Origin of the sequence: Roseivivax lentus (assembly GCF_900156805.1) — a bacterium.
In the GTDB taxonomy this organism is placed as follows: domain Bacteria; phylum Pseudomonadota; class Alphaproteobacteria; order Rhodobacterales; family Rhodobacteraceae; genus Roseivivax; species Roseivivax lentus.
The window spans coordinates 54704-109960 of sequence record NZ_FTOQ01000004.1 but is presented as its reverse complement, the minus strand read 5'-3'; the positions used below and the strand labels follow the sequence as shown (position 1 = coordinate 109960).

Genomic DNA, 55257 nt, shown 5'->3' with positions numbered 1-55257 from the left:
CGATCCGACCGCGGTCGAGTTCGTGCCCACGACCGGCAAGACGCGCTTCACCGCACTCGCCTCGGGCGAGATCGACATGCTGGCCCGGAACACCACCTGGACCTTCTCGCGCGATGTCGACCTGAAGTTCGAATTCGTCGGCGTGAACTACTATGACGGTCAGGGCTTCATGGTTCCGAAGGCGCTGGGCGTGTCCTCGGCGACCGAGCTCGACGGCGCCACCGTCTGCATCCAGACCGGCACCACCACCGAGCTGAACCTCGCGGACTACTTCCGCAACAACAACATGGAATACACGCCGGTCCCGATCGAGACCAACGCGGAAGCCCAGCAGCAATACCTCGCGGGCGCCTGTGACGTGTACACAACCGACGCATCCGGCCTCGCGGCAACCCGCGCTGCCTTCGAATCGCCCGGCGATCACGTTGTTCTGCCCGAGATCATCTCGAAAGAGCCGCTGGGCCCGCTCGTGCGTCACGGCGACAACGACTGGGGCGACATCGTGCGCTGGACCCTCAACGCGCTGATCGCGGCGGAAGAGTACGGCATCACCTCGGCCAATATCGACGAGATGTCGGCCAGCGGGAACCCCGAGGTGAAGCGTATCCTCGGCAGCGAAGGCGATCTCGGCGCGATGCTGGGCCTCGACGCCGAATGGGCCAAGCGCGCCATCGGTGCCGGCGGCAACTACGGTGAGCTCTTCGCCAAGAACATCGGCGAATCGACCCCGATCGGCCTGTCGCGCGGCCTGAACGCGCAGTGGACCGAAGGTGGCCTGCTCTACGCACCGCCGTTCCGCTAAGTTCGGACTTCGGAAGGGCGCGGGCATCACACCCCGCGCCCTTTCACCATCAAGACCTGACGCTTCACGACGATAAACAATCCAGGCCAGTCAGCACCGGATCAACCGGGCGGCGCCACGGACCTGGAAAGCCCCAGGGATACCCCTCATGACGACACTCAGCGATCCCCCGCAGAGCGCGTTCAAGCCGTCTATGCTGCTGAACGACACGCGGTATCGAGGCTACACGTTCCAATTCATCGCGCTTGTCTGCGTGGCCGCGCTGTTCGCCTATCTGGGCTCGAACCTGGCCCAGAACCTGCGCGACGCGGGCCTGGTGATCTCGTTCGATTTCCTCGGCGAGCCGGCGAATTACGACATCAACCAGACTCTGATCGAATACAACAACCAGATGGACCATTGGCGGGCGGCGCTGGTGGGCGTTCTGAACACGCTTCTGGTCTCGTTCCTGGCCTGCATCACCGCGACCGTCATCGGCGTCTTCGCGGGCGTGGCGCGGCTGTCGCAGAACTGGCTCGTGCGCAAGCTGATGTCGGCCTACGTGGAGGCGTTCCGCAACGTCCCGGTGCTGATCTGGATCATCATCATCTTCACCGTCATGACCGCGGTGATGCCCTCTCCACGCGATTTCCGGGGCGAGGACGCGGCCGCGTCGATGGTGCTGTTCGACAGCGTGGCCTTCACCAATCGCGGCGTCTACATCCCGAAACCGATCTTCGCGCCCGGCGGCTGGTCGGTGATCTACGTCTTCCTGGCCGGCGTGGTCGGGGCGTTCTGGTATCGCCGCTACGCCACCAAGCTGCTTTATGCGACCGGCAAGCTGCTGCCCATGGGCTGGCCCGCGCTCGCCATCGCGTTCGTCCCGGCGATCCTGGTGTTCTTCATCCTCGGGCGCCCGATCACGCTGGAATATCCCGAGCTTGGCGGCTTCAACTTCCAGGGCGGCATCAACATCCTCGGCTCGCTGATCGCGCTGTGGTTCGCGCTGGCGATCTATACCGGCGCCTTCATCGCCGAGAACGTCCGCGCGGGCATCCTGTCGGTGTCCAAGGGCCAGACCGAGGCCGCGGCCTCGCTGGGCCTGCGCCCGAACCGGATCATGAACCTCGTGATCCTGCCGCAGGCGCTGCGGGTCATCATCCCGCCGCTCATCTCGCATTACCTCAACATCACCAAGAACTCCTCGCTGGCGATCGCGGTTGGCTACATGGACCTGACCGGCACGCTGGGGGGCATCACCCTCAACCAGACGGGCCGCGCGATCGAGTGCATCCTGCTGCTGATGGCGTTCTACCTGACGATCAGCCTGTCGATCTCGGCGGTCATGAACGTCTACAACAAGTCCGTAAGCCTGAAGGAGCGCTGAGATGGCCGATACCCATGCCCATTCCGTGCGCTTCGTGCGCGAAACCATGCTGCCGCAGCAGGAACCGCCGGCGGCGGAACGCGGTGCGGTCAAGTGGATGCGCCAGAACCTGTTCTCGAACCTGCGCAACTCGATCTTCACGCTGATCGCGATCTACTGCGTCTACTGGCTGGTGACCTCGCTCTATCCGTGGTTCGCCAACGGCATCTGGGACGCGCCGTCGATCCGCGCCTGCCGCGAGATCCTCGAGGGCGACGTGGGCGGCTGCTTTGCCGTCCTGACGGAGCGCTGGAACCAGCTTCTCTTCGGCTTCCAGTACCCGAGCGAGCTTTACTGGCGGCCGACCCTGGCCTTCCTGCTTTTGTTCATCGCCATCGCACCGGTGCTGTTCCGCAAGGTCTTCCCGGCGCAGATGCTGATCTTCACCGCGCTCTACCCGTTCATCGCCTATTACCTGATCTGGGGCGGGTCGATCCTGGTGCCGGTCATGGCGCTTCTGGGCTTCGTCGCGGGCTACATGGTCTATGCGCGGCTGGTCACGCAAAGCTTCGCGATGGGCTTCTTCGGCGGCATCATCGCGGCCTTCGTCGTCTGGTGGCTGACCGGCCTCGTCGGGGAATCGACCTTCCTCGCGCTCGAACCGGTCGCCTCGCGGAACATGGGCGGCTTCATGCTGAACCTGATGCTGGGCACGGTCTGCGTGTCGCTCTCCATCCCGTTCGGCATCGCGCTGGCGCTGGGGCGGCAATCGAGCATGCCGATCATCAAGTGGATCTGCGTGATCTTCATCGAGTTCGTCCGCGGCGTGCCGCTGATCACGCTGCTCTTCGTGGCCAGCGTCGTCCTCGCCTACTTCCTGCCGCCGGGCGCCAATTTCGACCTCTTCGTGCGGGTGGTGATCATGATCACCATGTTCGCCTCGGCCTATATCGCCGAGGTGATCCGGGGCGCGCTCGCGGCGCTTCCCAAGGGCCAGTACGAGGCGGCCGACAGCCTCGGGCTCGATTACCCGCAGGCGATGCGGCTCATCATCCTGCCGCAGGCGCTGAAGATCTCGATCCCGGGCATCGTCAACGTGGCGGTGGGCCTCTTCAAGGACACGACCCTCGTGTCGATCATCTCGATGTTCGACCTCGTGGGCATGATCCGCGGTCCGATCCTCGCCTCGACCGAATGGAACGGCGTCTACTGGGAGCTTCTGGGCTTCGCCGCGCTGCTGTTCTTCGTCGTCTGCTTCGGCATCTCCAAATACTCGCAGTGGCTCGAAAAAGAACTTGCCACCGACCACCGTTAAGAGGGCTCTGACATGAACCAGACAGCCGCACAACATGCCGACATGAAGGTCTCCGACGAGGTCGCGATCTCGATCGAGAACATGAACAAGTGGTACGGTACCTTCCACGTGCTGCGCGACATCGACCTCACCGTCTATCGCGGCGAGCGGATCGTGATCGCGGGGCCCTCGGGCTCCGGCAAGTCCACGCTCATCCGCTGCATCAACGCGCTGGAAGAGCACCAGAAGGGCCGGATCGAGGTGGACGGGACGGTGCTGTCCTCGGACATCAAGAACATCGACGCGATCCGCTCCGAGGTCGGGATGGTGTTCCAGCACTTCAACCTGTTCCCGCACCTGACCATCCTCGAGAACTGCACGCTGGCCCCGATCTGGGTGCGCAAGACGCCCAAGAAAGAGGCCGAGGAAACCGCGATGCACTTCCTCGAGAAGGTGAAGATCCCCGAACAGGCGGACAAGTATCCGGGCCAGCTTTCGGGCGGTCAGCAGCAGCGCGTGGCGATTGCCCGCTCGCTCTGCATGCGCCCGCGGATCATGCTCTTCGACGAGCCCACATCGGCGCTCGATCCCGAGATGATCAAGGAAGTGCTCGACACCATGGTCGAGCTCGCCGAGGAAGGCATGACCATGCTCTGCGTGACGCACGAGATGGGCTTCGCCCGGCAGGTGGCGAACCGCGTGATCTTCATGGACCAGGGCCAGATCGTCGAGCAGAACGAGCCCGAAGAATTCTTCAACAACCCGCAGAACGAGCGGACGAAGCTGTTCCTGAGCCAGATCCTCGGCCACTGAGCCCGTATCTCAACCGAAATCGCCAAGACGCCCGCGCATATGTCGCGGGCGTCTTTTTTTTGCGACATTTCTGAAACTCGACCCGCCGCCGCTCCGTGTCTCCAGCACAACCCACAAAGGAGACATTCCATGCGACTGACACTTTCCACGGCCCTCTTCTCCGTCCTCGGCGGTGCTGCCTTCGCCGCAGCCCATGCCATGGCACCCGCCATCGAAGCCGCCGATCAATCGGTCGAGAACGGCGTGGTCAGCGCGTCCAAGATCGTCGCCGACCAGAACGGCTGGCTCGTCGTGCACCGCACCGACAGCGAGATGAAGCCCGGCCCGGTCGTCGCCCATGCGCCGATCCGCAAGGGTGAGACCACCGACGTCGCCGCCATCCTGACCGAGGACGTGGCCGCGGGTGACATGCTGATGCTGATGGTGCACGCCGAAGAGGGCGGCATGCAGACCGGCATCTTCGAATACACGCTGGGTGCCAAGGAAGACGGTCCCATCCGCGTCGATGGCAACCTCGTCATGACGGTCGTCACCGCGCAGTAAGCGCGCAAGGCCGTCCGGGAACAGAGCCGTTGCCGCCCCCGGCTTCGGCTCTGTTCTCATTTCTCATGTCCGAAGGGCGATCTCAGGGCGCTCTGCCGTCTTGCGGGACCACCGGCGGAGGAGTGCGGTCTCAGGGATCGAGCAGTTCCCGCGGCACGACGAAATCCGCAACCCGCCCGGTGCCGGTCTCGAGCTCGGACCAATCGTCGATATCGAACTCGGCGACCAGCGTCGCGCCGGTGGGATAGTCGCGGAAGCGCGGGTGATCCGGCGCCTCGGCGACGCAGAGATCCGCCATGTAGGCGATGCCCGGATTGTGGCCCAGCATCAGCACGGTCTCGGCGGTTTCCTGGCGCAGCTCCGTCAGCATCTGCTCCACATCCGCCAGATAAAGACCGCGCGTCCGGCGCACGTCGCAATCCAGATCGAGCCGGCCGAAGGTCTCAATCGTGCGCATGGCCGAGGACACGACCGCCGCATCGGGCAGGTGCCCGGTCTGCCGCAGCCAGCGGCCCAGTGCCGTCGCCGACTTGCGCCCGCGTCCGTTGAGCGGGCGGTCGTGATCCTCGACGCCCGGCTGCCAGTCGGACTTGGCATGGCGCATGAGGATCAGCCGCCGCATCGTCTCAGCGCCTCCGGGGCGGCAGGTCCGCCGCCTTGATGAGTGAGCCCGCGCCGTGCTCGGTGAAGAGCTCCAGCAGGCAGGCATTGGGCACCGTGCCGTCGAGGATGACGACGCCGCGCACACCGCGCTCCAGCGCGTCGAGGCAGGTCTCCACCTTGGGGATCATGCCGCCCGCGATCGTGCCGTCCTCGATCATCGCGCGCACGTCCTCGGGGGTCAGCGCGGTGACGATGTCGCCGTCGCGCCCTTTGACGCCGGGCACATTGGTCAGCAGCAGCAACCGGTCCGCCTCGAGGGCGCCTGCGACGGCACCCGCCGCCGTGTCACCGTTCACGTTGTAGGTTTCCGCAGGATCCATGCCGGTCGCCACCGGCGCGATGACCGGGATGATGCCCGCGCCCATCAGGTCGCGCAGCACCTGCACGTTCATCTCGATCGGGCGTCCGACCCAGCCGAGATCCGGATCGTCCGCCTCGCAGACGATGAGGTCGTCATCCTTGCCCGAAAGGCCCACCGCGCGGCCGCCCTCATCCATGATGGCCTGCACGATCCGCTTGTTCACGAGACCGGTCAACACCATCTCGACCACGTCGACGGTGGCCTTGTCGGTCACGCGCTTGCCGCGCACGAAGGTCGATTCGATGCCGAGCCGGCCCAGCATCTCGTTGATCATCGGGCCGCCGCCATGGACGACCACCGGATTGATCCCGACCTGCCGCATCAGCACGATATCGCGGGCGAACTCGGCCATGGCCGGGGCGTCGCCCATGGCGTTGCCGCCGAATTTCACCACCACCACGGCGCCGGAATAGCGCTGCATGTAGGGCAAGGCCTCTGAGAGGGTGCGGGCCGTGGCGTGCCAGTCTCGGTTCATGTCCTGGGTCTTCATCCGTGGGTCCGGAAACGGGTATGCCCCGGGTTTATCGGGTGTCCTGCCGCTGCGTGCAAGGGCGCGTCGCTCAGCCGAGACCGGCGATGATCGTGCGCAGCTCGGTGATGCCGTCGCCCTTTTCCGCCGAGGTCAGGACGATCTCGGGATAGGCGGCGGGATGGGTTGCGAGCTTGGTGCGCACCTGGTCCAGCACCTTGTCGCGCTCGGAGGGCTTGATCTTGTCGGCCTTGGTCAGGACGGCCTGGAAGGTGACCGCGCTCTGATCGAGGCGCGACAGGATATCCTCGTCCACCGACTTGATGCCGTGGCGCGCGTCGATCAGCACGAAGGCGCGGCGCAGGTTGGCCCGGCCCGACAGGTATTGCTTGAGCAGGCGCTGCCACTTCTCGACTACGGGCAGCGGCGCGTTTGCGTAGCCGTAGCCCGGAAGATCGACGATGTAATGGCTCTCGCCCAGCGTGAAGAAGTTGATCTCCTGCGTCCGGCCCGGCGTGTTCGAGGCCCGCGCGAGGCCCTTGCGGCCCGTGAGCGCGTTGATGAGGCTCGACTTGCCGACATTGGAGCGCCCGGCGAAGCAGACCTCGGCCCGGTCGCCCGGGGGCAAGCCGTCCATCGCCACGACGCCCTTGAGGAACTCCGCGCCGCGCGCGAAGAGCAGCCGCGCCTCCTCCGCCTCCCGCGGATCCGGTGCTTCGACAAGGGGGAAGGGAAGCGAGGTCATGTGACGATCTCCAAACCGGCGCCGAGCGCCACGGTGCCGCCCTCGATCACCTCCGCGCGGACCGAGAAATCCTGGTGGTTCCAGCTTTCGAGCGCGCCCAGCGTGTCGGCGTCGATCTTGCCGGTTTCGGGATTGGCCGTCGTGGCCCGGCACCGATCGGTGCGTTCGCGCACTTGCAGGACTGCATCGCCGATCCGGACTTTCCGGTCCAGCCAATCGAACTCCTCCCACGGGGCGAGGCCGTCAAGCCAGATATTGCCGCGCCAGCGGTGGATCGACAGGGTCTGTCCCAGTCGCTGCTCCACCGCGCGGTGCGAGGTCAGGTTGCACAGCGTCACCGACGGGAAACCGCTGTCGGTCCATCCCGGATGCGCCGCCCGGACCACGCGCGCGGGGCGGGGCCGGTTCTCGGGCACGAGCGGGGCCATCCACGCGACGATGGCGGCGCCCTCATTGTCCGGATCGGCGGTTAGTGACGGCAGGTCCGGGTGGCTGAGCGTGACCTTCCCGGTGGTGTCGTCGAACTCCGCGGTGACCGCCATCATGCCCGGCGATTGCGCCACGCGGCTGAAGTTCATGCAGGGCGCCCATGCGTCGCCGTTCACCTGGGCCGCATCATGCGCGACGGCCCACCGGCGGTCCCCCGGTATGATCTCGCCCGCCGCCAAAGACACAGCCTCGAGCGCTTCGCGCCCGAGGCTCTTGATCGGATGCCGCCACAGCGAGGTGACGCGGCCGGTCATGTCTTGTCCGAGCCCTTCTTCCGGAAGCTCGACAGGATGTTTCCGAAGACGTCGGGCTTGTATCCCTGGCTGCGCATGATCGCGTATTGCTGGGTGAAGGTGATCGTGTTGTTGGCGATCCAGTAGACCACGAGGCCCGAGGCGAACCCGCCCAGCATGAACATGAAGACCCAGGGCATCCAGGCGAAGATCATCGCCTGCGTCGGATCGGTCGGCGCCGGGTTCAGCTTCTGCTGCAGCCACATCGAGATGCCGAGAAGCAGCGGCAGGATGCCGATGAAAATGAGCGCCATAATGGATTGCGGATCGGGCGCGCCCCAGGGCAGCAGCCCGAAGAGATTGAAGATCGAGGTCGGATCCGGGGCCGAGAGGTCCTGGAAGGGGCCGAAGAACGGCGCGTGGCGCAGCTCGAGCGTGACGAAGATCACCTTGTAGAGCGAGAAGAAGATCGGGATCTGCAGAAGGATCGGCAGACAGCCCGAGGCGGGGTTCACCTTTTCCTTCTTGTAGAGGCTCATCATCTCCTGCTGGAGCTTCTGGCGGTCGTCGCCGGCGCGCTCCTTGATCTTCTCCATCTCCGGCTGCAGCTCCTTCATCTTCGCCATGGAGACGTAGGACTTGTAGGCAAGCGGCAGCAGCAGCGCCTTGATCAGCAGCGTCAGCGTGATGATCGCCACGCCCATGTTCCCGATCACGAGGTTGAGCTCGTGCAGCACCCAGAAGATCGGCTTCGTGAGGAAGAAGAACCAGCCCCAGTCGATGGAATCGAGGAAACGCTCGATCCCGTTCTCCTGGTATTCGCGGATCGCTTCCCATTCCTTGGCGCCGGCGAAGAGCTGGGTCGTCACGGTCGTGCCCGCGCCCGGGGCCAGCTCGACCGTCGGCAGGACCGCCTCGGTCTGGTAGATGTCGCGGCCGGCATCGTATTTCGCCGAGGCGCGGAACCCGGTGCCGGGGCTCGGGACGAGCGTCGCCATCCAGTAATGATCGGTGAAACCGATCCAGCCGTTCTCGGTCACCGGGAAGGTTTCGGCCTGCGCGCCGAGGCCGGGGGCGGGAGGCAGATCGGTCATGTCGCCCCAGTCGATCTCGGTCAGCTCGCCATCGGTCATGGCGATGGCACCTTCATGCAGGATGAAGAAGTTCTTGGCGTTCACCGGCTCGCCGTGGCGGGCGAGGATGCCGTAGGGGGCCAGCCGACGGGTGCCGTCGGTGGGATTCTCGACCGATTGCGTGACGGTGAAGAGGTAATCCTGATCGACGGCGATCTCGCGCCGGAAGGTCAGGCCCGCGGGGCTGTACCAGGTCAAGGTCACCGGATTGTCGACGGTCAGCGTGTCGCCCGAGGCGAGCTGCCATTCGGTGTTCGGACCTGGCACGTCGTCGAGCGTGAGGCCCGCGCCCGGCGCCCAGCCATAGAGCGCGTAATAGGCCGAGGGCCCGCCGGCCGGATTGAACAGGTGGACGATTTCGGAATCGTCCTCGATGGTCTCGGTGTAATCCTTCAGCGACAGATCGTCGATCCGCCCGCCGAGCAGCGACAGCGATCCCACGAGACGCGGCGTGTCGATCTGGACGCGCGGCACATCCGAGGCGCTGTCGGCCACGCCGGGCTGCGCGGCGGTGTCCGCGCCCGCGCCGGTGGGGGGCGGTGCCGATTGGGGCACGGAGGCGGTGTCGCCGGTGGCCTCGATGCCGGTTTCGGCGACCGTGGGCGCGTTTGGGTCCTCGACCGCGTCGGGCGGGGGAAACAGCAGGAACCAGACGAGGATCACGGCAAAGCTGAGCGCCGTCGCGATGAGTAGGTTCTTGTTCTGATCGTCCATTTGGACCCGTATCCGTGCTTGCTGCAAGTGGTGTCGGGTTCAACAGACCAAGGGACAGAAGGTCAAGTCGATTCGGGTCCCGCACCGGCTGGCGGGGCGGCAATCACCGGATCGTCAGGCCTTGTGCGGCGGCTGCGCCGTCTCGCTGGGCGCTGGGATCGGATGGATGCCGGGTCTTTGAGAGGGAGTGGACGATGGTGCAGGCGGGCTGATCGTCTGCCAGCCGCTGGGCTTGGGTGGTTCCTTGGCGTTTCGGTCAGAAGCCGGTATTTCGCCACGCCGCGGGATTTCGCGATCGATCGCCGGAGTTCATTTGTGCCGTCCGAGTTGCGTCAAATCGTCGGAGCTGCGGGGCGACAGGGAAACGGGGTTACTCGACGGGTTTGCGGCGAGCCGCCGGAGTTTTGCAATCTCTGCGAATTATCGGAAACCTGTCCGACCCCAGCAATTCCGCATCAACCCCAGGTGATCCCGGTTGCTTGGACCTGCGAGCCGCGGTGGATCAGGCCTTTCGCGACAGGAGCGGGATATCCGCGATCATCGCGTCATGCGAAGGCAGCCAGTCGTCGAACGAGTCGAGCGGCATGGGTTCCGCGATGCCGAAACCCTGCAAGTGATCGCATCCGAGTTGCGCCAGAAGCGTGTGTTCGCCCGCGGATTCGACCCCCTCGGCTAGGGTGTCGAGGGACAGGCGGTCCGCGAGGCTGAGAATGGCGGTCAGGATGCGGCGCTGGTCGGCATCGGTGTCGACGCCCGTCACGAAGCTGCGGTCGATCTTGATGCGCTGGATCGGCATGCGCCGCAGCGTGGCGATCGGCGCGCGTCCGGTGCCGAAATCGTCGAGATCGATGCGGCAGCCGAGCCGCGCCAGCGCCGCGACATTGCGTGCGACGGTGCATTCCCCGCTGCCGGCCAGAACGGTCTCCAGCACTTCGATGGTCAGTCGGGACGGGCGCAGATCGTGGCGGTCGAGCTCCCACTTGATCCGGTCGCAGAGATGCGGGTCGCGCAGATCCGCTTCCGTCAGGTTCACGGAGACCGACGGGATGTCGAGCCCGGCAATGTCCCAGTGGTGCAGCGCGGCGAGGCTGCGGGAGATCATGACCTCGCCCAGCCTTGGCAGGCGCCCGGCGCGTTCGAGGGCGGGCAGGAACTGGCCGGGCGGGATCACGCCGCGCTCGGGGTGCACCCAGCGCGCCAGCGCCTCGACGCCGCTGACCCGACCTGTCGACGTGCAGAGCTGCGGCTGGAACCAGGGTTCGATCTGGCCCTTTTCCAGCGCTGCGACCACGTCGGTCCGAATCATGCGCCGTTTCGCGACCGCGCGCTCGAGCGTGGGCGACCAGGCGCGCAGCGCGGAGGTTCCGTGCTGATGGGCTTCTTCCAGAGCGGCCTCCGCGGCGTCGAGAAAACCCGCGCCGGAGATGTCCGCGGCGCAGCGGCGCGAATGCGCCATGCCGATGGAGGCCGTGAGGAAATGCGTGGTTTCGGACAGCGAGGCCGGGTCCTCGATCGCCGATTGCAGCCGGGCGCCCAGTTGCAGCAAGGCCTCGAGATCGAGGCGTGGCGCGGGTCCCACAAGCACCAGGAAGCGGGCATCCCCGATGCGGAAGGCGGCGTCGCCCACCCGCAAATGCCCCTTGATCCGCGCGAGGCAGAGATCCTGCGCCGCGCGCATCGCGGCGCTGCCGTTGAGATGACCGACGCGGTCGAGCCCGCCGACATCGATCAGCAGGCAGGCGGCGCTTTGGTTCATGTCACGGGCATCGGCCAGAAGCCGGTCGACCGGCGCGGAGGCGCCGGGCGCGTCGAGAAAGCTGGGCGGTGCCGCGATCAGGCCGCGCTCGTTCAGGAAATCGAGCCCGCCCATCCGCCACAGATAGAGCGAAAGGCCGGTCGCCAGTATCATCATCGCCCAGGCCCCGCCGAGCAGGTGCGCCGCCAGCGCCAGCGCGGGCAGAAACGCGAGAGCATGCGGCCCCGAGACCAGTCGCCTCGGCATGTATGACAGTTTTTGCAGCACCGTCGTTTTCATTGCGCGCCCCCGTGCGGTGAGAAACGTTTACCGTTTGTTCCCCTCACGATTGCGCCGATTCCCTGAAGGATCGTTTAACGCAACTCGGGTATTTCCGGAAAATCCCCCGCTTCGGAGGTCATCGCCCGCGTCAGACCGGCGAAATCGAACAGCTTCGGATCGAGCAGATGCGACGGCCGCGCGTTCATAAGGGCGCGGAACATGACCTGCCGACGCCCGGGGCTGTTCCGCTCCCAGCCGTCGAGGATCTGCTTGACCTGCTGGCGCTGCAGGCCGTCCTGGCTGCCGCATAAGTCACAGGGAATGATGGGATAATTCATGGCACGGGCGAATTTCTCGCAATCGGCCTCGGCCACATGCGCGAGCGGACGGTAGAGGAACAGATCGCCTTCCTCGTTCACCAGCTTCGGCGGCATCGTCGCCAGCCGCCCGCCATGGAAGAGATTCATGAAGAATGTTTCGAGAATGTCGTCGCGGTGATGGCCGAGCACGACCGCCGAACAGCCTTCCTCGCGGGCGATGCGGTAGAGATTGCCGCGCCGGAGCCGCGAACAGAGCGCGCAATAGGTGCGCCCCGCCGGCACCTTGTCGTTCACGATGGAATAGGTGTCCTGGTATTCGATCCGGTGCGGCACGCCCATCCTGGAGAGGAATTCGGGCAGCACGGTCGCGGGAAAGCCCGGCTGTCCCTGATCGAGATTGCAGGCCAGAAGATCGACCGGCAGCAGCCCGCGCCATTGCAATTCGTAAAGCACCGCGAGGAGCGTGTAGCTGTCCTTGCCGCCCGACAGGCAGACGAGCCATCGCGGCTTCGCCCCGCCGGTCTCGACCATGCCGTATTGTTCGATCGCTTCGCGCGCGCCCTGCACGATCCGCTTGCGGACTTTCTTGAACTCCGTCGATTTCGGCGCGCCCTCGAAGAGCGGATGGATATCGTCGGCATTGTCGAACATGACGGGACCTGTGGGGACGGTTAGCCCGCCTCTTAGCGGCGCGGCGGCACGTTGTCGACGCCCGAGCCGCCCCAGGGATGGCAGCGCGCGATGCGCCGCGCGGCGAGCCAGCCGCCACGCAGCGCGCCATGAACCTCGAGCGCCTCGAGCGCATAGGCCGAACAGGTGGGCTGGAACCGGCAGGAGCGGCCGAGCCAGGGCGACAGGAACAGGCGATAGCCGTGGACGGGCAGCGCGACGAGGCGGGCAAGCGGGCTCACGGCGCCGCGCGCTCGTGCAGTTTGCGCAGCGCGTGGGCGAGATCGGATTTCAGCGCCTCGAAGGGCCGTGCGGCGGTGACGTCGCGCTTGCCGATGAGCACGTAATCCCAGCCCGGACGGCCGTGACGCGCCACGACCTCGCGCGCGGCGGCCCGCAGGCGGCGCTTGGCGCGGTTGCGGGCCACGGCATTGCCGACCTTCTTGGAACAGGTGAAGCCGACGCGGATCGCATCCCCGCCATCGGCGCGGGCCTGGCCCTGCACCATCATCGAGGCCGTGCCCTGCTTGTCGCCCCGCGCCGCGCGCAGGAATTCCGACCGCTTCGTCAGCGTCGCAAGCGCGACCGGCATGGCGCATGAGGACGCCGCCGAAGGCAGGGTCCCGTCCGTCTGGTCGGGGGCCTTCGGCGGCGTCATCAAGGTCACCATTGTCCCGGAAAGGATTAGGCGCTCAGGCTCTTGCGGCCCCGTGCGCGGCGCGCGTTCAGGATCTTGCGGCCGGCCTTGGTGGCCATGCGCGCGCGAAACCCGTGGCGGCGCTTGCGCACCAGGTTGGAAGGCTGAAACGTGCGTTTCGACATCTGTCTGCTCCGTCGTCTCGGGCGCGGGCGGAGGATATCCGCGGAGCCCATGAATCTCTAGAAGCCCGCTCCATAGGGAAGAAGCCGGGCCAAGTCAAACCTCTGAACGGGGGAGTCTGCAACAAATTGCGCCCCGTGCCGCGGGGAATTGTTACAGAATGCCCTCCGCGGACATCAAAGGACCCGCGAAAGCGGAAACCTGCATCAAGCGCCCGTGAGACGCCTGTCGATCCGGCCGCCGCATCCGCATGTTGTAGGGAACCCGAGAGGCTGACACAGGATTTCTGACCGATGGACCGCGACATGCCCGACACCGACACCCGATCGCCGCTGATACGCAACTTGCCCCTGATCGCAATCGTCGTCGTGGCGGCCATCGGCGCCTTCACGCTCAGGGATTACCTGACCTTCGATACGCTGCGCGAGAATCGCGAGGCGCTTCTGGCCTTCCGCGACGCCAATTACGCGATGACGGTGGGCGTGTTCATCCTGGCCTATGTGCTGATCGTCGCCTTCTCGCTGCCCGGGGCAACCGTGGCGACGCTGACCGGCGGGTTTCTCTTCGCGACCTTCCCGGGGGCACTGTTCAACATCACCGCAGCGACCATCGGCGCGACGCTGATCTTCGCCGCCGCGCGCTGGGGCCTGGGTGAGAAGATGGCCGAGAAGATGAACGCCTCGGACGGGCTCGTGCGCCGCATCAAGACCGGCATCGACGAGAACCAGTGGGAAATGCTGTTTCTCATCCGCCTGATCCCCGCCGTGCCCTTTTTCGTGGCCAACGTGGTGCCGGCCTTCGTGGGCGTGTCGCTCTGGCGCTTCGTCGTGACCACCTTCCTCGGGATCATCCCGGGCGCGGTGGTCTATACATCGGTGGGCGCGGGCCTCGGCCAGGTGTTCGAGCGCGGCGAGACCCCGAACCTCGGCATCATCTTCGAGCCGCAGATCCTGCTGCCGATCCTCGGGCTTTGCGCGCTGGCGGCCCTTCCCATCCTCCTCAAGGCCGTGCGCGGCAAGAAAGGGCTCTGAGCCATGGAAACGATCAAGACGGATTTGCTGGTCATCGGCGCGGGCTCGGGCGGATTGTCGGTGGTCGCCGGGGCGGCCCAGATGGGCGCGGACGTGGTGCTGCTGGAGCGGCACAAGATGGGCGGCGATTGCCTGAATTACGGCTGTGTGCCCTCGAAGGCGCTCATCAAGGCGGGCAAGGTCGCCCACCAGATGCGGAACGCCGCCCAGTTCGGGATCGCAGCCGTGGAGCCCAAGGTCGATTACGCGGCGGTCAAGGACCACGTGCATGACGTCATCGCCTCCATCGCGCCCCATGACAGCGTGGAGCGGTTCGAGGGCTTCGGCGCCCGCGTCATTCAGGAAGAGGGACGCTTCGTCTCGGAGGACACGGTCGAGACGGCCAGTTTCCGCATCACCGCGCGGCGCATCGTGATCGCCACCGGATCGACCGCCTTCGTGCCGCCGATCCCGGGTCTCGACCAGGTGCCCTATCTGACGAACGAATCGCTCTGGGACCTGCGCGAGCTGCCCGAGCACCTGCTGGTCATCGGCGGCGGGCCCATCGGCATGGAGATGGCGCAGGCGCATCGCCGTCTGGGCAGCCAAGTCACGGTGATCGAAGGCGCCAAGGCGCTGGGCAAGGACGATCCGGAACTGGCCGCCATCGCGCTCGAGCGGCTGCGCGGCGAGGGGCTGGTGATCGAGGAAGACGCGCTGGCCAAGGAGATCCGCGGCGCCGCGGGCGCCATCGAGGTCGAGACCGAGGATGGCCGCGTCTTCAAGGGCAGCCACATCCTCGTCGCGGTGGGGCGCAAGGCCAACACGGAGGCGCTCGATCTCGACAAGGCGGGGATCAAGACCACCGGGACCGGCGTGAAGGTGGACGATCATCTCAAGACTACGAACAAGCGCGTCTACGCCATCGGCGATGCCGCGGGCGGGCTGCAATTCACCCATGTGGCGGGCTATCACGCGGGCGTGGTGGTGCAGTCGGCGCTCTTCGGCCTGCCGGCCAAGGCCAAGACCAGCCACATTCCCTGGGCCACCTATATCGAACCCGAGCTGGCACAGGTCGGCCTGACCGAGGCGCAGGCGAAGAAAAAGCACGGGCCGAAGCTCGAGGTGGTGCGCTTTCACTACGACGGCAACGACCGGGCGCAGGCGGAACGGCACACGACGGGCCTGATCAAGGTGATGGTGGCGGGCGGCAAACCCGTCGGTGCCTCCATCGTCGGCCACCAGGCGGGCGAGCATATCAACTTCTGGGCCTTCGCGCTGGCCAACGGATTGAAGATGAAGGCCATCACCAGCATGGTTTCGCCCTATCCCACCTATGGCGAGCTTAACAAACGTGCGGCGGGTGCTTACTTTTCGCCTAGATTGTTCGAGAGCACGGCGGTCAAACGGATCGTGGGCTTCGTGCAGAGGTACATTCCCTAACGGGCAGGAGTTTTGTAGCGCCCATGTTCCGCACCCTTTCAGGACGCTTTTTGATCCTCACGGTGCTGTTCGTGATGCTGGCCGAGGCGTTCATCTTCTTCCCCTCGATCGCGCGGTTCCGGCTCGATTACCTCAACGACCGGCTGGAACGCGCGCAGATCGCCTCGCTGGCACTTCTGGCCGACGACATGCTCGACAGCGATCTCGAGGAGGAGCTGCTGCTCAATGCGGGCGTGTTCAACGTGGTGCTGCGGCGGGATGCGGCGCGCCAGCTGGTGCTGTCCTCGCCCATGCCGGGCCCTATCGCGGAAACCTTCGATCTGCGCGATCCCGGCGCGCTGGTGCTGATCGTCGACGCGGTGGAGCGGTTGCTCGACCCCACGCCCGAGATCATCCGCGTGATCGGCGCGCCGTCCCGCGACGCGGGGCTCCTGATCGAAACGACCATGGACACCCAGCGTCTGCGCGAGGCGATGATCGATTACGGTCTGCGCATCCTCGCCCTGTCGCTCTTCATCTCGGTCATCACGGCGGGGCTTCTGTTCCTCGCCGTGCGGCAATTCCTCGTGAAACAGATCAAGTCCGTGGTCAGCAACATGCAGGCCTATGCCAAGGCGCCCGAGGATGCCCGCCGCATCATCCAGCCCAAGGCCCGCGTGACCGAGATCCGCGAAGCCGAGGACGCGCTGCAGAGCCTGCAATCGCAGCTCACGCAATCGCTGAAGCAGAAGGAGCGGCTGGCGCAGCTTGGCGGCGCGGTGGCCCGGGTGAGCCACGATCTGCGCAATATCCTGACCTCGGCGCAGCTTTTCACCGACCGGATCGAAGGCTCCGAGGACCCGCTCGTGCGCCGGATGGCGCCGAAGCTCGTGGGCTCCATCACCCGCGCGGTCAGCCTGTGCGAAAGCACGCTCGCCTTCGGGCGGGCCGAGGAGCCCACGCCGATGCTGACCCGCTTCAACCTCGCCGAGCTTGTCGACGATGTCTTCGAGGCCGAACGGCTGGCCATCGGCGAAGACGACGTCTCGCTCTCGGCCGATATCCCGGCGTCCCTGACCATGCGCGGCGATCCCGAACAGGTGCACCGGATGCTGTCGAACCTCGTGCGCAACGCGCGGCAGGCGATCACCGGGTCGGGGCAGGGCGGCGAGATCAATGTCCGCGCGCGCAGCAACGACACCGACTGGGTGATCGAGGTCTGCGACACCGGCCCGGGCCTGCCGCCGAAAGCGCGGGAATTCCTGTTCCAGCCGTTCCAGGGCGGTGCGCGCAAGGGCGGCTCCGGTCTCGGCCTCGCCATCGTCGCGGAGCTGGTCCGGGGCCATGGCGGCGAGCTTGACCTCAAGCGCTCGGACGCGACCGGCACGCTTTTCGTGATCCGCCTGCCCATGGGCGACCTCTGACCTCGGCGGCGGAAGCGGCAGAATTTTCGCACGCGGCCCTTGCATTCGCGTGGGCTGGCGGATAATTCGCCCCTCACTGGACCGATAGCTCAGCTGGATAGAGTACCTGACTACGAATCAGGGGGTCGGGGGTTCGAATCCTCCTCGGTCCGCCAGAATTCTTGGAAAGCCGCGTGACCCAAACGGGTTGCGCGGTTTTTTCTTGAATTCTGATGTAGGCTTAGACAGTTTTGCTCTTCGGATGCTTCTGAAGATCTGCGAACAGCACCGGTCTCAAAGACATAATATTTCAGGATTGTCGCGGAAGTGCCGTGCGTGGTTGGCGCCACTTGCGCGTAGCCGCGTGTCGATACGCTTCAAAAGACAAACGGCTCCCGGCGGGAAGCATTTGCCGTGTTCAACTTAGAGAAAAATGTGAGATGCCAGAGCAGATGGCTCCGATAAGCGGCGACGGTCTGCGTCTTTCATGCAGCGTTCGATCTCCTTCAGGCTCTCATGCCCGCGGCGCCCATGGCCCATCCGGCGTCACATTACGGTGACCCAGCGGATCGCGATGGGCGTCAGCATGATCAGCAGCAGGACCGGCATCATGCAGGCGGCCAGCACGCCGGACATCTTCACGGGCAGCTGGTTTGCCTTGGTCTGAGCGCGCAATTCGCGGTCGTTGCGCATTTCGATCGCATAGGCCTCGAGCGCTTCCGAGACCGGGGTCCCGAACTCGGTCGCCTGCTGGACGACATTGGCGAAGGCCGCCATTTCGGCGAGCCCGGTGCGGCGCTCCAACTCGCGGAAGGCCTCGTCGCGCGGTTTGCCGGCCTGGATTTCGAGCTGCATGATCGTGAACTCGTCGGCCAGCGCCGGGCAGAACCTGCGGATGTCGCTGGCCACGCGGTTCATCGCCACGTCGAAGCCATGGCCCGCCTCGATGGCCACCTGCATGAGGTCGAGTGCGCCGGGAAATCCCCGCTCGATCGCGGTCTTCCGGGTCGAGATACGGTGGCGCAGCCAGAGCGCCGGACCGTAGAAGCCAAGCGCCAACAGCCCGACCGAGATCATGAAGGCATGCGCGGGCGTCAGCCGTGTCAGCGGGGCGAGAAAGCGGGTCACCGCGTCGGGAAGCGCGTCTCCGAACCAGGCCAGCGCCAGAAAAGCCGCGGGCAGCAGCGCGGCCAGCAGCGAACGGATCAGAAAGAAGCGGCGCACCGCCCGCGGCGCGTGGATGCCCGCCTGGCGCAGCTTCGCCGCGACCTTCAATCGCTCGCGCCCCGACAGCGGCACGAACAGGCGCAGGGCGCCGGTCGGGTCGTTGTCCCAGGGCCGGACGATGTCGTTGCGCAGCCCGGTATCGGTCGCGGCGCGGATGCGCCGGCGCAGAACCGCGCTTTCCGGCGAGAAGGCGGTCGCGGCACCGACCACCATCACGAAGAGGCCCCCCGCGACGAGCGCGAGTGCGAGAAGCTCGGGCCAGGACAGGCTGAGCAGGGTGGCCGGGAGATCGAAAAGATCGTTCATGGCGGGACCCTCGCGTCAGAAGTCGAAATTGGTGAGGCGGTGCAGGATGATGCCCTGAAGCGCGACCAGCGCCAGCACCGCGGCGGCCACGGGCATGAAGATCGGGTGATCCGCCACGTCGAGGAAGAAGGACGGCGTCGAGGCATGGATCGTGCCCACGATGATGAAGGGCATCATGGTCAGGATGATCCCGCTCAGCCGGCCCTCGGCCGAGATCGCACCGATCTTCTTGCGCATGTTCAGCCGTCCGCGGATCACGCGGCTGAGCACGCCCAGAACCCGGGCGAGGTTGCCGCCGGTGCGGTGCTGCAGCCGGATGGTTGCCGAAAGATAATGCATGTCCTCGGTGTCGATCCGCGCGGCGAATTCGCTGAACGCCTCGCCCAGCTCGAGACCGGCGCGGACCCGGTCCTCGATGAGACCGAACTCGCTTCCGATCGGGTCGGGCATGTCGCGGGCGACCCGGCGCAGCGTGACGTTGATCGGGTGGCCGATCCGCAACCCGCGGGCCATCATGTCGATGGCGTCGGGCAATTGTTCCGACAGCTTCGCCGCCCGCGCCTCGGCCAGCCGGTCGAGCATCGCGAAGGGCAGGCCCAGCCCGAAGCCCACGGCGAAGAGGCCCGCGAGCGCCGGTGACAGGCTTCTTTGGGCGAAGAAGTAGATCACGACCGTCAGCGCCAGCGCACCGGCGAGGCCCACCGCCGGGCCGAACCGCAGGTCGGTGCGCGCGAAGCGTTTCTCCAGCGCGCTCCAAGGGCCGCGGCCGCCGGTATCGGCCTCCCTTGCGTTGCGCATCAGCGCATCGACGATCTTGGACTCGTCGACCCCCTTGGCGATCATCCGCATGCGGCGGTTGCGGGTTTGCAGGTCGCGCGTCTCTTCGCTGGCGATCTGCCGTATCCCCTCGACCGCCAGAAGCGCGCCGAGCAGGATCAGAAGCATGCGCAGGATGTCGGCCTGCTGCAGGGATTGGAGATATTCGGCGATCATCCCTGGTTCTCCCGGATTGCAAGCGTGTTCGCCGCAAGCTCGATGCCGTTGGCGGCGAATTTCGCCATGAAGGCGGGCCGGACGCCGGTATATTGCATCTCACCCAGCACCTGCCCCTCCGCGCCGCGTCCGGATTTGTGGAAGGCGAAGATGTCTTGCAGGGTGATGACGTCTCCCTCCATGCCGGTGACCTCCGAGATGCTCATCACCCGGCGTTTGCCGTCCGAGAGGCGCGACAGCTGCACGATGACGTCGATGGCCGAGCCGATCTGCGCGCGGATCGTGCGCAGCGGCATATCCGCGCCCATCATCGTCACCATCTGCTCCAGACGCCCCAACGCATCGCGGGCGGAGTTCGCGTGCACCGTCGTCATGGAGCCCTCGTGGCCGGTATTCATCGCCTGCAGCATGTCGAAACATTCGACCCCGCGCACCTCGCCCACGATGATCCGGTCGGGGCGCATGCGCAGCGCGTTGCGGACGAGGTCGCGCTGGGTAATGGCGCCCGACCCCTCGATGCTGGGCGGCCGCGTCTCGAGGCGCACCACATGGTCCTGCTGGAGTTGCAGCTCCGCCGCGTCCTCGATGGTGACGATCCGCTGGCGGGTGTCGATGAAGGCCGACATGGCGTTGAGCATGGTGGTCTTGCCCGATCCCGTCCCGCCCGAGATCAGCACGTTCAGCCGCGCATCCACGAGCCCGCGCAGGATATCCGCCGCGCCCTCGGTCAGCGATCCGGCCGCGACCAGCCGTTCGAGCGAGTAGGGCCGTTTCGAGAATTTCCGGATCGAGAGCGACGGCCCGTCCACCGCGCAGGGGCGGATGATCGCGTTGACGCGGCTGCCATCGGCGAGGCGCGCATCGACCCAGGGCTGGGACTCGTCGACCCTGCGCCCGATGGACGAGACGATCTTGTCGATGATGCGCAGCAGGTGACGTTCGTCGCGGAAGCGCACATTGGTCGGCTCCAGCTGGCCGTGGCGTTCGACATAGACCTTCTCGTGGGAGTTCACGAGGATGTCGTCGATGGTCGGATCGGCCAGCAGCGGCTCGAGCGGGCCGAGGCCCGTCACCTCGAAGATCAGCTCCTCCACCAGCCTTTGCGCTTCGTCGCCGCGCAGGTTCGTGCCGCGCTCGTTCAGCAGTTGCGTGACCAGCGCGCCGACCTGCCGCTTGAGTTCGGCGGGCTCCACGCGGTCGATGACCGCGAGGTTCAGCCGGTCGAGCAGGGCCTCGTGCAGCACGCTTTTCAGTTCCAGCCAGCGTTGCAGCGCGGGATCGACATCGCGCGATATCCGCGCCTCGGCCACCTTGGGCACGACGGGGGTGACCGGTTGGCCTTCGCGCTTTCGGCTCATGAAGTCATTGAACATCTGCACTCTCCCGCTTGGCCTCATGGGCGCCGGCCGAGGCCGCCGCGAGGCGCTTGGCCCATTTCCGGTATTGTTTCCGCGTGGCGGTCCGCTTGCAGGCCGCCGGTTGCCCGAAATCGACCGCACGGCGATGCGCGGCGGTGTCTTCGGGCAGCCAGGCCGCAACCTGCACGCCGAGAAGCTCCTCGGCGTCCCGCGTCGTCTCGGTCTTGAAGAAGTGCCGCTTCTCGCGGTTCATCACGAATTCGATGGGCAGGGCGACGCGGGTTTCGCGGTAAAGATCGCACAGCCGCTTGGCATGCCGGATGCAGGGCACCGAGCTGTCCGAGACCAGCACGAGGGCGCTGGCATCCTCGACCACCGGCCCCACCCAATCGAGCGCGGCATGTGGCAGATCGATGATCAGGTAATCGTAGCGCGCCCTCAGGGTCTCCACGATGGCCCAGGCCAGTTCGATCGAGAAGGAGGACAGCGGCACGAACACCGAGGGCGCGGTGATGACGTCGACGCCATGCGCGCTGGTCTGCACGATCTGAAGGATCCTGCCCGCATCGGGCACACCGGAATGGGCGATGAGGTCCAGAAGCCCGCCATTGTCTTCGACGTCGAGATAGGTGCCGACATTGCCGAACTGCAGGTCGAGATCGAGGATCGCGACGCGCGGGGTCTCGCCGCGCCGCTCTCCGGCCGCCAATGCGACGGCCAGATTGACGGCGACGGTTGTGGCACCGACACCGCCCCGCGCCTGGGCGATGGCGAACACCGTGGCCTTGGCGGTCTGTGCGGGCTGCGCCGGCACGGTCAGGCTGCGCGCCGCCAGAACCTGAAGCGCGGTCTCGATCTCTTGCGCGGACATCGAGGAATCCAGGACCTCGGACGCGCCCGCGGCGGTCAGCGCGCGGACCCGCGCCAGCGGCAGGTCCTTGTCGCAGAGGGCGACGAGATCGAGCATTCCGCTGCGTGCCGATTTCAGCGCGCTGATTGCCTTGAGGTCGGCGTCGCAGCCATCGGTCGTGAAGAGCACGCAGCGCACGCCCTGGCCGATCTCGCGGTGATCCAGCTTGCCAAGGTCGCTTTGCCCCGAGGCCACGAGCGACAGCCGGCGCAGTTTGGGCACGCGGTCCTCCGGTCCCACGAAGAGAATTTGATCTGAAATGTCGCGATCATGGATCATGGAAATTCTCCTAACCGTTGGTACCGAGCGCGAGGTCTTCGGCCGGTATCGAAATGCTGATGGTTCTGTATTGCGGCGTGCCGGTGAAACCCGATGCGCCACCGCTGATCTGAGTGGCCATGGCGCCGATCGGGGCGGCAAAGGAAAAGGCGGGCAGCGTGAGTTCGGCGGTGACGATCGGCGTGTAGGGCCCACCGAGATATCCCAGCGTGGCATCGTGCGCGTAGGTGAAGCTCAGGTCGGAAATGGTGACCGTGCCGGGCAGCGCGGGCGAGATGCGCGCCCAGATCTCCGCAGCCGTGGCGTCGGTCGCGTCGGCCGTGCAGGTGACCGTGGCCACCGTCGCGCAGGCCCCGGCCACGGCGCGGCAGGACGTGCCGAAGCGCGGCGGCGGCGTCGCGGTGCCGCGCGCGATACGCTCGGGCACACCCGAGCAGGCCGCGGGCCGCACCGTCGCCATGCGTGCGGCGAGCTGCGTCATCTTCTCGGCATTCAGGTTGGTCGAGGAGAAGATGCCGAAATCGAGGATCTTGAAGAACATCAGAAAGAACACGGAGACCACGATCGCGAATTCGACCATCGCGCCGCCATCCTCGTCGCGTCCGAAGCGCCGCAGGGCGGTTATGCCGGCCAGAGGTCTCATGTCCCGAAAATCCGTGCGGAATTCGAGATGTCCGTCGTCACGCTGGACATGGGATTGCCGAATATGCCGAAAAGCGCGCCCAGCGGCATCTGCATCGTGACCTGGGCGCTGACGGTGGCGACCGGGGCGGGCGAGACCCGGAAGGTGCCGGCGACGCAGGCATGGGATGCGGTCACGGTGTCGACGGTGACCTGCTTGGGAAGCACCGAATTGCCCGCGCGGTCCGTCTCGATCATGGTCCGCAATTGCGCCGCATAGGTGTTGAGGTTGCCGCCGGTCTGGCAGATATCGACCGCGGCGACCCGTGCGAGGTAGCGGCTGGCATCGCGCACCCCGGCGGTGGTCGCCTGATAGGCCCAGAAGATGCGCCCGAACTCGATCAGGATGACGAAGAACAGGATCATCAGCGGCAGACACAGGACGAATTCCACCAAGGCGGCGCCACTCTCGCAGCGGCGGAAACGGATGATCCTGGAGATGCGTGCAGGACCCATGACGTTCACCGGTACAACTGCACGACGTCGCGGAAGACGCCGCCCGCGCCCGCGCCGCCATAGCCCGACACGCCCACCGATCCGATGACTTCGACCCAGAGATCGAAGGTGGCGGGCGATCCGCTACCGGCACCCACGGGTTCGGTCATGAAGATCTCGACGAACTCCGCCACGGGCACGTTGGTGGTCGCGCCGTTGATGGGGTTGGCGACGCAATCAATGGCCGCCGCGATCAGAACCCGCCGTTTCGGGTCCGTCGAGACGTTGGACGAGCATTGCGCGATCCCGGTCTCGTCGCGGCCCGACAGGATCGCGCCGCCCGGCAGGCCCGCGGTCTTGGCGTATTCGATTTCGGCCAGGTAGACGCCGTAGCGCGTGCCCGCATAGGCCGTGGGGATATGCGGCGTCAGATGCGCGTCTTCGCCGATGTCGAGCACGCCGTTCCCGTCCCCGTGGTTGGTGTCGATATAGGCGTCGTAGTCCCAGCTTCCGTCACCGAACCGGGTGCAGCCGCCCGATCCGAAGCAATCGTCATGGGGCAGGCCGATCGTGTCTGTCGAGGGCTGGGGGTTGTTCCAGCCGCAGGCATTGTTCTGCGGAACCTTGCCCGAGATGATGTTCGGGGCGACCGTGTAGGCCGCGTCGGTTCTGAATTGTGACATCACCCCGTGGAACTGATCGAAGCGGACATTGAAGGCGGAGTTTTCCAGCCCGACCTTCTGGCCCGGTTCCGTCGTGACGCCGCTCTGGGTGTAGCATTGCGTGACGTTTTCCTCGGCGCCGATCAGGCATCCGATCAGTTTCGCGCCGTTCAGCCCGTTGCATGTCGACCCGAGGGCCGCCGAGGAAGTGTCGAGAAAGCCGAAATCGCCCGGCCCCCAGGCACTGCCCTGTCCGCCCGAGCGCATGAGGATCTGGTCGCCGATGGTGGCGCTTTGCGTGGCACTCCAGCCCGAGGGCGCGCAGAACATCAGCGGCGTGATATCGCAGGCTTCCATGGTGAAGCCCGCGATTGCCTCCGCCGCGACCGTGGCCTGGCCCGCGGAACTGGCGCCGGTCAGCGCCCGGGTCGCCCGCAGATAGATCGGGTCGAGCGTCGCAGGCGTCGCCACCACCTGCACCAGCCAAGCCTGCCGCGGATCGGTCGTCACGAACGGTGTGACCGAAGCGGTATCGCTGGCGGGCAGCCCGTCGAGGAATGTCAGGGAATAATCCGCCGCGCCCGAAAGCGTGCCATCGCCCCCGAAGGCCTGCGGGGTCGAGATCATCTGCGCCGCCGCATTGGTCGCGCGGGTGATGCTGTCGCTTTGCCCGTCGAGCTCGCCCGCGGCGGCCAGCGCCACCTGGTCGGCGAAGCGCTGCAGGTCGGCATGGGCGACATGGACGCGCCCCATGTCGAAGACCAGCGCGGCAAGGCCCAGAACCGCCACGAACGCGCTCATCCAGAGCACGAGAACGCTGCCGGCCTCGTCCCGCAGGAAGCGGACCGATCCTGCAAGCATATGGCGGGCCGGGCGGATCATTTCAGAAAGATCTCCTCGGCATCATCCGTGCCGCGGCGCAGCAGGATGCTCGGCCGGCGCAGCACTGGCTGCGGTGCCGCCTCGTCTTCCGATGCGGGCTCCTCGACGGTCGAGACCGCGAAGAGATCCGAGAAGCCGATCTGGCTGATCGGCTGGAAATCCGGCGCATCGAGCTCGCGGAGGCTGAGGCTGAGACGTCCGGCGCGCTGCGCGAGGGCCAGCCGCTGGCTGTCCTCCGGGGTCACCTCGACGGTGACCGTGCGCGCGACCATGGGCTTGTCGCGTTGTTCCTCGGAGATCTGGTCGATCCCCACGACGCGGATGTTCTGCAGCACCGTCACGGCGCGGATTTCTGTCCCGGAGCCCGCGGTCATCACGATATCGACCCGGTCGCCGGGCGTCACGAAACCGCCCACGCCGGTCGCGGCATCAATGCTGATCGAGACGGCGCGATGGCCCGCGGAAAGCTTCTGCACGATCGTGACGCGCTCGTTCGGCGCGGACAGCTTGGCCGCGAGGATGGGCTCGCCCGGGAAGATGCGGCTCAGCGTGCGCCGCGTGCCGTCTTCGAAAATGGTCGTGATATCGGTGAAACTGCCTTCGATCACCGCGTTCTCCGGCCAGGCCCGCAACGTCAGCATCGCGGGATCCAGCGGTTCGCCATAGGCGATTTCAGTCTGAGCCGTGACGATCGCAACCATGCCGACCCCGGGCATCGCGGTGGCAGCCGTTGGTGCCATGTTTATCTGTGTCGCGGTAAAGGCTCCGGCCCCGGCGATCGAAATGCCCAGGAAAAAAGTGGCGAAGGATCTCAGTTTCATTTCGCACCTGCTTCAATCTGGGTGAATAAAAACTTGATGGTTTCGGAAACCGCCAGAATGGCGGTTTCCTAGTAATTCAGGATCAGCAGTTGGCGTTGCTGCTGGAGATAACGTTGCAAGCATTGGTTGCGTTGGTTGCTGCAGACGTGCCCATCTGCGTAAAGGTGGCCGTGCCGATGGCTGCGGCCACGAGAAGGGCGATGGCGTACTCGACCATCGCTGCGCCGGATTCGTCCTTCTGGAAGGCTTTGAGAAATTTAAACATACTTGGTCCCCCAATACTCTGGTGATGATGCGCTCTTGGCGCCGGTTTCCGAAATCCGGCCGCAGATGCCGAAAATCTGCATCCAGCGTAATCCCGTGCAGAATGACTCCGCATCGCCCTAAAGGCCGACGTTTACAACTCTGGCGTGTTCTCTTGCCTGGCCATGATGGATAAATGGCTAAAAACTAAACGGAAATGCCAAGTCGATTCGCTCGGATGCCGGAGTGATTCGGGCGCGATAGATGCGAAAAGCGATACGCTCTTAGCGTTTTGAACAGACTTATCCACAATCCGATAAAATGCGGAAGATGTAGGGCGGTATGGCGTGTCTTTCGTAAAAATCAATTAGAAACAGTATGTTAAGGGATATTTCCGTGATGCGCGGATGCCCCAGTTGCACAAATTGGTAAAAATTTTCTTTATTTAGACCCAATTATGCCCACATTCTTCATCCCGTTGGTCGGCTGCATCGGGGACTGCAGATGACGAGTTCGAGTTATTTTTTTTCAGACGGCGAAAAAGCCCGTCATTCCTTTGCGCTGGTGGCTGATTGGGTCCGTGCCATCAATGGCAGCGATGATTTCGAGAATGTTCTGACGGAATTATGTGATCTGTATTCGGCGGAGACGGCACAGATATCGCGCCGCAGCCGTCGTCGGGATCAAACCCGCCTGATCGGGCGGCGCGACAGAACCGACCGTAAGCTCTTCTCGCGCGCCGTGCGAAGCTACGCGGCATGGCATCTGGGCGACCTTATCCACTCCATGAGGATCGGCAGCGTCAGCTATCTCAGTGAAACGAGATGCGAAAGCGATACCGCGGAGATGTTGGAAGAGGCCGGCCTCGCAGACGTCGCGGTCGTCGTAATAGGGACCAACGACGCCTATACCGATTTTCTCGAATTGCATTTCGCAAATCCCGTGCCGTCGGCGGATCGAAACCTGATCGCGACTATGGGGCCGGTATTCACGCAATCCTGGAAAAAGCGGGCGCAGGGCAAGATTGAAGGTATTCTGAACGGCCGGCCATTCAGCATTTCCGATGCCCGCCCACTTCAGGCGCATATCCTCGACCCCGAAAACCCCGCGGGACTGACGCGCTGCGAATTCCGTATCTGCTCGCTCATCCTCGAGGGAAACCTGCCGGACGAGATCCCGAAAATCCTGACTGTCAGCAAGTCGACGCTGCGCTCGCATATGCGCGCGATCTACCTCAAGACGGGCGTCTCGGGGCAGGTCGAACTCATCCATCGACTTCACGCGGCGGCGGGACAGCAATCAGGGGCGGCCTGATCGGTGCGGGCCGCGGCTCTTTCCGATGTTCGGAGCTTTGATGCTTGCAGCCCGGAAGGGCGGTCGTCCCGTGGAGCCAGCTGACGCCGAACCACAAACCGAGCGGCCTGTCCCGAAGCGCAGACGGCACGTGGCTCATCGGCCACCCGACAAGCGATATCGGCAGCCGCAATTTGGCGATGCTGTGGTCAGCGTCTGACGGGAGGACCCGTCCCGGCAAACAGCGAACTTCGCCCCGATGGAACCCAGCCCGAACGGTGCCGGCGGATCGAACCACCGGCACATTCCTTGGCAACCATCGCTAACGACGGGACGCGTTCGAAGCGGACGATTGTCACTCGGTCTCGGCTTCGTCCGCCGATTTTGCCTGAAGCAAACCGTAATTTGCGTCCCCGATATTGGCCTGAAGCTCGAGCTGCGTCTCGAGGAAGTCGATATGGCCTTCCTCGTCGGCGATCAGGGTCTCGAACAGGTCCTTGGACACGTAGTCCTTGACGCTTTCGCAATGGTCGCGCGCCTCGATATAAAGCGTGCGGGCGTCGTGCTCCGCGGCAAGATCGGCCTCGAGCGTCTCTTTCAGGGTTTCGCCGATCCTCAAGGGGTCGAGCTTCTGCAGGTTCGGATGCCCGCCCAGAAAGATGATGCGCGCGATCAGCTTGTCGGCGTGATGCATCTCCTCGATGCTCTCTACCCGGGATTTCGCGGCGATCCGGCCGAAGCCCCAATCTTCCTGAAGCCGGTAATGCAGCCAGTACTGGCTGACGGCGGTCAATTCGCTGCGCAATGCCGCATTCAGATATTCAATTACCTTGTCGTCGCCCTTCACTTGGACCTCCTCTTGGACGCTGCTTTTTGTGAACGCATGTTCGTCAATTCCGCGGGCACGCCGAGGCTCGGGCAAGACGACATCGTCTCGATGAACAGGGGCAGGCAGCCTCCGCATTCCGCCTTCTTGCCGAGGACCCGATAGATCTTGCCTGGCGTGATGATCGTGTCCGGGTCCGATGAGCGCATCCAGTCGATGGCGGAGCGGATGTCGGCCGACCGGATGCCGGTGCAGTGACAGACGATCATGACGCGCCCGGAGCCGGTTGCTGCGACCAGCGATCGATCATGTATTCCACGTAACCCGACAGGGACGGGCAGCACAGCTCGCCGATCTCGTTCAGCAATTCCGCAGTCAGAAAGCTCACGTCGACGGCGTCCTCGGCCTCGGTCTCAAATTCGCGCGCGTGCCACATCATCCGAATCCCCTGTTCCCGCTCACGATATCCTATAAAAACCGTCGGAAAAGAAAACCCGACAAAATCAGTATGCCATTTTTCGGCAGCCGCGGAGCGAGGGGGGGGGCTGGGGGCCGCTTCAGGACCCATATACGCTCGCGCCGAGTGGGTCCGTCCGAATGACGGAAATCCGGTCTACAGAGGCTCGGCTTAACGAGCGCCTTTGGGGGTAGGGGCACGTGTGCACACCGCAGCTTCTGCGCGCAGGCGATCTGTCAAGCGCTCGCGAGCTGCCGTACCGACGCGAGACGAGATATTGCACAAATATCTGATTACGCGACGCGACCCATGTCTTTGACACCTCCCTCCGGACCCGCCAAGCTGCCCCAGGCGGTGCCGCAAACGGGGCGCAGCCTGGCACCCATCCCGCCCCTGAACCGGACCCTATCCATGCCCCTCCAGAACCGCGTGACACCTTTCGGAGAGATCGTCGCCGCCGCGTGGCGGGGCGGCGCGATGGGCAATCGCGGGCGGCTGCACGGCAAAGATAGGACGCTTGGCCGGGCGCGCTGGGCGGGCAAGGCTTGGATCACCTGCCTTCTGGACTTCAAGGGCCGGCAACGGACGGTCATGGCGCCGGGCAGCTATACCGAGCTTTTCTTCTCGGACGAGGCTGTGGCGCTGGCGGCGGGTCACCGGCCCTGCGCCGAATGCCGCCGCTCCGACTATACCGCGTTCCGCGCCGCCTTCGCGCGGGCCTTTCCCGAGGCCGGGCCGACACCGCGGGCCCGCGAGATGGATGAGCGCCTTCATGCCGCGCGGCGCGACACGACCGCCGATCGTCGCCTGCGGGCCGGTGCGGTGCCGGCCGGGGTCTTCGCGACGCCCGACGAACGCCGCGCGCTGTTGCGCTGGCACGGGGCATGGTGGGAATGGTCCGACGGGACATACCGGCCCGCGGAGTGCGATCCGGACGCGCTTCTGCGGCCGCTGACCCCCGCGCCCCTGATCGCGGTGCTGGAAGCGGGCTACCTGATTGGGATTCAACCTGAAATTTAATGATTCGTTGACGAAACCCTTTTATTTGTTAACCTTGGAGCAAATAAGAAGGCATTGAAGCCATGCCCGTTGAAGGCGAGCAAATCGCGGCCCTGCCGCTTCGGATCAAGAAGGACGGTAATGTCGAGGTGCTGATGGTCACCTCGCGCGATACCGGGCGCTGGGTCATGCCCAAGGGCTGGGAGATGGACGGCAAAAAGCCGTGGCGCGCCGCCGAGATCGAAGCCCTCGAGGAAGCGGGCGCGGTCGGGTTCATCGGCTCGGACGAGATTGGCACCTATCGCTACACCAAGATCCTCGGCGACGGCTCGGTCATTCCCTGCACCGTGCGGGTCTACCCGATGATCGTCGAAAAGCTGAAGCGGCGCTGGAAGGAAAAGGGCCAGCGCAAGCGGCGGTGGTTCACCCCGAAGGACGCCGCGCGCCGCGTGGTCGAGGAGGATCTCGCCCAGCTTCTCAAGACCCTGCACAAGAAACCCCTGAAGGAACCGGTTGTCCGCGACCTGCTGAAGGCGTCCTGACGCTGGGCCGGTCCGGGCATCCAGAAAAAATACAAGGGCCGCACCGGCGGGATGCGACCCTTGCGCCTCCGAAAGCACCAACCGCCATGGCCCCTCAGCCCGGCGATCGGCATGAGCCTCCGGAAGTTCGCCCGCGCGCCGCCGAAACGGACGCGGATGGCTTTGGCAGAACGTTGCCCCGGCGAAACCGGCCTCGGGACGCGCAGATCGCTCCGCCGCCCCGTGCCGTCATGGACCCGCCGGGATGTCCTGCCATGTTCTGTGTAGCGTCATGGAACAGACCGGCAGCGTCCGCATTAAACTATGACATAGCGTTATAGGTTTTTTCGATGTCGATCCGATGCGCCAGATGCCCGATCCGCAAGATGCCGCTCTTCAAGCCGATGACGGACGACGAGGTCGCCTTCATGGAGAGCTTCAAGATTGGCGAGATGACGCTGCAGGCCGGCACGCCGCTGCTCTCCGAAGGATCGAACTCCCCGCAATTGTTCACCGCCCTGTCGGGCTTCGGGATGCGCTACAAGCTTTTGGCCTCAGGCAAGCGGCAGGTGCTGAGCTTCGTGCTGCCGGGCGACTTCATCGGCCTGCAGGCGGGCGTGATGAACCAGCAGACCCATTCGGTCGAGGCCGTCACCAACATGACCCTGTGCGTCTTCAACCGCACCGAGCTCTGGACGCTGTTCCGCAACCACGCGGAGCGGGCCTTCGATCTGACCTGGATCGCGGCGGGAGAGGAGCGCTTCCTCGGCGAGGCACTCGCCGCGGTGGGCCAGAAATCGGCCTATGAGCGGATCGCATGGGCCTTCGCGCGCAGTTTCCGCAGGCTCGAGGCGCTGAAGATGCGCGACGGGATCACCGTGCCCTTTCCCTTCCGCCAGCAGCATCTGGCCGATGCGCTGGGCCTGTCGCTTGTCCATACCAACAAGACGCTGGCGCGTCTCCGGGACCGCCAATTGGTCAGCTGGGCCGACGGGCGCCTGTCGGTTCCCGATATTGGCGAGCTGGAAGAAGTGGGCTTGATCGACGAAAGCGCCGTTGCCCCAAGACCGCTGATGTGACGCCGGCGTCCCTGCAGGCCCCTGAAAACGCGATATTATCTTTTTGCGAATCACGTTCCGAAAAATGTTGGATTTTCACAACAGCGGCTTTGGAAAAGCGGGCTGCACAGAAATGTGGCGAAATTTTGTAGCGCCATGAGCGTGATTCCGCTATCACGCGGACAATAACAATGCAGGCGATCCGCAAAAGAGATCGCCGCCGAGGCAAGAGCGGTAAACATAATGCAAGCGATCGATATCGCTGTGCGCGCCCCTGCGGGCGACGTGCAGTTCACGTCTCTGGTCAGCAACGGCCAGGCCTTTGCCCTTCAAGCGGAACCCGGACAATCCATCTCGCTCAACGTCTCGCCGTCCAGTCTGCGCGGCTATACGCGCGACGCCGGGGATCTGGTGATCGCGCTGGCCGATGGCCAGACCATCGTCATCGAGGATTACTTCACCGCCGAGGGCGCGCGGCTGTTCCTCAGCGCGGGCGGTTCCTTGTCGGAAGTCGTGCTGACCGAGACCGGCGACGGGCTGCTGCTTGCCAGCTACGGGCCCACGGAGACCTTCGGCAAATGGAGCCCGAATGACGAACTGATCTTCCTCGACACGCCGGTCGCCATGGCCGGTGTCGTGACCTCCGAGGATGAAGAGACCTCGATGCTTGCGACGAGCCTGCTCGGCACCACGCTGGCGGGCGGATCGGGTCTTGGCGTTGCGGCCGGCGCGGCGGCGGTCGGAGCCGCGGTGCTGGGCGCCGAGGATGAGGACGGCAGCGGCGGCGGCGCAAGCGGCGGCAGCGGGCCCATCGATCCGTCCATCGACGACGCGGGCGAAAGCGTCACCATCTACGGCGACGATGCCCAGGAGATCACCGTTTCCGGCATCGCCGAGCCCGGCGCGACCGTCATCGTGACCGTGGGCGGTCAGCAGATCGAGACCGTCGCGGCGGATGATGCCTCCTGGAGCGTGGTCTTCGACGGCGACGCCTTCCCCGAAGATGGCAGTTACACCGTCACCGCGACCGTCACCGATCCCGATGGCCGCATTACCGAACTGAACGGCGCGAGCTACGATATCGACGTCACCGCGCCCGCGGTCGAGGTGCAGGACGGCACCGAAAGCAGCGGCACGCTGGTCAACGCGGAAATGCAGGCGGGCGGCATCACCCTGTCGGGCAGCGTCGAACCCGGATCCACCGTCACCGTCGAGATCGACGGCACCGCCTATGACGCGGTGGTGAGCGATGGCAGCTGGACGCTCGATCTGGATGAAAGCGTGATCGGCGCGGGCACCTATACGCAATCGGTGACGGTCACAGCCACCGACGCGGCGGGCAATGTCACGGTCATCACCGATACCATCGTCGTGGATACCGAGATCTCGCTGACCGCCGACACCGCCGCCATGGGCGGAGACGGCACCATCAACGCCGCCGAACGCGCCGCGGGCGTCGCCCTGACCGGCACCTCCGAGCCCGGATCGACCGTCGTGGTCACCCTCGCGGGCACGACCAGAACCGCGACCGTTGCCGCCGATGGCAGCTGGAGCGTCAGCTACGCCGCCGCCGATCTGCCCGAGGGCGAGACCACGCTCGACGTGACCGCGACGGCGACCGACGCGGCGGGCAACAGCACGACGACCTCCGGCAGCGTTGAGATCGACACGCTGGTCACCGATTTCGCTCATACGTCCACGCCGGGCGGCGCGGATGGCGTCGTCAACGCGACCGAGGCGGCGCAGGGCCTGACGTTGACCGGCACGACCGAGCCGGGCTCGACCGTCACGCTCAGCTTCGCGGGCACTTCGGTGCCCGTCACCGTGGCCTCCGATGGCAGCTGGACCGCGACGGTTCCGCCCTCGGCGATCCCCGCGGGCGAGGGCAGCTACGACATTATCGCCACCGCCACCGATGCGGCGGGCAATACCGAAACCCTGACCCAGAGCGTCACCGTCGATACCGTCGCGGGCCAGCTCACGATCAGCGCGGCGCCGGTTGAGGGCGACGACGTGGTCAACGCCGCCGAAGCGGCGGATGGCGTGACCCTGACGGGCACTTCCGATCCCAACCAGCTGGTCACCGTGACGTTGGGCGGGGTGAGCCGGGATGTCACGACCGATGCGAACGGTGTCTGGACGGCGACCTTCGCCCCGGGCGACATCCCGCCCGGCACCTACGAGGCGCAGATCACCGCGACGATCACCGACGCTGCGGGCAACACGCTGGTGCGCACCGATAGCGTCCAGATCGACACCGAGGTGCAGAACTTCGCCGTCTCGACGGCACCGGTCGCGGGCGACGGCGTGGTCAATGCGGCGGAGGCCGCAAGCGGCGTAGCCCTCAGCGGCACGACCGAGCCGGGCAGCAGCGTCTTGGTCAGCGTGGGTGGCGTGACGCGCCCCGCCAGCGTCGATCAGAACGGCAACTGGACGGCCAGCTTCGCCGCTGGCGAGATCGCGCCGGGCACCTACACCGCGCAGGCGCTCGTTTCCACTATCGACCCCGCGGGCAACCAGACCCAGACCGCCGCGAGCTTCCTCGTCGATACCGAGGTCGACCGACTGGCCTTCGCAGCCGCACCCATCGCGGGCGACGGCGTGGTCAACGCCGCCGAGGCCGCGGCGGGCCTGACCTTGACCGGCGTGGTCGAGCCCGGCTCGACCCTGATCGTCACCCTGAACGGCATATCCCATGCCGCCAGCGTCGATGCGGCGGGCAACTGGAGCGTCACCATCGCCGCATCTGACCTGCCCGCGGGCGAGCTGGACGCGACGGTAACGCTCGATGCGACCGACGCGGCGGGCAATACCCGCAGCGAAAGCACGGTTCTGTCCTTCGACACGGTGATCCCGGAAAGCCCGGAAGTGACGGATTATACCCGCAACCATACCGGCCTCACCGGCGTCTCGCTCGAGATGACGGACGACGCGATCCAGATCGGCCATATCGAGGCGGACGGGTCGGTCGGCGCGGTCGGCTTTACCTCCTTCGATATCGCAGCGCGGGGCGAGACCTCGTATTTCTTCGACGAGACGGTGCCGGACGGATCGCACCTCGTGGTGACCGCCACCGATGCCGCGGGCAATGTCGCAGGCACGCTGCACGTGGTCGACGATCCGCTCACCAACCAGGTGGGCATAACCGATGCGCTGGCCCAGACGCTCGGCGCCTTCGAGATCGAGACCATCGACCTGCAATTCGCCGAGGACAGCCAGCTGACCCTGACCGAGGCGCAGGTGACTGCGCTGGCGCAGGGCACCGACACGGTGACCATCACCGGCGGTGTCGACGACACGGTGACGATCACCGGCGCACAGGCGGTGGGGCAGACCACGCAGGACGGACAGACCTTCAACGTCTTCGTTCTGGGCGATGCGACGGTACAGATCGAGGACGACATCACCAACGTGGTGATCTGACCCCGATGCTTGGCGCGGCGCGACGGGCGCGCCGTGTCTCGCGGGCAGGAAGGGGCAGGAACGAGATGCGGGCGAGTGCGACGGCGATCATTCTGGGCGGGGCGCTTCTGGGCCTTGCGGGCTGCGGCGGCACGCCGTTCCCGGCCATGCCCGGGATGTCGGGCCTGTCGGACCTCACGACGCGCTTTGCCACCGGCCCCGATGCGGCGATGCGCCGTCTCGCCCCAGAAACCGACGGGACCAGCGCGACCGGCGCTCAGGATCGCGACCGATCCGACGCCGCCTCTCCGATCATCGCCGAACTCGCGACGCGCCGCTCGGTCCTCGAGCCCGGCTCGCCCTATGCCGAGATCGCGGGCCGTGTCCTCGCGTCGGGTGCGCGGGTCGAGGCGGCGGAACTGGAAGTGGCGCAATTGCGCGCCCGCGCGGCCGACTGGAACTGGCTGCCGACGCTCGGGCCGACCGTGTCGCTCAGCGCGCTGGGCGATGTGGTGGCCGATCTGGTGCTCAACCAGGTCCTGTTCGACAACGGCCGCAAACGGGCCGAGCGCGACCTTGCCCGCGCCGAGGTCGAACGCGCAGCCGTGCGGCTCTCAGACAGCACCAATGCCCGCGTCGCCGACGCGCTTCGCCTGCAGATCCGCGCCGCCGAGGGGCGCGAGACCGCGACGCATTTCGCCGCCGCGCACAAGGACATGGCGCATTTCGAATGGGTGATGTCCGAACGGGTCAAGGGCGGTGTCTCGAACCGTTCCGACCTCGTGGTGCTGCGCCAGAAACTTGCCGATATCGCCGCCGACCGCGACCGCGCGACCGAGGATGCCGCCCGCGCCGAGGCCGAGCTTGCGCAGATGGCGGACGGGGCGGGCAACATCCGGGGCATCGGGACGCTGTCGGGCCCTGTGGCCGACGCGACGCCGCTCGGCGTTCTGATGGCCCGGGCCGACCGTGACAAGACCGAGGCCGAGGCGCGGATCGCCCGGTCGGGGTTCCTGCCGGGTCTCGGCTTCGAGGCGAGCGCGCGCAGCGGGCAGGGCGGGCTGACCGCGGCGTTGCCGAACGGCGTCGGGATCGGGACGGGTGCTGCGCTGAAGGCCACCGAGGCCAGCATCACCGCCGCCGAGGAACGCATCCTTGCCGCGCGCGAGGAGGCGGCGCGCGAGGAGGCGGGGCTCCTGCGCGAGATCGCCGCGCTCGAGCGGCAGGTGGCGGAGGCGCAGGACCTCGCGCGGCAGGCCAAGACCACGCTCGACCTCTTTCAGCGGCAATATGAAGGCGGCCAGCGGCGGGTCATGGAGGTGGTCGGCGTCTACGAGACCTTCGCTGACGCCACCGCCCGCGCGCTGCGGCTGAAATATGACCACGCCCGGGCCGAGGTCGCGCTGGCGCGGCTTCGCGGCGTTCTGGCCGACGGGGCGGCCATATGACCGCCACCGCCGCCCGCGTCGTGGCCCTGGCCGGGCGCGCGCGCGACGCGCTGATCGCCGCCGGGCCGGAAGTTGCCGCCAACATGCCCGGACGCGCGCATCCGCTTTCCGACAAGGCGCGGGCGCGGGCCGATCTGATCCGGCTTCTGGCGCAGCAGCGCGGGCTGGAACCCGCCCGCGCGGATATCGCGGAGGCCCTGCAGCGCCGTGCGGGCCCGACCGAGAGCTACGGCACCGACGCGCTTCGGGCGGGCTGCGAGGCCGCGGGATTGCTGGCCGAGACGCGGGCCGGATCGCCCGATCCGCGCGCCCTGCCAGCGCTGGCCCTGATGACATCCGGACAGGTCGTGCTGATCCTCGGCGTCACCGACCGCGCGGTCACGCTCTACGAGGCGGACGCCCCGGACCGGCAGGTTGATGTGCCGCGGGGCGACTTCACATCCTACTACACCGGACAATATGTGAGCGCCGAAGCGCCGGTCGCGCGCCTGTCCGACAGCCACGCGGCGCGGTCCGAGACACGCCATTGGTTCTGGGGCGAGTTCGCCCGCTTCAAGCGGCCCTTCGCGGAGATCGCGCTGGGTTCCTTCGTCGCGAACATGCTGGCCGTGGCGGTCGCGCTCTTCTCGCTGCAGGTCTACGACCGGGTGATCCCGCATCAATCCGTGGCGACGCTCTGGGTTCTGGCGGCGGGCGCGGGGCTGGCGCTGATGCTCGAATGCGCGCTCAAATCCGCGCGCGGGCAGCTTCTCGACGGGGCCGGGCGGCAGATCGAGCTGGGTGTGCAGAAAACACTGATGAGCCGCCTTCTGGGCATGCGTTCGGAACAGGCGGCGCAGAATCCCGCGCAGCTTTTCTCGGCGATGCGCGAATTCGGTGCGGTGCGCGAGTTTTTCACCGCCTCGACCGTGGGCGCGCTCGCCGATGTCCCGTTCATCCTATTGTTCCTGGTTCTCGTTACCTCGATCGCGGGCAGCGTCGTCTGGGTGCTGGTCGCGGGCGCGCTCCTGATGGTGGTGCCGGGGCTTTTCCTGCAGCGCCGCATGATGCGCCTGACCGAAGAGATGCAGGGCGCGGGCGTCAAGCAATCGCGCCTGCTGCAGGAGGTGGTGAGCGAGCTCGATACCCTGAAGGGCGCCCGCGCCGAGGGCCGTTTCGCCCGGCTCTGGGAAGAGCTCGTCGCGGTGCAATCGCTGAAATCCTCCGAACAGCGGCGGCTCTCGGCGAACCTGACGATCTGGGCGCAGGGCGTGCAGCAGGCGACCTATGTCTGCGCCGTAATCGCGGGCACCTATCTTGTTTTCGCGGGCGAGTTCACCGTGGGCGCGATCATCGCCACCGGCATCCTGACCTCGCGCACGCTGGCGCCCCTGACGCAACTTTCTGGCATCCTCGCGCGGTGGTCCAACGTCAAGACCGCGCTGAGCATGCTCGACACCGTGGCCGAGGCCCCGCAGGACCGCGCGCCGGGGCGGAGCTATCTGCGCCGCGACCGGCTGCAGGGCCGCTTCGAGCTGAAAGGCGTGAGTTACCGCTACGGCGCAGGCGCGCCCGCGCTCGATATCGCGGCACTCGGCATCAATGCCGGGCAGACCATGGCGATCCTCGGTGCGAACGGGTCGGGCAAGTCGACGCTCCTGCGCGTGCTGTCAGGGCTCTACGCACCCGCCGAGGGGCGTATCCTGCTCGATGGCGTAGAGATGGCGCAGATCGACCCCGCCGACCTCAGGCGCGGAATCGGGTATCTGGGGCAGGATGTGCGCCTGTTTCAGGGCAGTCTGCGCGACAACCTCAATCTCACGCGGCTCGAGACCGATGACGACCGTCTCTATGCCGCGCTCGATTTCGCCGGCCTCGGTCAATTCGTGAAGGCCCATCCCGAGGGGCTCGATCTGCGGATCGGCGATGGCGGCTCGGGCCTTTCGGTCGGCCAGCGGCAATCCATGGGCTGGGCGCGGCTCTGGCTGCAGGACCCCGATATCTGCCTTCTCGACGAGCCGACCGCCGCGCTCGATCAGACGCTGGAGGCCACGCTGATGTCGCGCCTCGCCACCTGGCTCGATGGGCGGACGGCGGTGATCGCTACCCACCGGGTGCCGATCCTGCAACTGGCCCCGCGGGTGATGATCCTCGCGCAGGGACGCGTCGCGGTCGACGGCCCGCGCGAGGATGTCCTCGCGCATCTGACGCGCACCGCCAAGGGAGGGCCCTGACATGGCGATGACCAGCACCGAGATCGCGCGGCAATTGCAGGATCGCGGGCGCGGCCCGTCGCTCATCATCTGGCTCTGCGCAGGCGCGGTCTGGACCTTCATCCTCTGGGCCTCCTTCGCCTGGATCGACGAGATCGTGCGTGCCGACGGGGCGCTGGTCTCTTCCTCGCGGCCGCAGATCATCCAGAACCTCGAAGGCGGCATCCTCGCCGAGCTTCTGGTCGCCGAGGGCGACGCGGTGCGCCAGGGCGACGTGCTGGCGCGGCTGCACGGCACGGAATACCGCGCCTCGGTGACCGATCTTTCGGATCAGATCACCGCGCTGGAGATCCGGCGCCTGCGGCTTGAGGCGGAACTGGCAGATGCCGGCGATCTGGCGCTTCCCGCCGATCTGGAACGGTCCAATCCCGACATGGCGCGCTCCGAACGGCAGCTTCTGGCAGCGCGGCAGGCCGATTACCGCAGCCGCACCGAGGGCGCGCGCCGCGTGCTCGAACAGGCCTCCGCCGAGAAGAAGCTGATGGAGGATCTCTACGCCAAGAACGTGGTCTCGCTGATCGAGGTGACCCGCGCCCGCAAGACCCATGCCGATGCGCGCATCCAGCACGACGAGATCGTCACCCAGACCGCGCTGACCCGCGCCGAGGAGCATTCCAAGACGCTGCGCGAACTCGCCACCCTGCGCCAGGGCATGAACGCCGCGCGCGACCAGCTCGACCGGACCGTGCTGGTCAGCCCGATGGACGGGGTGGTGAACAAGCTGTCGGTCACGACCATCGGCGGCGTCGTGCGCCCGGGCGAGGAAATTCTGCAGATCATCCCGCGCGAGGAAGCCGCGCTGGTGGAGGCCCGCGTCGCGCCCGAGAACATCGCCAATGTCCGGCCGGGACAGATGGCGACGGTGAAACTCTCGGCCTACGACTACACCATCTGGGGATCGCTGCGCGGCGTGGTGCAGGTCGTCTCGGCGGACACGTTCGAGGATGAGCGCGACCCGAATAGGGAGGCGCATTACAAGGTGACCGTGCGCCTCGACACCGCCGCCATGACCGAACGGCAGACACGGATCGCGCTGCGGCCGGGCATGCAGGCCCAGGTCGAGCTGATGACGGGGCAGAAGACTGTCCTGCAATACCTGCTCAAGCCGCTTTACAAGGCGAAGGACGCGCTGCGCGAACCCTGAGACGGGTTTCCCACGGACTTATCCACAAGAACATTCCGATATGGGTGTCATCGCTTTGGTACGCCCTTTTGCGCGCTTTGTCGCGCGGCCCCCACATGCAGGGGCAAAGGCACGCGAGGCACCAGATCGGGTGCGCATGTCTTTCGCGGATTTCTTCCCGCCGCGTCCGTTTCCGCATTGCCTTTGCCGCAGGAGGGGTTTTGCGACCGGGCTGCCCGATTCTGTGCACATGCGCCGGTCGCGGCTATTCGGCGGTGTCGAGCCAGATGGTCATCGGACCGTCATTGACCAGATGCACCTGCATCTCCGCCCCGAAACGGCCCGTGGCGACGCGGATCGACGCCGCCTGCAACGCGGCGGCGAAATGGTGATAGAGGCGCTCGCCTTCGTCGGGAGGCGCGGGTCTGGAAAAGCCCGGCCGATTGCCGCGCCGCGTATTGGCGGCCAGCGTGAACTGGCTCACCACGAGGGCGGCGCCGCCGGTATCGGTCAGCGACAGGTTGGTCTTGCCCTCCGCGTCGCGGAACATGCGCAGCTTGGCGACCTTGGCCGCGAGCCTTTCGGCCATGGCATCGTCGTCGCCCTGCATCGCGCAGACGAGGATCAGAAGCCCGGGGCCGATCTCGCCCACCACGGCGCCGCCCACCTCGACGCGGGCTTCGGTGACGCGCTGCAGCAGCGCCCTCACAATTCGTGGTCCCAGGGCGGGTTCGCGCCCGCGCGGGACACGGTGATCGCGGCGGCCTTCGCGCCCAGCTGCACCGCTGGTTCCAGCTGCGACAGATCGGCGGCCCGGAAGGCATCGCGCGACAAAAGATAGGCCCGCGAGAGCCCGGCCAGAAAGCCCGCGTTGAACGTGTCCCCCGCGCCGACCGTATCGACGACATTGGCTTTCTCGGCGGCCACGCGCATCGATCCGTCCTGCGCGATGACGTCCACGCCCTCGGCGCCGCGGGTGATCAGGACGAGCGCGATGCCCCGCGCCAGAAGGCTCTCGGCGCTTTCGCCCAGCCAGTCGAGATCCTCGTCCGACACCTTGACCACGTCGGCCCCGTCGAGCATCGCGGCGAGCCGCGCGCGATAGGCCGCCTCGTCGCGGATAAAACCGGGGCGCACATTGGGGTCGATCATCACCAGCCGTTGGCCTGCCGACCGGGCACAGAGCGCGGCATAGGCATCCGCGGCAGGTTCGCCGACAAGGCTGATCCCGCCGAAGAAGATCGCCTGCGTGGCCGCGTCCAGATCGGGCAGATCGGCCTCGGACAAGAGGCGCCCGGCGGTGTTCTCGTCGTAGAAGGCGTATTTCGCATGCCCGTCCGTCAGCGTGACGAAGGCCAGCGTGGTGGGCCGGTCGCTTTTCGCGGCAAGCTTGGTGTCGACGCGGGACTTGCCCAGCTCGTTCACCAGCATGTCGCCGAAAAGGTCGGTGGACAGCCCGCTGAAGAAACCGACCGGCGCGCCGAGACGCCCCAGCGCGATGGCGGTGTTGAAGACCGCACCGCCCGGATAGGGGGCGAAGGCGGGCTCGCCGTCGCGGCTTTCGCGCGGCAGCATGTCGATCAGGGCCTCTCCGCAGCACAGGATCATGGCATCCCCCCTTTTCCGTCTCGGCTGGTGTTTGCGCTAACTATCCCGGCGGGCCATGCCGGGGCAAGGCTCATTGGTTCATCGCCACGCCGTATCCCACCGCGGCGGCGACGATCAGGCCCAGAAGAACCGCGATGGCGATCTTCCACGCCGAATAGGGCCGTTCGCCCTGCACCCGCCCGGTCTGCCCGTTGACCACGAAGCGATAGGAGGTCCCGCGGAACTTGTAGGCGGCCAGCCAGACGGGCAGCAGCACATGCTTGAAGGTCACCGCGTCCACCTCCGTGTCGACCCGGTGCACCCGCTGGCGGTCGCCGCCGATATCGAACTTCACGTCGCGCAGGATCTGGCGGTCCATGATGCCGCGCGCCTCGGTGAAGCCCTGGTCGAGCTCGACGGTATAGGCCTCGGCGCGGAAGCCCGCGACGAATTCCGGCCGGTAGGGCTCCAGCGCGGACAGGTCCCAGGGCGGCAGCGCGTCGGTGTAGCGCTTGGGCAGCGAGGTGGAGGCCAGCACCAGAACGTCGTCGAAGAACCGCGCCACCCGCCCCGAGGCCGGGCGCCAGCGGATTTTCTGGACCTGCTGGGCCTGCATCTTGCCATTGCGGCGGACCATGCGGGTCTCGTAGTAGATCGTGCCGCGCTCGCCCGCATAGGCCGACTTGGTGTCCGCATCGAAGGTCCAGTAGGGCACGTAGATGCCCTGCAGGCGGCGGCCCTTACGGGCATAGTCCTTCAGGCCGTTGGGCGCGAACCACAGGCTGCCCAGCCAATCGGTCATGGCATCGCGCGCTGCGGCCTCGTCGAGGACGAAGGGCAGCACGCCGCGCGGCTTGATATGGCGGTTCTCCCCGGTATCGGCGACCACCGGCGTGGCGCAGAACGGGCATTCCGCGGCGTGCGTGTCGGGATCGAACTCCACATCCGCACCGCAGGAGGGACAATGCGAAACCCGCGTCGTCTCCATGTCCTGCAGGGGCAGCAGGTTGTTCATCGCCTGCGCGAAATCCAGCTCGCGGATGCCGCCTTCCCACGGTCCCGCCTCGGCGATGTCCTCCGTATGGCCGCAATGATCGCAGACAAGCGCTCCGGCCTCGGGGGCGAAGCGCATGTCGGAGCCGCAGTTTTCGCAGGGGAAGCGATGCGCGGTCTCTATGGTCCGGGTGTCGGGCTGCATGCTGCGCACTTTGCGCGCGGGCGCGGCGGGGTTCAACCGTCCAGAGCGTCAGAGAAAGCGATGCAGCCCCTTTGGCGCCATGATCCGGAGCGCATTGTCCCGAAGCCGCACGTGCCGCCAGGTGTGAAAGCCCGCATGCACCATCGCCACGACGCCCAGGGCGTAGAACTGGTAAGTGTGCAGCCAGCCGATGATCTTGTTGGGCAGCGGCAGGCCGAGCGGCGGCGCGATGGGCAGCACGCCCCCGGCCTTCAGCAGCACATGGCTCGTGAGGCCCAGCAGGAAGCCCGAGATCGCGACGAAGGCCATGCCCCAGATCAGCGTCTTGTGCAGGAGCCCGTGGAAGCTGCGAAGCCGCGGCGACAGCTTCGGCCCGGGCCGTCCCGCAAGCCCCCGACGGAGGTAATCCGCGCTCCAGAGCACCGCCCCCGTGACAAAGATGAGCCCGAGGATCGAGTGGAACTGGAAGGCCACCGGGCCAAGCGGCACCACGTCCCGCGGCTGCACCAGCATGAACCACACGAAGAGGGGGATCATCATCCCGTGCAACGCCTTCAACCAAGTGCGGCGGGCGGGCAGGGCGTCGTGAAGACGGTGGCGCAGCGGCGCGGGGGAGGATGGATCGGCGAGGCTCATGGCGTATACACGTCGCGCGCGGCCACGGGGTTTCAAGCCCTGCGACATCGGGTCGTGATCGGGTGCGGTCCCGGGGCGCAAAGCCCGGGCGCCCCCGGCACCCCGGAATGCGGTGTTAGACCCCCGGCGGCGGCGGGGGCGGCATGACGGTGAAGAGCTGCGCCAGCTCGGTCACGTCCTCGGCGCGCTTCCAGCCGTCCTGGCCCTGGGTCCAGACGAAGGTGTCGCGGGTCAGCCCGCCCTCGCTGGCCATTCGCCCCAGCCGCGCCCGGCTGAACGGGCCTTTCGTCGCGCCGTTCTCGGCAATGTGCCAGACATGTTCGACGGGCGGGGGCGGCGGCGCCATGGCCTGCGTCGGAGCGGCAGCCGCGGCGGGTGCCGCGCCCCAGGGGCCGACCCGGCCCGCCATCTGCATGCCGAGCCCGGCCCCCATGCCCATGCCCATGGCCGAGCCTGCGGCACCGCCGCTTTCGGCCAGGGCCTCGGCGGCGCGCCACTTCATGTGATCGTCGAGATTGCCCGCGATCCCGCGCGAGGTCCGCGCATCGAGCGCCTTTTCCACCGCCGGCGGCAGGGAGATGTTCTCTATATACATCTCGGGCATCACGAGCCCGTAGGTGGCCAGCGTCTTCGACACCTCGGCGGCGACGAGCTTGCCCAGATCGGCGGTGTTCGCCGCCATGTCGAGCACCGGGATCCCCGAGGAGGCCAGCGTGCGCGACACTTCCTGCACGATGATGTTGCGGATCTGGTAGCTGATCTCGTCGCGGGTGAACTCGCCGTCGGTGCCGACGATCTCGGTGAGGAAAAGCCCCGGATCGGTGACCTTGATCGCGTAGGTGCCGTAGGCGCGCAGACGCACGGGGCCGAACTCCGGATCGCGCAGCATCACCGGGTTCTTGGTGCCCCATTTGAGGTCGGTGAAGCGCGCGGTCGAGACGTAGTAGATCTCGGACTTGAAGGGCGACTTGAAGCCGTGATCCCAGTGCTGCAGCGAGGTCATGATCGGCATGTTGTTCGTCTCGAGCATGTAGAGCCCGGGCGGGAAGACATCCGCGAGCTGGCCCTCATGCACGAAAACGGCCGCCTGTCCTTCGCGCACCGTCAGCTTGGCGCCGTACTTGATCTCGTGGCCCTCGCGCTCGAACCGCCAGACCATGGTGTCGCGGGTGTCGTCGGTCCAGTGGATGACGTCGATGAACTGGCCGGACAGGAAATCGAAAATGGGCATCGGGGGCACTCCGTAACGGTCGAAGATGTCAATTGGGCAAGGCGCTGGCGATCTGCTCGCCCGTCAGCTCGGCGGCGATCCGGCGGACGATGGGGCGGGCCGCATCGGCGGACATGCCGGGGCGCAGCGCGGGATCGTAGAGGATTTTCAGCAAGAGCTCGTCATGGGTCGTCAGCAGCGCGAACTCGTCGTCATCGTTGAAGATCGAGGGGCGCGCCTGCGGGCTGTCATTGGCGAGACCCAAGCCCTGCGCCACCTCTTCGTGGATGCAGGATTTCATCAGAAGGCCGGGATGCTCGGCGCGGATCACCGCGATCGCCTCGCCATAGGCGTAGCCGCCCGCATCCTCCGCGAAGGCGATCACGAGGCAATGGATCGCGCGCGGCAGGTTCTCGAACACCGCCAGCGAGGCCGGGTCGATATCGGGCACCAGCGTCTTGATCCGGGGCGCGAGCGCCGCGCTGTCATCCTCGGACATGAACAGGACGTGGAAATTGGGATCGGCGTCGCTCATGGTGATCGGATGGCCGGTCACCCGTGCGAGCCGCGTGACGTAGCGGGCAAGCTCCGCCTCTTCGCGCGCGCGTTGCTCGTCACTTACCGAGGCGCCGAATTCCGCCTGCACGCGCACCGGCTGGGTCCATTTCTTGACCGGGCCGAGATCGCCCGCCGAGGCCTGCAGCCCGGCGCCGCGGCGGTATTCCTCGGCCAGCGCGATGCGTTCGAAATTCCGCGCGAGCTGGGTGTCGGTGAAGGGTGTGTCCACCCCGCCGCCATCGGTGCGCAACAGGCCCTGACCCACGAGGTCGCGTTCGACGCGGGCGAAATAGGCGGCCAGTTCGAGACTCCGCGCGGAGGGCGCGCGAGGCGCGGGCGGCGGTGGCGCGGGACGTTCGGGGCGGGCCTGCGGGGGCACGCCGGGCGGGCCCGGATCGGGCTGCAACATGGCGCAGCCCGACAGGGCGAGCGCGGCGCAGATGGCCGCGATCCCGGTTGTCCGCAAGGACCCCACCTGGCGTCTCAGCGTCCGGGGACCGCGGTTCCGGCGTTGTCGCCGGTCCGGTCGCGGCGGGCCTTGGCCGAGGCGAGCGTGTCGCGCAATTCGGCCTCCATCTTCTTCATCTCCTCCTCGGCCGCCGCGCGGCGGGCCTTGCCCTCGTCGGCGATCTGCAGGCTTTCCTGGATGGTGCCGATGAGATCCGCATTGGCCTTCTTCACGGCCTCGATGTCGAAGACGCCGCGCTCCATCTCCTCCCGGACGATCTTGTTGGACGCGCGCAGGTTCTCGGCGTTCGAGGTCAGAAGCTCGTTCGTCAGGTCATTGGCCTCGCGCACGGCTGCGGCCGCTTCGGTCGAGCGCTGGATCGTCACCGCTTGCGCCAGCTGCGTCTCCCAGAGCGGCACGGTGTTGACGAGCGTCGAGTTGATCTTGGTCACCAGCGACTTGTCGTTTTCCTGCACCAGCCGGATCGAGGGCAGGGATTGCATCGTGACCTGCCGCGTGAGCTTCAGATCGTGGACCCGGCGCTCGAGGTCGTCGCGCGCGGCGCGCAGGTCGCGCAATTCCTGCGCCTTCATCACCTGGTCGCCCTCGGGCGCGGCGGAGACCTCGGCCTCCTTGGCGGGGATGTCGGTGCCGTCGAGCTCGGCCAGCTTCGCCTCGCCGGCGGCGATGTAGAGCGCCAGCTCGTCGTAGAATTGCAGCGTCTTGTCATAGAGCATGTCGAGCGACTTGATGTCCTTCATCAGCACATGCTCGTGGCGCAGAAGCTCGTCGGTGATCCGGTCGATCTGGCCCTGCACCTCCTCGAAACGCGCGGTGAACTTGGCGAAGGGCGCGGCGCGGCCCAGAAGCTTTTCCCACCAGGACCGCTCGCGGCGCACGTCAAGCTCGGAGACCGAGAAACCGCGGATCGTGGTGACGATGCCGCGCAGGCTGTCGCCCGCCGGGCCCACATCCTTGTTGCGCACGCCCTGCAGCATGGATTGGCTGATTTCCTGCAGCTCCGCCTGCGCGCCCGACCCGAAGGAGACGATCGAATTGGTATCCGCCATGTCGATCTCGTCCATCCGGGTGCGAATCTCCTCGGCGACCGGCGCGTCTGCGCTCTCGAGGGCCACGAGCTCGTCCGCCGGTTTCGGCATGGGCAGAGTTTTCTCGCTCAATTCCTTCAGAGCCGCTTCGTCCTTGGCGGCTTCACTGCGTGTCTTGTCCGACATGACTGCGTTCCTTGTCCCTAATCATCACTGGTGCGGCCGACGGTCACGCCTTCGCGTTTCAGCCGGTCGCGCAATACGTCGATCTCGATGGTGAGATCGCTGTTGGCATCGAGCAGGAGCTTCTGCGTCTTCTGCCCGAACGAGGTTTCGAGGTCTTCGAGCAGCGCCAGGAAATCCGCCTTCGCCCGGGCATCGCGGGACCGGGCATGGATATCGGCGAAGATCTGCGCCGCATCGCGGGCGCCCATGAGGTAGACGCCCAGATACTTGCGTGCGGCCGTCAGGTCGCGGGGGTCTTCCTCGACGGTGCGGATGAGGGCGCGGGCAGTGGTCTGGAACCGCTCCACCCGGCTCTCGACCTCGCGGTCGCCCGCGCGCCGGGCCGCCGCGCCCATATCCGTGAGATATTCCTCGGCCTCGTCCACGACCCGCGCGACGCGGTCCTGCTGGAAGGCATCGACATGCTCGAGCCCCTTGCCGGCCATCGGATCGATGCCGAAGGCCGCGATGTGCAGACCACCCGCCGCCAGACCGAAGAGCCCGGCCTCGAGGATGCCACCGCCATGGGTCACCGCCGCGAGCCCGGTGCCGAGCGCGGCCAGCCCGGCGGCCAGCAGCTTGCGCGGCAGGGCGGGACGGCGGGCGATCTTGCGGCTGTTGTATTCCGCCTCGGCGATCAGGCCGCCGCGCAGCAGCCACGCGCCCGCGACCATCGCGCCCGCGCCCGCAAGCCCCGCGACCAGACCCGTCGCCCCGGCGCCAAGCGCCATGACCGCGAGGACGAGGGGAGGCAGGAACATCGCATTGGCGCGCGCGCCCACGGGATTGACCCGCGCGCCCGCATAGGCGGGCGGGGCGTCGTGGCTGTTGGTGGAGGACGGTCCCTGCGGCCGCTTGCTGTCATCGGCGCTGTCGGGGCTGTAGCGGCCGCCAAATCGCTGGGCCATGGCTCAGAGCCCCCCGATGATACCGGCGGCGACGCCAAGTTGCAGGAGGATCAGAAGAAAGAAGGCGAATTTCTGCAGGCCCGTCCCAGCCATCCGTGTCCCTTTCCCGGAAAGACACACAAGACTTAGGAAAATCCGCCCGCCGTTACCAGATGGAAAGGCAAAAGAGGGCCTTTCGGGCCCTCAGGCCGCCTTGTTCTGCCGCATCCGTTCGAGAATGAGGTCGGCATCGAAGGCGTAGGTGTCGGCATCTTGCCGGGCGCGGCGCTTTCGGGCCCGCGCCTCGAAGCCGTCGGTCAGCGCCGCGATACGGTGCGAGAAGCGCTGAGCCGCGCGGTGGCTGTCCTGTTGCCAGCCGTTCTCCAGCGCGCTCACCTCGCCATCGGCAATGCTGATGAAGGCGGTCAGGGGCTTTTCGAAACTGGCGAAGCTTTCGGGGCAGCTGACATGCGCGCGCACCAGCCGCAGGATCGCCGAGCGGACGGCCTCCATGCGCAGGGTCAGTTCGGGCTCGTCCAGCCGCGCGACCCTGTCGACCAGCGCGGTCAGCGATGCGTCCGACTCGGCAAGGCTGCGTTCCACGGCGTGGCGCGCTAGAAGGTCCGGATCGTCGAAGCCCTTGTCGCGCATCGGATCGAGGCCGAAGGCCAGCAGCGACAGGGCAAAGCCCGCGAAGCCGAAGGCCACCGGCATCGTCCAGGTCGAGAACTGGCTCGCCGCAAGCAGAAGGGCGGCGAGACCGAGGATGGCTGCGCCGCAAAGCTTGCGCGGCACGCGCGGACGCCGCGCGGTGCGGGCGACGCGATAGCGCGCCTCGATCCGCGCGCCGGAAGCGATCAGGGCAAGACCCGCCGCGATCAGGCCCAGATGGAAAACCGCGCCCAGGGCCGCGCCGAGCGATCCGGTGAACAACCAGAAGACCAGCGGCGAGGCCGCAAGAAAGAGAACCGGCAGCAGCGCCGTCATGCGACAGCCATCCAAGCGCGGCTTGTGGGGGTCAGGCAGGGTGGTCATGGCGACCTCACGCGAAACACAATCCGAAGAACATCAGCCACAAGAGCCCGAACGAGGCGTTCGAGATCGACCGGCCTTCCGTGCAGAGCCGGACGATGCCGGATTTCACCGATTGCGCGGTGTCGACCGCTACCATGCGCCAGTTGCGCAGGATCACGAGGAGGGACAGGGCGATGGCGCCGAAGGCGAGCACTGATAACAACATGCCCACGACCCTCGTCGCGAATCCGGGCGAAAACGCGGCAGCGTCCGGGAATTCCTGAGGACTCTTTATGAATGGTTAACGGCGGTGCAGGCCGATCAGCGCTTCGGCGCGGCGCGCTTTCCGCCACGGACCCGCGTCTTGCGCGCGCCCGCAGGGGCGGCAGGGCCCGGCTTTCCCGGCTGGCCCGGGCCGCCGAACTTGCCGCCGGATTTGCCTTTCCTCGGAGGTCCGGGCTTTTTGGGCGCCGGGGCCGCGGGCTCTTCCTTTTCGAGGCCGAGCTGATCGCGCAGGATCCGCGGGCGGATTTCCTCGACCGCACCAAGTTTCAGCTGGCCGAGCTGGAACGGCCCGTAGGAAATGCGGATCAGCCGGTTCACCTTGAGGCCCAGATCCTCCATCGCGCGGCGAATCTCGCGGTTCTTGCCCTCGCGCAGCCCCACCGTGACCCAGGCATTGGCGCCCTGCTGACGGTCGAGCGTCACGATCATCGGCTGGAAACGCCGGCCATCGACCTCGAGGCCCTTCCGGAGCGGCTCGAAGGTGGCGTCGGTGGGGCGGCCGTTGATCCGGACCCGGTACCGGCGCAGCCAGCCCGTCGAGGGCAGCTCCAGCCGCCGCTTGATCCCGCCGTCATTGGTCAGGAGCAGCAGGCCCTCGGAATTGAGATCGAGCCTGCCCACGGACATCACCCGCGGCATGTCCTCGGGCAGGTCGTCGAAGATCGTCGCCCGGCCCTGTTCGTCTTTCGTGGTCGTCACGAGGCCCGTGGGCTTGTGATAGAGCCAGAGCCGCGGCGGCTCGGGCGCGTCGAGCGGCCGGCCATCGACGGTGATCTTATCGGCGCTCGTGACGTTGAGCGCCGCGCGGTCGATCACCGTGCCGTTCACCGCCACGCGGCCTTCGAGGATCATGCGTTCGGCCTCGCGGCGCGAGGCGAGGCCCGCGCGGGCCAGGACTTTCGCGATGCGGTCGCCGGGAGGAGAGGTGTCGCTCATCCCTGGGCCTCTAGCGTGCCCGGCGCGGCCTGTCCATCATGGCGTGGACAGGCTAGGAGGCGGATATGAAGTTTCGCAGCCACATGCAGATCGCGCTCGAGGAGGCGCGCGCCGCCGGCGCCCGGGGCGAAGTGCCCGTGGGCGCGGTGGTGGTGGGCCCGGACGGGCGGGTGCTGGCGCGCGCGGGCAACCGCACGCGGGAGCTGCGCGACGCCACGGCGCATGCGGAAATGCTGGCGCTCGGTGCCGCGCATCGCGCGCTCGGCGCGGAACGGCTGACCGGCTGCGATCTCTACGTGACGCTCGAACCCTGCGCGATGTGCGCGGGCGCCATCGCCCATGCGCGGATTGCGCGGCTCTATTACGGCGCGTCGGACCCGAAATCGGGCGGCACGGCCCATGGCGCGCGGGTCTTCGCGCATCCGCAATGCCACCACGTCCCGGAAGTCTATGACGGGATCGGCGGCGCGGAGGCCGAAGCGCTCCTCCGCGCTTTCTTCGAAGCAAGGCGCCCCGCCCCATGAGCCCGAATCCCCGCAAAGCTCTGCGCCCCCGCCCCGCGCGTCGTCGCGTGATCCTGTTCAACAAGCCCTATGGCTGCCTGTCGCAATTCACCGACAAGGGCACCGGCGGGACGGCGGAGGGCGCGCGGGCGACGCTGTCGGATTTCATCGACATCGCCGATGTCTATCCCGCCGGGCGGCTCGACCGCGACAGCGAGGGGCTTCTGGTCCTGACCAATGACGGCAAGCTGCAGGCGCAGATCGCGAGCCCGAAATTCAAGCGCCCCAAAACCTATCTCGCGCAGGTCGAAGGCGCCCCCGCACCGGACCAGATCGCGGCGCTGGCCGCCGGCGTGACGCTGAAGGACGGGCCGACCCGGCCCGCCGAGGCGCAGCTGATCCCCGCGCCGTCGCTGTGGGAGCGCGATCCGCCGGTGCGCTACCGCAAGACCGTGCCCGATGCCTGGGTCGAGATCACCCTGACCGAGGGGCGCAACCGACAGGTCCGGCGCATGTGCGCGGCGGTCGGCCTGCCCTGTCTGCGGCTGGTGCGCTGGCGGGTCGGGGACTGGACGCTGGACGGCCTCGCACCGGGGTCCTGGCGCGAACTCTGATCTGCGGGAGCCGGGCGGAGCGGGCGGGCCGGGCGATCGGGGCATCGAGCCCCGCCCGCCCGGACGAGAGGCGCTGCCTCTCGCGCTCTCCGGAGGTATTTCCGGTCCGATCGTGGGGGGGCGCGTCGCGTTTCGTCCAAGAGGGCACGCGACGAAAAGCGCGCGCCCTCCCGGTCTTGCCTCTTTTCAAATACGCAACCGCGGCGCTTGCCGCGTGCACGCCGGCCGGGTTTTCAGACCCATTTCGCCAGGGGCGGCAGGGACATCAGCACGGCATTCGCGTCATGGCCGGTTTCCAAGCCGAACTTGGTGCCGCGGTCATAGACGAGGTTGTATTCCGCGTAGAGCCCGCGATGGACGAGCTGCGCGTCCTTGTCGGCCTCGGTGAAGTCCTGCACCCGGCGCTTTTCCACCAGCGGCAGGTAGGCGGGCAGGAAGGCGCGGCCGATATCCTGGGTCAGGCGGAAGTCTTCCTCCCAGTCGCCGGTGCAGTGATCGTCCATGAAGATGCCGCCGACGCCGCGCGCGCGCTTGCGGTGCGGCACGTAGAAATACTCGTCCGCCCAGGCCTTGAGGCGCGGGTAGAGATCCGCGCTATGCGGATCGAGATGCGCCTTCTGCTGGGCGTGGAAATGCGCCGTGTCCTCGTCGTATTCGAGGCAGGGATTGAGGTCCGAACCGCCGCCGAACCACCAGGCATGGGGCGTCCAGAACATCCGCGTATTCATGTGCACCGCCGGCACCTGCGGGTTCTGCATATGCGCAACGAGGCTGATGCCCGAGGCCCAGAAGCGCGGGTCGTCCTTCATGCCGGGGATGCCCTTGCGCGCGGCCATCGCCGCCTGCGCGCGTTCGCCGAGCGTGCCGTAGACCTCGGAGACGTTCACGCCGACCTTCTCGAAGACGCGGCCGCCGCGCAGGACGCTCATCAGCCCGCCGCCGGCATCCGTGCCGTCCTCGGAGGCGCGGGTGGTCTCGGTCACGTCGAACCGGGCCGGTGCGGCATCCGAAAAGGGGCCGGTGTCGTGGCTTTGCTCGAGGTCCTCGAATGCCGCGACGATCTCGTCGCGCAGGCTTCTGAACCAGGCCGCGGCGCGGGCGCGTTCGTCTTTCAGCTCTTCGGTCATCTGTCTCTCCCTGTCCCGGCATCGTCATGCCAAGGGCGGGGAAGGGCTGCAAGCCCCGGCGTCACCTCAATGCGCGGGTGCTGTGACCGGATCGAGCAGGGTCCGGCCGCCATCGACGGTCATGATCTGCCCGGTCAGGAATTTCGCCGAATCGGAGCACAGGAACTGCACGGCCTCGGCGAGCTCCTCGGCGGCGGCGATGCGGCCAAGCGGCGTGTGCTCCTCGATATTGCCGCGGTATTCGCGATGCTCCTTCAGCGTGTCCTTCAGGCTCGACGACATCACCGATCCGAAGGCCAGCGCGTTCACCCGGATGCGCTTCGGTGCCAGGGCCACCGCCATCGAGCGGGTCATCTGGTCGAGCGCGGCGCAGGAGACCGAGTAGCCCATCAGCTGCGGATGGGTGCGGCGCGCGGCGATGGAGGAGAGGTTCACGATGGCGCCCAGCTGGCCTTCCTCCTGATCCTTGCCCTGCTTGATCATCCGCCGCGCCACCAGCTGCGACAGGCGCAGCGCGGTCATCAGGTTCTGGTTCAGCAGCGTCTCGACCGAGTCGTCGTCCATCGACATCGGATCGGTCTCGATCATCTGGCGCGATCCGTTGACCAGGATATCGACCCGGTCGAAGGCATCGAGCGTCGCGGAAAGCAGGTTGGCCAGCGTCAGCTTCTCGCGCAGGTCGCCCGCGAAATAGCGCATGGTCTCGCTCTTGTCGCTGTCGCCGACCTCTTCTGCGAGGCGCGCCTCGTCGATATCGGCGAACATCACGTTGGCGCCCTTGGCGGCGAAATGCCGGGCGATGGCGAGGCCCACACCATTGGCGGCGCCGGTCACGATGGCGGTCTTGCCCTCGATGGAAAAGCTCATGATCCCTCGCTTCGTGCGGTTTGCGGCGCGACCCTAGCCCGCTTTACCGCGGCTTTCGAGCCGGACGTTGCGCAAACAGGACCTTGAAGCGGTTGTCCGCTGCGATCTGCTCGACACGGGAAAAGCGCGCCGCCAGCGTGTCCTCGTAGGGCAGCTGGCGGTTGGCCACGACGAAAAGCCGCCCCGTCGGTGCGAGCATCCGCGCGGCCGCGTCCAGAAAGGCCCGCCCCAGCGACGGATCGGCGGCGCGCCCGGTATGGAAGGGCGGGTTCGTCACCACCACGTCGAGCCGGGCTTCGGGCTGCCAGTCGCGCGCATCGGCCCAGTGGAACCGCGCCCGCGGATCGTCCAGATTCGCCCGGGCGCATTCGAGCGCGGCGTGATCGGCCTCGACGAGGTCGAGCGTGGTGATCCCGGGCCGGTCCAGAAGCCGGCGCGAGAGATAGCCCCAGCCCGCGCCCAGATCCGCAACCCGGCCCTTCAGATCGTCGGGCAGGTGATCCGCCAGAAGGGCGGAGGCGGGGTCGATCCCGTCGGCGGAGAAGGTGCCGGGCAGGGTCAGGAACCCGTCGCGGTTGGGCGCGGGCGCTGCATTCCGCCAATCGGTGAAATGGCCACCCGCCTCGAAGGCGAAGCATTTGCCATGGGCCTTGGACAGGTTGGCGGTGAGCGGCGCACGGGCGCGGACGGCCTTCAGCACCGCCTCGACCCCGTCCGTCTTGGCGCCGTCGATGACGACCGTGCCGTTGCCGACTGCCGCTTCGGCCTCGGCGATCAGGGCGTCGGCCTCGGCCCGGGCACGCGGCAGGGTGACGATGGCGGCGGCATAGGGCCCCGAAGGTGCCACCGCGCAGTCGAAGCCCTGCGCCTGCAACGCGGCATGGTCGGGGTAATGGCGCTGGATGACGTGGCAGCGATCACCGGGCAGGGCCGACAGGTCGCTGTCGGCGCGCGGGTTGAACAGCGCGATGCGGCCCGTTTCGGGCAGCGCAATCACGCCGCTCTCGATCGCGTGGCTGAGGCGGGAGCGGCTCATGGGCGGGACGCGGCGCGCGTCACTCCTTCTCCATGGTGCATTGCAGCGGATGCTGGTGGCGGCGGGCGAAATCCATCACCTGGCCGACCTTGGTCTCGGCGATCTCGTGGCTGAACACGCCCACGACGGCGAGGCCCTTCTTGTGCACGGTCAGCATGATCTCGAACGCCTGGGCGTGGTTCATGCCGAAGAATCGCTCAAGCACATGCACGACGAATTCCATCGGGGTGTAGTCGTCGTTCAGCAGCAGAACCTTGTAGAGCGGCGGACGCTTGGTGCGCGTCTTCGTCTCGATCACGACATTCGTGTCGCCGTCATCTCCGCCGGGCGGACGCGCGGCGAGGACCATCGGCTTGGCGCTGTTGGACAATGTCTTCATCAGGTTCGGAATGCCGTGTTCGATTGCTCGGGATCGTGTGGGCAGTATATAACCCAGCCTTCGGTTAAAAAAAGGCCCTCCCGTTGCAAGAGAGACTGAAAAACCTGCGGACGCTGCGAACGGTGGCGTTCGATGCCGACGACACGCTTTGGCACAACGAGCGCTTCTTCAAGCTGACGCAGGCGCAATTCGCCGATCTGCTGCGCGATTACGCAGCACCCGAGGCGCTGGACCAGCGCCTGATGGAGGCCGAGCGGCGCAATATCGGCCATTACGGGTTCGGCGTGAAGGGCTTCACCCTGTCGATGATCGAGACCGCGCTGGAGGTGACCGAGCACCGCGTGCCGGGCTCCGTGATCCGCGAGATCATGGAGGTGGGCCGAGAGATGCTGGCCCATCCGATCGAGCTTCTGCCGCATGTGGAGGCGACGCTGACCGCGCTCGCCGAGACGCATTTCCTCATGGTGGTGACGAAGGGCGACCTGCTGCACCAGGAGCGAAAGGTCGCGCAATCGGGTCTGGGCGAGCTCTTCGATGCGGTGGAGGTCGTCTCGGACAAGACGCCCGAGATCTACACGCGGCTCTTCGAACAGGTGCCGGGCGGCGCGCGCGGCACGATGATGGTCGGCAATTCGATGAAGTCCGATGTGCGCCCGGCGATCCTGGCGGGCGCCTGGGGGGTATTCGTGCCGCATGAGCATGCTTGGGATTTCGAATCCGCCGAGGCGCCCGATCATCCGCGCTTCGCAGAGATCGCGGACCTGTCCGAATTGCCGCCGCTCGTGGCTGGAATCGGCTGATCGGCGCGGCCACAATCCCGCCCCGCAGCCGCCACATTCCCGCCACAATCACAGCCGGTTGTGGGGCGGCCCCGGGTGTTGTCTACATCTAGCGTGGAGGTTTTTGCACATCGGTAAAAAATCAGCGATTTGAACACTTTGCCGCGCAAGCTTCATGTGCTACGCTGATCTCAATAACAGGCGCAAAGCCAATATTTACCGCTCACCCGAAAAATCGGGGAGCATTGAGGCAGAGAAGGCAGAAATCCGTGAAGGTACCGCACAGGCAGGCGGGCCGGTCAGGCCTGTATTTCATTACCGCATTTTGGTTCATCGTCATCCTGCCGCTGAGCGCGATGGCTGCGCCCTATGCGGGCATGGTGATGGATGCGCGCACCGGCAAGGTGTATTACAGCGAGAACGCCGACACCCAGCTGCATCCCGCGTCGCTGACCAAGATGATGACCCTCTACATCGC

At 66.5% G+C, this 55257-nt stretch carries 57 protein-coding genes and 1 tRNA gene (2 of these 58 only partly in view); 21 read left to right on the top strand and 37 right to left on the bottom strand.

What is annotated here, in order from left to right; translation table 11 throughout:
* The 5 genes from BW990_RS09230 to BW990_RS09210 form a co-directional block, all read left to right on the top strand.
* Positions 1–802, top strand: the 3' portion of a protein-coding gene (locus tag BW990_RS09230) for an amino acid ABC transporter substrate-binding protein (RefSeq protein WP_076447406.1). It extends 212 nt beyond the left edge of the window; 802 of the gene's 1014 nt are visible here — the last part of the coding sequence; the start codon falls outside the window, past its left edge; the stop codon is at positions 800–802.
* Between the two features lie 148 nt (positions 803–950).
* Positions 951–2168: an amino acid ABC transporter permease gene (locus BW990_RS09225; protein ID WP_076447403.1), complete on the top strand. Its 1218-nt coding sequence runs from the start codon at positions 951–953 to the stop codon at positions 2166–2168.
* A 1-nt stretch (position 2169) separates the two neighbouring features.
* Positions 2170–3462, top strand: a complete 1293-nt coding sequence (locus tag BW990_RS09220; protein ID WP_076447400.1) for an amino acid ABC transporter permease — start codon at positions 2170–2172, stop codon at positions 3460–3462.
* A 12-nt stretch (positions 3463–3474) separates the two neighbouring features.
* Positions 3475–4254 carry an amino acid ABC transporter ATP-binding protein gene (locus BW990_RS09215; protein ID WP_076447397.1) on the top strand — a complete coding sequence of 260 codons (780 nt, stop codon included), beginning with the start codon at positions 3475–3477 and terminating at the stop codon, positions 4252–4254.
* Positions 4255–4383: 129 nt separating this feature from the next.
* A complete protein-coding gene (locus BW990_RS09210; protein WP_076447394.1) occupies positions 4384–4797 on the top strand; it encodes a DUF7282 domain-containing protein in 414 nt (137 codons plus the stop codon).
* Between the two features lie 130 nt (positions 4798–4927).
* On the opposite strand, the gene BW990_RS09205 is transcribed toward BW990_RS09210, so the two are convergent.
* The 10 genes from BW990_RS09205 to rpmH all read right to left on the bottom strand — a co-directional run bounded on the left by BW990_RS09205 (position 4928) and on the right by rpmH (position 13432).
* The gene (locus BW990_RS09205; protein ID WP_076447392.1) at positions 4928–5419 is read right to left on the bottom strand and encodes a SixA phosphatase family protein; all 492 of its coding nucleotides are present in this window, start codon (positions 5417–5419) and stop codon (positions 4928–4930) included.
* A 4-nt stretch (positions 5420–5423) separates the two neighbouring features.
* Positions 5424–6311 (bottom strand): acetylglutamate kinase, encoded by an 888-nt coding sequence (argB, locus tag BW990_RS09200; protein ID WP_076447389.1) that lies wholly within the window; start codon positions 6309–6311, stop codon positions 5424–5426.
* Between the two features lie 70 nt (positions 6312–6381).
* Positions 6382–7035 carry a ribosome biogenesis GTP-binding protein YihA/YsxC gene (yihA, locus tag BW990_RS09195; RefSeq protein WP_076447387.1) on the bottom strand — a complete coding sequence of 218 codons (654 nt, stop codon included), beginning with the start codon at positions 7033–7035 and terminating at the stop codon, positions 6382–6384.
* Positions 7032–7778, bottom strand: coding sequence for an MOSC domain-containing protein (locus BW990_RS09190; RefSeq protein WP_076447384.1), 747 nt, complete (start codon positions 7776–7778; stop codon positions 7032–7034). Before BW990_RS09190 ends, yihA begins: the two co-directional genes overlap by 4 nt.
* Positions 7775–9604, bottom strand: coding sequence for a membrane protein insertase YidC (yidC, locus tag BW990_RS09185; protein WP_076447382.1), 1830 nt, complete (start codon positions 9602–9604; stop codon positions 7775–7777). The genes BW990_RS09190 and yidC overlap by 4 nt, the downstream gene beginning before the upstream one ends.
* Positions 9605–10106: 502 nt before the next feature.
* Entirely contained in the window at positions 10107–11606 is a 1500-nt protein-coding gene (locus BW990_RS09180) for a putative bifunctional diguanylate cyclase/phosphodiesterase (RefSeq protein WP_076447379.1), read from the bottom strand.
* Positions 11607–11713: 107 nt separating this feature from the next.
* Positions 11714–12592: a tRNA 2-thiocytidine(32) synthetase TtcA gene (gene ttcA / locus BW990_RS09175; RefSeq protein WP_076447377.1), complete on the bottom strand. Its 879-nt coding sequence runs from the start codon at positions 12590–12592 to the stop codon at positions 11714–11716.
* Between the two features lie 32 nt (positions 12593–12624).
* A complete protein-coding gene (gene yidD / locus BW990_RS09170; RefSeq protein WP_076447374.1) occupies positions 12625–12852 on the bottom strand; it encodes a membrane protein insertion efficiency factor YidD in 228 nt (75 codons plus the stop codon).
* Complete coding sequence (gene rnpA, locus BW990_RS09165) at positions 12849–13268, bottom strand: ribonuclease P protein component (protein WP_076447980.1); 420 nt, start codon at positions 13266–13268, stop codon at positions 12849–12851. Before rnpA ends, yidD begins: the two co-directional genes overlap by 4 nt.
* A 26-nt stretch (positions 13269–13294) precedes the next feature.
* Entirely contained in the window at positions 13295–13432 is a 138-nt protein-coding gene (rpmH, locus tag BW990_RS09160; RefSeq protein WP_025311815.1) for a 50S ribosomal protein L34, read from the bottom strand.
* Positions 13433–13735: 303 nt separating this feature from the next.
* Between rpmH and BW990_RS09155 the strand changes: the two genes are divergently transcribed.
* The 4 genes from BW990_RS09155 to BW990_RS09140 all read left to right on the top strand — a co-directional run bounded on the left by BW990_RS09155 (position 13736) and on the right by BW990_RS09140 (position 17441).
* Positions 13736–14461: a TVP38/TMEM64 family protein gene (locus BW990_RS09155; protein ID WP_076447979.1), complete on the top strand. Its 726-nt coding sequence runs from the start codon at positions 13736–13738 to the stop codon at positions 14459–14461.
* Positions 14462–14464: 3 nt separating this feature from the next.
* Positions 14465–15883 carry a dihydrolipoyl dehydrogenase family protein gene (locus BW990_RS09150; RefSeq protein WP_076447371.1) on the top strand — a complete coding sequence of 473 codons (1419 nt, stop codon included), beginning with the start codon at positions 14465–14467 and terminating at the stop codon, positions 15881–15883.
* 23 nt (positions 15884–15906) lie between these two features.
* Positions 15907–17286 (top strand): sensor histidine kinase, encoded by a 1380-nt coding sequence (locus BW990_RS09145; RefSeq protein WP_076447369.1) that lies wholly within the window; start codon positions 15907–15909, stop codon positions 17284–17286.
* A 78-nt stretch (positions 17287–17364) separates the two neighbouring features.
* Positions 17365–17441, top strand: a tRNA-Arg gene (locus tag BW990_RS09140).
* Positions 17442–17811: 370 nt separating this feature from the next.
* Here BW990_RS09140 and BW990_RS09135 read toward each other — a convergent pair.
* The 9 genes from BW990_RS09135 to BW990_RS09095 form a co-directional block, all read right to left on the bottom strand.
* Positions 17812–18798: a type II secretion system F family protein gene (locus BW990_RS09135; RefSeq protein WP_076447366.1), complete on the bottom strand. Its 987-nt coding sequence runs from the start codon at positions 18796–18798 to the stop codon at positions 17812–17814.
* A 15-nt stretch (positions 18799–18813) separates the two neighbouring features.
* Positions 18814–19791, bottom strand: a complete 978-nt coding sequence (locus BW990_RS09130) for a type II secretion system F family protein (protein ID WP_076447364.1) — start codon at positions 19789–19791, stop codon at positions 18814–18816.
* Positions 19788–21164 carry a CpaF family protein gene (locus tag BW990_RS09125; RefSeq protein WP_083950534.1) on the bottom strand — a complete coding sequence of 459 codons (1377 nt, stop codon included), beginning with the start codon at positions 21162–21164 and terminating at the stop codon, positions 19788–19790. The genes BW990_RS09130 and BW990_RS09125 overlap by 4 nt, the downstream gene beginning before the upstream one ends.
* Positions 21154–22338, bottom strand: coding sequence for an AAA family ATPase (locus BW990_RS09120; RefSeq protein ID WP_076447362.1), 1185 nt, complete (start codon positions 22336–22338; stop codon positions 21154–21156). The genes BW990_RS09125 and BW990_RS09120 overlap by 11 nt, the downstream gene beginning before the upstream one ends.
* A 10-nt stretch (positions 22339–22348) precedes the next feature.
* Complete coding sequence (locus tag BW990_RS09115; RefSeq protein ID WP_076447359.1) at positions 22349–22981, bottom strand: TadE/TadG family type IV pilus assembly protein; 633 nt, start codon at positions 22979–22981, stop codon at positions 22349–22351.
* Positions 22978–23475, bottom strand: coding sequence for a TadE/TadG family type IV pilus assembly protein (locus tag BW990_RS09110; RefSeq protein ID WP_076447357.1), 498 nt, complete (start codon positions 23473–23475; stop codon positions 22978–22980). Before BW990_RS09110 ends, BW990_RS09115 begins: the two co-directional genes overlap by 4 nt.
* Positions 23476–23480: 5 nt before the next feature.
* Positions 23481–24998 (bottom strand): pilus assembly protein TadG-related protein, encoded by a 1518-nt coding sequence (locus tag BW990_RS09105; RefSeq protein ID WP_234990200.1) that lies wholly within the window; start codon positions 24996–24998, stop codon positions 23481–23483.
* Entirely contained in the window at positions 24995–25819 is an 825-nt protein-coding gene (gene cpaB, locus BW990_RS09100) for a Flp pilus assembly protein CpaB (protein WP_076447354.1), read from the bottom strand. Before cpaB ends, BW990_RS09105 begins: the two co-directional genes overlap by 4 nt.
* A gap of 82 nt (positions 25820–25901) precedes the next feature.
* A complete protein-coding gene (locus BW990_RS09095; protein ID WP_076447352.1) occupies positions 25902–26084 on the bottom strand; it encodes a Flp family type IVb pilin in 183 nt (60 codons plus the stop codon).
* A 482-nt stretch (positions 26085–26566) separates the two neighbouring features.
* On the opposite strand from BW990_RS09095, the gene BW990_RS09090 reads away from it, so the two are divergent.
* Positions 26567–27376 (top strand): helix-turn-helix transcriptional regulator, encoded by an 810-nt coding sequence (locus BW990_RS09090; RefSeq protein WP_076447350.1) that lies wholly within the window; start codon positions 26567–26569, stop codon positions 27374–27376.
* Positions 27377–27710: 334 nt separating this feature from the next.
* On the opposite strand, the gene bfr is transcribed toward BW990_RS09090, so the two are convergent.
* From bfr to BW990_RS21790, 3 genes are read right to left on the bottom strand one after another with little or no spacing between them, the layout of a single operon-like run.
* Positions 27711–28202 carry a bacterioferritin gene (bfr, locus tag BW990_RS09085; RefSeq protein WP_076447348.1) on the bottom strand — a complete coding sequence of 164 codons (492 nt, stop codon included), beginning with the start codon at positions 28200–28202 and terminating at the stop codon, positions 27711–27713.
* On the bottom strand, positions 28199–28450 hold the full coding sequence (locus BW990_RS09080) for a (2Fe-2S)-binding protein (RefSeq protein ID WP_076447346.1): 252 nt from the start codon (positions 28448–28450) through the stop codon (positions 28199–28201). The genes bfr and BW990_RS09080 overlap by 4 nt, the downstream gene beginning before the upstream one ends.
* Positions 28447–28620, bottom strand: coding sequence for a hypothetical protein (locus tag BW990_RS21790; protein ID WP_159441620.1), 174 nt, complete (start codon positions 28618–28620; stop codon positions 28447–28449). Before BW990_RS21790 ends, BW990_RS09080 begins: the two co-directional genes overlap by 4 nt.
* Before the next feature lie 429 nt (positions 28621–29049).
* Between BW990_RS21790 and BW990_RS09075 the strand changes: the two genes are divergently transcribed.
* The 7 genes from BW990_RS09075 (at position 29050) to BW990_RS09045 (ending at position 39462) form a co-directional block, all read left to right on the top strand.
* Positions 29050–29658, top strand: coding sequence for a hypothetical protein (locus BW990_RS09075; protein WP_076447344.1), 609 nt, complete (start codon positions 29050–29052; stop codon positions 29656–29658).
* 62 nt (positions 29659–29720) lie between these two features.
* On the top strand, positions 29721–30179 hold the full coding sequence (locus BW990_RS09070; RefSeq protein WP_076447341.1) for an NUDIX hydrolase: 459 nt from the start codon (positions 29721–29723) through the stop codon (positions 30177–30179).
* 365 nt (positions 30180–30544) lie between these two features.
* On the top strand, positions 30545–31237 hold the full coding sequence (locus BW990_RS09065; protein ID WP_234990198.1) for a Crp/Fnr family transcriptional regulator: 693 nt from the start codon (positions 30545–30547) through the stop codon (positions 31235–31237).
* Positions 31238–31459: 222 nt separating this feature from the next.
* Positions 31460–34639: an Ig-like domain-containing protein gene (locus BW990_RS09060; protein ID WP_076447335.1), complete on the top strand. Its 3180-nt coding sequence runs from the start codon at positions 31460–31462 to the stop codon at positions 34637–34639.
* A 65-nt stretch (positions 34640–34704) separates the two neighbouring features.
* The gene (locus BW990_RS09055; RefSeq protein WP_076447332.1) at positions 34705–36066 is read left to right on the top strand and encodes a TolC family protein; all 1362 of its coding nucleotides are present in this window, start codon (positions 34705–34707) and stop codon (positions 36064–36066) included.
* The gene (locus tag BW990_RS09050; RefSeq protein WP_076447329.1) at positions 36063–38279 is read left to right on the top strand and encodes an ATP-binding cassette domain-containing protein; all 2217 of its coding nucleotides are present in this window, start codon (positions 36063–36065) and stop codon (positions 38277–38279) included. The genes BW990_RS09055 and BW990_RS09050 overlap by 4 nt, the downstream gene beginning before the upstream one ends.
* A gap of 1 nt (position 38280) precedes the next feature.
* On the top strand, positions 38281–39462 hold the full coding sequence (locus BW990_RS09045; protein WP_076447326.1) for an HlyD family efflux transporter periplasmic adaptor subunit: 1182 nt from the start codon (positions 38281–38283) through the stop codon (positions 39460–39462).
* A gap of 244 nt (positions 39463–39706) precedes the next feature.
* Here BW990_RS09045 and dtd read toward each other — a convergent pair whose 3' ends face one another.
* The 11 genes from dtd to BW990_RS08990 all read right to left on the bottom strand — a co-directional run bounded on the left by dtd (position 39707) and on the right by BW990_RS08990 (position 49474).
* Positions 39707–40150 carry a D-aminoacyl-tRNA deacylase gene (gene dtd / locus BW990_RS09040; protein ID WP_076447323.1) on the bottom strand — a complete coding sequence of 148 codons (444 nt, stop codon included), beginning with the start codon at positions 40148–40150 and terminating at the stop codon, positions 39707–39709.
* Entirely contained in the window at positions 40147–41049 is a 903-nt protein-coding gene (locus BW990_RS09035) for a carbohydrate kinase family protein (RefSeq protein ID WP_076447320.1), read from the bottom strand. Before BW990_RS09035 ends, dtd begins: the two co-directional genes overlap by 4 nt.
* A 70-nt stretch (positions 41050–41119) precedes the next feature.
* Positions 41120–42226, bottom strand: a complete 1107-nt coding sequence (locus tag BW990_RS09030; protein WP_076447976.1) for a TFIIB-type zinc finger domain-containing protein — start codon at positions 42224–42226, stop codon at positions 41120–41122.
* Between the two features lie 48 nt (positions 42227–42274).
* Positions 42275–42862 (bottom strand): cytochrome b/b6 domain-containing protein, encoded by a 588-nt coding sequence (locus BW990_RS09025; protein ID WP_200798039.1) that lies wholly within the window; start codon positions 42860–42862, stop codon positions 42275–42277.
* 115 nt (positions 42863–42977) lie between these two features.
* Complete coding sequence (locus BW990_RS09020; RefSeq protein ID WP_076447314.1) at positions 42978–44093, bottom strand: SPFH domain-containing protein; 1116 nt, start codon at positions 44091–44093, stop codon at positions 42978–42980.
* Positions 44094–44121: 28 nt separating this feature from the next.
* Positions 44122–45039, bottom strand: coding sequence for a DUF2927 domain-containing protein (locus BW990_RS09015; RefSeq protein ID WP_076447975.1), 918 nt, complete (start codon positions 45037–45039; stop codon positions 44122–44124).
* A gap of 74 nt (positions 45040–45113) precedes the next feature.
* Positions 45114–46313 carry a toxic anion resistance protein gene (locus BW990_RS09010; RefSeq protein WP_076447311.1) on the bottom strand — a complete coding sequence of 400 codons (1200 nt, stop codon included), beginning with the start codon at positions 46311–46313 and terminating at the stop codon, positions 45114–45116.
* 17 nt (positions 46314–46330) lie between these two features.
* The gene (locus tag BW990_RS09005; protein ID WP_076447308.1) at positions 46331–47260 is read right to left on the bottom strand and encodes a 5-bromo-4-chloroindolyl phosphate hydrolysis family protein; all 930 of its coding nucleotides are present in this window, start codon (positions 47258–47260) and stop codon (positions 46331–46333) included.
* A 183-nt stretch (positions 47261–47443) separates the two neighbouring features.
* On the bottom strand, positions 47444–48226 hold the full coding sequence (locus BW990_RS09000; RefSeq protein ID WP_076447305.1) for a hypothetical protein: 783 nt from the start codon (positions 48224–48226) through the stop codon (positions 47444–47446).
* Between the two features lie 55 nt (positions 48227–48281).
* Entirely contained in the window at positions 48282–48479 is a 198-nt protein-coding gene (locus BW990_RS08995) for a hypothetical protein (RefSeq protein ID WP_143526128.1), read from the bottom strand.
* Positions 48480–48574: 95 nt separating this feature from the next.
* A complete protein-coding gene (locus BW990_RS08990) occupies positions 48575–49474 on the bottom strand; it encodes a pseudouridine synthase (RefSeq protein WP_076447299.1) in 900 nt (299 codons plus the stop codon).
* Positions 49475–49539: 65 nt separating this feature from the next.
* On the opposite strand from BW990_RS08990, the gene BW990_RS08985 reads away from it, so the two are divergent.
* Entirely contained in the window at positions 49540–49998 is a 459-nt protein-coding gene (locus BW990_RS08985) for a nucleoside deaminase (RefSeq protein WP_076447296.1), read from the top strand.
* Entirely contained in the window at positions 49995–50591 is a 597-nt protein-coding gene (locus BW990_RS08980) for a pseudouridine synthase (protein ID WP_076447293.1), read from the top strand. Before BW990_RS08985 ends, BW990_RS08980 begins: the two co-directional genes overlap by 4 nt.
* A gap of 233 nt (positions 50592–50824) precedes the next feature.
* On the opposite strand, the gene hemF is transcribed toward BW990_RS08980, so the two are convergent.
* The 4 genes from hemF to clpS all read right to left on the bottom strand — a co-directional run bounded on the left by hemF (position 50825) and on the right by clpS (position 53970).
* Positions 50825–51718 carry an oxygen-dependent coproporphyrinogen oxidase gene (gene hemF / locus BW990_RS08975; protein WP_076447290.1) on the bottom strand — a complete coding sequence of 298 codons (894 nt, stop codon included), beginning with the start codon at positions 51716–51718 and terminating at the stop codon, positions 50825–50827.
* 66 nt (positions 51719–51784) lie between these two features.
* On the bottom strand, positions 51785–52585 hold the full coding sequence (locus BW990_RS08970) for an SDR family NAD(P)-dependent oxidoreductase (protein WP_076447287.1): 801 nt from the start codon (positions 52583–52585) through the stop codon (positions 51785–51787).
* Positions 52586–52628: 43 nt separating this feature from the next.
* The gene (locus BW990_RS08965; RefSeq protein ID WP_076447284.1) at positions 52629–53621 is read right to left on the bottom strand and encodes a class I SAM-dependent methyltransferase; all 993 of its coding nucleotides are present in this window, start codon (positions 53619–53621) and stop codon (positions 52629–52631) included.
* 19 nt (positions 53622–53640) lie between these two features.
* On the bottom strand, positions 53641–53970 hold the full coding sequence (gene clpS / locus BW990_RS08960; protein WP_083950546.1) for an ATP-dependent Clp protease adapter ClpS: 330 nt from the start codon (positions 53968–53970) through the stop codon (positions 53641–53643).
* Positions 53971–54113: 143 nt separating this feature from the next.
* On the opposite strand from clpS, the gene BW990_RS08955 reads away from it, so the two are divergent.
* A complete protein-coding gene (locus BW990_RS08955) occupies positions 54114–54800 on the top strand; it encodes an HAD family hydrolase (RefSeq protein WP_407690132.1) in 687 nt (228 codons plus the stop codon).
* A gap of 248 nt (positions 54801–55048) precedes the next feature.
* Positions 55049–55257, top strand: partial view of a D-alanyl-D-alanine carboxypeptidase family protein gene (locus BW990_RS08950; protein ID WP_407690129.1) — the start only. Its footprint extends 1402 nt past the window's final position; the window shows 209 of its 1611 coding nt (coding positions 1–209); it begins with the start codon at positions 55049–55051; the stop codon falls past the right edge of the window.

Bases quoted from the DNA above. Each gene is read 5' to 3' on its own strand.
- BW990_RS09225 (WP_076447403.1), top strand. From the start codon at position 951: ATGACGACACTCAGCGATCCCCCGCAGAGCGCGTTCAAGCCGTCTATG.
- BW990_RS09220 (WP_076447400.1), top strand. From the start codon at position 2,170: ATGGCCGATACCCATGCCCATTCCGTGCGCTTCGTGCGCGAAACCATG.
- BW990_RS09215 (WP_076447397.1), top strand. From the start codon at position 3,475: ATGAACCAGACAGCCGCACAACATGCCGACATGAAGGTCTCCGACGAG.
- BW990_RS09210 (WP_076447394.1), top strand. From the start codon at position 4,384: ATGCGACTGACACTTTCCACGGCCCTCTTCTCCGTCCTCGGCGGTGCT.
- BW990_RS09205 (WP_076447392.1), bottom strand. From the start codon at position 5,419: ATGCGGCGGCTGATCCTCATGCGCCATGCCAAGTCCGACTGGCAGCCG.
- argB (WP_076447389.1), bottom strand. From the start codon at position 6,311: ATGAAGACCCAGGACATGAACCGAGACTGGCACGCCACGGCCCGCACC.
- yihA (WP_076447387.1), bottom strand. From the start codon at position 7,035: ATGACCTCGCTTCCCTTCCCCCTTGTCGAAGCACCGGATCCGCGGGAG.
- BW990_RS09190 (WP_076447384.1), bottom strand. From the start codon at position 7,778: ATGACCGGCCGCGTCACCTCGCTGTGGCGGCATCCGATCAAGAGCCTC.
- yidC (WP_076447382.1), bottom strand. From the start codon at position 9,604: ATGGACGATCAGAACAAGAACCTACTCATCGCGACGGCGCTCAGCTTT.
- BW990_RS09180 (WP_076447379.1), bottom strand. From the start codon at position 11,606: ATGCCGAGGCGACTGGTCTCGGGGCCGCATGCTCTCGCGTTTCTGCCC.
- ttcA (WP_076447377.1), bottom strand. From the start codon at position 12,592: ATGTTCGACAATGCCGACGATATCCATCCGCTCTTCGAGGGCGCGCCG.
- rnpA (WP_076447980.1), bottom strand. From the start codon at position 13,268: ATGACGCCGCCGAAGGCCCCCGACCAGACGGACGGGACCCTGCCTTCG.
- rpmH (WP_025311815.1), bottom strand. From the start codon at position 13,432: ATGTCGAAACGCACGTTTCAGCCTTCCAACCTGGTGCGCAAGCGCCGC.
- BW990_RS09155 (WP_076447979.1), top strand. From the start codon at position 13,736: ATGCCCGACACCGACACCCGATCGCCGCTGATACGCAACTTGCCCCTG.
- BW990_RS09150 (WP_076447371.1), top strand. From the start codon at position 14,465: ATGGAAACGATCAAGACGGATTTGCTGGTCATCGGCGCGGGCTCGGGC.
- BW990_RS09145 (WP_076447369.1), top strand. From the start codon at position 15,907: ATGTTCCGCACCCTTTCAGGACGCTTTTTGATCCTCACGGTGCTGTTC.
- BW990_RS09135 (WP_076447366.1), bottom strand. From the start codon at position 18,798: ATGAACGATCTTTTCGATCTCCCGGCCACCCTGCTCAGCCTGTCCTGG.
- BW990_RS09130 (WP_076447364.1), bottom strand. From the start codon at position 19,791: ATGATCGCCGAATATCTCCAATCCCTGCAGCAGGCCGACATCCTGCGC.
- BW990_RS09125 (WP_083950534.1), bottom strand. From the start codon at position 21,164: ATGTTCAATGACTTCATGAGCCGAAAGCGCGAAGGCCAACCGGTCACC.
- BW990_RS09120 (WP_076447362.1), bottom strand. From the start codon at position 22,338: ATGATCCATGATCGCGACATTTCAGATCAAATTCTCTTCGTGGGACCG.
- BW990_RS09115 (WP_076447359.1), bottom strand. From the start codon at position 22,981: ATGAGACCTCTGGCCGGCATAACCGCCCTGCGGCGCTTCGGACGCGAC.
- BW990_RS09110 (WP_076447357.1), bottom strand. From the start codon at position 23,475: ATGGGTCCTGCACGCATCTCCAGGATCATCCGTTTCCGCCGCTGCGAG.
- BW990_RS09105 (WP_234990200.1), bottom strand. From the start codon at position 24,998: ATGATCCGCCCGGCCCGCCATATGCTTGCAGGATCGGTCCGCTTCCTG.
- cpaB (WP_076447354.1), bottom strand. From the start codon at position 25,819: ATGAAACTGAGATCCTTCGCCACTTTTTTCCTGGGCATTTCGATCGCC.
- BW990_RS09095 (WP_076447352.1), bottom strand. From the start codon at position 26,084: ATGTTTAAATTTCTCAAAGCCTTCCAGAAGGACGAATCCGGCGCAGCG.
- BW990_RS09090 (WP_076447350.1), top strand. From the start codon at position 26,567: ATGACGAGTTCGAGTTATTTTTTTTCAGACGGCGAAAAAGCCCGTCAT.
- BW990_RS09080 (WP_076447346.1), bottom strand. From the start codon at position 28,450: ATGATCGTCTGTCACTGCACCGGCATCCGGTCGGCCGACATCCGCTCC.
- BW990_RS21790 (WP_159441620.1), bottom strand. From the start codon at position 28,620: ATGATGTGGCACGCGCGCGAATTTGAGACCGAGGCCGAGGACGCCGTC.
- BW990_RS09075 (WP_076447344.1), top strand. From the start codon at position 29,050: ATGCCCCTCCAGAACCGCGTGACACCTTTCGGAGAGATCGTCGCCGCC.
- BW990_RS09070 (WP_076447341.1), top strand. From the start codon at position 29,721: ATGCCCGTTGAAGGCGAGCAAATCGCGGCCCTGCCGCTTCGGATCAAG.
- BW990_RS09065 (WP_234990198.1), top strand. From the start codon at position 30,545: ATGCCGCTCTTCAAGCCGATGACGGACGACGAGGTCGCCTTCATGGAG.
- BW990_RS09060 (WP_076447335.1), top strand. From the start codon at position 31,460: ATGCAAGCGATCGATATCGCTGTGCGCGCCCCTGCGGGCGACGTGCAG.
- BW990_RS09055 (WP_076447332.1), top strand. From the start codon at position 34,705: ATGCGGGCGAGTGCGACGGCGATCATTCTGGGCGGGGCGCTTCTGGGC.
- BW990_RS09050 (WP_076447329.1), top strand. From the start codon at position 36,063: ATGACCGCCACCGCCGCCCGCGTCGTGGCCCTGGCCGGGCGCGCGCGC.
- BW990_RS09045 (WP_076447326.1), top strand. From the start codon at position 38,281: ATGGCGATGACCAGCACCGAGATCGCGCGGCAATTGCAGGATCGCGGG.
- BW990_RS09035 (WP_076447320.1), bottom strand. From the start codon at position 41,049: ATGATCCTGTGCTGCGGAGAGGCCCTGATCGACATGCTGCCGCGCGAA.
- BW990_RS09030 (WP_076447976.1), bottom strand. From the start codon at position 42,226: ATGCAGCCCGACACCCGGACCATAGAGACCGCGCATCGCTTCCCCTGC.
- BW990_RS09025 (WP_200798039.1), bottom strand. From the start codon at position 42,862: ATGAGCCTCGCCGATCCATCCTCCCCCGCGCCGCTGCGCCACCGTCTT.
- BW990_RS09020 (WP_076447314.1), bottom strand. From the start codon at position 44,093: ATGCCCATTTTCGATTTCCTGTCCGGCCAGTTCATCGACGTCATCCAC.
- BW990_RS09015 (WP_076447975.1), bottom strand. From the start codon at position 45,039: ATGTTGCAGCCCGATCCGGGCCCGCCCGGCGTGCCCCCGCAGGCCCGC.
- BW990_RS09010 (WP_076447311.1), bottom strand. From the start codon at position 46,313: ATGTCGGACAAGACACGCAGTGAAGCCGCCAAGGACGAAGCGGCTCTG.
- BW990_RS09005 (WP_076447308.1), bottom strand. From the start codon at position 47,260: ATGGCCCAGCGATTTGGCGGCCGCTACAGCCCCGACAGCGCCGATGAC.
- BW990_RS09000 (WP_076447305.1), bottom strand. From the start codon at position 48,226: ATGACGGCGCTGCTGCCGGTTCTCTTTCTTGCGGCCTCGCCGCTGGTC.
- BW990_RS08995 (WP_143526128.1), bottom strand. From the start codon at position 48,479: ATGTTGTTATCAGTGCTCGCCTTCGGCGCCATCGCCCTGTCCCTCCTC.
- BW990_RS08990 (WP_076447299.1), bottom strand. From the start codon at position 49,474: ATGAGCGACACCTCTCCTCCCGGCGACCGCATCGCGAAAGTCCTGGCC.
- BW990_RS08985 (WP_076447296.1), top strand. From the start codon at position 49,540: ATGAAGTTTCGCAGCCACATGCAGATCGCGCTCGAGGAGGCGCGCGCC.
- BW990_RS08980 (WP_076447293.1), top strand. From the start codon at position 49,995: ATGAGCCCGAATCCCCGCAAAGCTCTGCGCCCCCGCCCCGCGCGTCGT.
- hemF (WP_076447290.1), bottom strand. From the start codon at position 51,718: ATGACCGAAGAGCTGAAAGACGAACGCGCCCGCGCCGCGGCCTGGTTC.
- BW990_RS08970 (WP_076447287.1), bottom strand. From the start codon at position 52,585: ATGAGCTTTTCCATCGAGGGCAAGACCGCCATCGTGACCGGCGCCGCC.
- BW990_RS08965 (WP_076447284.1), bottom strand. From the start codon at position 53,621: ATGAGCCGCTCCCGCCTCAGCCACGCGATCGAGAGCGGCGTGATTGCG.
- clpS (WP_083950546.1), bottom strand. From the start codon at position 53,970: ATGGTCCTCGCCGCGCGTCCGCCCGGCGGAGATGACGGCGACACGAAT.